The following is a 57,671-nucleotide window of genomic DNA, read 5'->3' on the forward strand; positions in this document are numbered from 1 at the left end:
CGGGTCGGTCCTCCCACCCTCGCCCACCGCCCGCGCGCGGGCACGCCACCGCCGCCCGGCGTGTCCCGCCGGGCGGTGGTGCGCGGACCGTGGAACTACTCCGGCAGCGACTCGGCGCGGGCCGCCGCCCCGCGGGCACGGGCGCCGGCCCTGGTCCGGCCGGCGGTGACCAGGCGGTTGGGGAAGCGGTGCAGGTACTCCGCCTCCAGCTGGCCGGTCCGCAGGGTGTGGCGCTTGAGCGCCTCCTCGGAGCCGTACAGGAAGGTCTCGTGCCTGGTCCGGTGCAGCTGTTCCAGCTCGTGCACCAGGGTGTCGTTGTCCAGGGCGTGCGGGGAGATGCCCTCGGGCCTGGCGTGCGGGGCGTCGGGGTGCCGCATGTCCACTCCCTCCTCGGCGGGAACCGGGAACAGGAAACCCCCCGAGTACCCGGTGCCCCGCCCGCCCCTCCGGTACACCCGCCCGTGGGTCGCACCATGGACAAGAATTCGCGTACAAGGACTGTTGCACAAGAGCTCTTGTGGTTATCCTCGCCGCATGACCGAGCCGACAGAGCCCACCGAGGCCACCGAGCCCACCGCGTCTCAGCAGCCCGCCGCCGGGCCCGCCGCGGGCGGTGTCCGGCAGATCGCCGACTCCCGCGTCCTGGCCGCCCTCACCCACCCCGTGCGCCGCCGCCTGCTGGACCTGCTCACGGTGGACGGCCCCGCCACCGTCGGCCTGCTCGCCGAACGCACCGGCCAGGCCGTCGGCAGCATCAGCCACCACCTCAAGGTGCTGGTCGGCGCCGAGCTCGTCGAGGAGGCCCCGGAGCTGGCCCGCGACCGGCGCGAGCGCTGGTGGCGCCCGACCGCCGGCACCCCGCGCTGGCGGCGCGCCGACTTCGCCGCCGACCCGGCCGCCGAGGCCGTCGCCGACGCGGCCGGCTCGCTCCAGCTGGAGCGCCAGGCCGCCCTGGTGCGCGGCTGGTCCGCCGCCCGCGACGACTACCCCGAGCCCTGGCGGGAGGGCTGCGCCGTGGCCACCGAGACCTGGCTGCGGCTCACCCCGGAGGAGGCCCGCGAGCTCGCCGGCGAGCTGGTCTCGGTGCTGGCCCGGTGGGCCGCCCGGCCGGTCCCCGAGGACGGTCGGGCCCGGGAGTCCGTGTTCGCCTTCGCCCACAGCGTCCCGGCCCGGCCGTGACGGACACCGGTCCGCGGGGCGCGCCCCGGTTACCCGCCGGCCTGTTCGCCCACCGCGACTTCCGGCTGCTCTGGGCGGGCGAGACGGTCAGCCGCCTCGGCTCCGCCGTCACCGCCGTCGCCCTGCCGCTGGTCGCGGTGGTCGCGCTGGACGCCGGGCCGCTCGCCACCGGGCTGCTGAGCGCCGCCGTCTGGCTGCCCTGGCTGCTGATCGGCCTGCCGGCCGGGGTGTGGGTCGGGCGGTGGCGCCGGCGCACCGTCCTGGTCCGGGGCAACCTCGTCTCGGCGGCGCTGTACGCCTCCGTCCCGGCGGCCGGGTGGTTCGGCGTGCTGACCCTCGCCCAGTTGCTGCTGGTCGCCCTGCTCGCGGGGACCGCGGCGGTCTTCCTCGGCACCGCCCACCAGGCCTGTCTGCCGGACCTGCTGCGGCCCGAGCGGCTCACCGAGGGCAACGCCAAGCTCCAGGGCGGCGCCTCGGCCGCCCAGGTCGCCGGGCCGGGCGTGGCGGGGCTCACCGTGCAGGCCTTCGGCGCCGCCGCCGGGCTGCTGGTCGACGCGGCGAGCTTCCTGGTGGCGGCGGGCGCGCTGCTGCTGATCCGCGAGCGGCGGACGGCGGCTCCGGAGCCCGATCCGGCCCCGCTCGGCCGCCAGGTCCGCGAGGGGCTGACCTTCGTCCGCCGAGATCCGTACCTCGGCGCGCTGCTGCGCTACGGGGCCGTGGCCAACCTGGCGCTGGCCGGCTACCAGGCGGTGGCGGTGCTCTTCCTGATCGACGGGCTCGGTGTGGCCCCCCCCGGCGGTCGGCTGGCTGGGCGCGGCCGGGGCGCTCGGCGGCGTGGCCGGGGCGGCGCTCGCCCGCCCGGTCACCCGGCGCCACGGCACGGCGCGCGGCGTGCTGCTCGTCCTGCTCGCCGTCACCCCCTTCGGCCTGCTGCTGCCGTCCGCCCGGCCCGGCGCGGGGGTGCTGCTGTACGCGGCCGGGCTGGCGGTGCTGGTGGGCGGCGTGGTGCTCGCCAACGTGGTGCTCGCCGGCTTCCGGCAGCGCTACGTGCCGCCCGCGCTGCTCAGCCGGGTGGTGGCCACCTCGCTGGCCGCCGGCCAGGCCACCATCCCGCTCGGCGCGGTGACCGGCGGCGCCCTGGGACAGTGGCTCGGCCTGCGGCCGACGATGTGGATCATGGTCTCGCTGCTGGTGGCCAGTGCCGCCCTGCTCATCGCCTCGCCGCTGCGGCGGGTGCGCGACCTGCCCGATGCGTGGTCGGGGACCGCGGAATCGTAGGATGACCACTTCGTATCCATACCGCGATCCCCGGACAGGCACCGATGCCCCTCCCCAAGGCCGAACTGCACCTGCACATCGAAGGCACCCTGGAGCCCGAGCTCGCCTTCGCGCTCGCCGCCCGCAACGGCGTCACCCTGCCGTACGCGGACACCGAGGAGCTGCGGCGTGCCTACGCCTTCTCCGACCTGCAGTCCTTCCTCGACCTGTACTACGCGCTGATGGCCGTGCTGCGGACCGAGGAGGACTTCGCCGAGCTCGCCGAGGCCTACCTGGCCCGGGCGGCGGAGCAGGGCGTGCGGCACGCCGAGATCTTCTTCGACCCGCAGGCGCACACCGCGCGCGGGGTGCCGCTGGCCGTCGTGGTGGACGGCCTCGGGCGGGCGCTGGACCGCAGCGAGGAGCGGCACGGGATCAGCACCCGGCTGATCATGTGCTTCCTGCGCGACGAGTCCGCCGAGTCCGCGCTGGAGACCTTCGAGGCCGCCCGCCCCTGGTTCGGCGGCCGGATCACCGGCATCGGCCTGGACTCCGCCGAGGTCGGCCACCCGCCGGCCAAGTTCCGCGAGGTCTACCGGCGCGCCGCCGAGGCCGGCCTGCACCGGGTCGCCCACGCCGGCGAGGAGGGCCCGGCCGCGTACATCACCGAGGCGCTGGACGTGCTCGGGGTGGAGCGGATCGACCACGGGCTGCGCTGCCTGGAGGACCCGGCGCTGGTCGAGCGGCTGGTCCGGGAGCGGATCCCGCTCACCCTCTGCCCGCTCTCCAACGTCCGGCTGCGCTGCGTCGACACCCTCGCCGACCACCCCCTGCCCGCCATCCTCGACGCCGGCCTGCTGGCCACCGTCAACTCCGACGACCCGGCCTACTTCGGCGGCTACGCGGGGGACAACTTCGACGCCCTCGCCGAGGCCCTCGGCCTGGACGACGAGACCCTGCGGCTGCTGGCGGCCAACTCCTTCCACGCCTCTTTCCTCGACGAGGACCGGCGCGCCGCCCTGCTCGCCGAGGTCGCCGCCTACGCGTTCGCGCCCCGGGCCGCCGTCCGGGCGTAGTGCAGCAGGACCACGCCGCTGCCGAAGGCGCGGGTGGTCAGCAGCTCCAGGTCGGCCGGGGCGGCGTCGGGCGGGAAGATGCGCCGGCCCCGGCCGAGCAGGACCGGGTGGACGTAGACGCGGTACTCGTCGATCAGGTCCAGCTCGCGGAAGGAGGCGGCCAGCTCGCCGCCGCTCAGCGAGAGGTCGCCGGCCGCGGACGCCTTGAGCGCCGCGACGGCGGCCGGGGTGACCTCGGGCAGCACGGTGGTGTTCCACTCGGCGTGCCGCAGGGTGCGGGAGAAGACCGTCTTCGGCATCTCCCGCCAGATCCGGGCGAACTCGATCATCGGGGCGGTGGCGGCCGGATCGTGTTCGGCGGTCGGCCAGTAGTCGGCCATCAGCTCGTGGGTGACCCGGCCGGACACGAAACCGCCCAGCCGGGCCAGCTCCTCGTTGAAGTGGCTGTGCAGTTCGTCGTCGACGCGGGACCAGGAGATGTCACGCCCCGGCCCCTCGAAGCAGCCGTCGAGCGAGACGGACACGAACAGGACGATCCTCGGCATCACGGCCTCGCAGGGGTTCGCGGGAGCCGCCCGCCCCCGGGCCGGTCCGGCTCCGGGGGCGAGCGGGGGGCTCAGATCAGCGTGGACCAGTAGTACCAGAACCGCTTGAGGATCAGCAGCACGATCACCGCGTACCAGAGCGCCGGAACCACCCAGTGGTAGCGCGCCGCCTCCCGCACCACCGGCCGCAGGCCGCGCGGCACCGGGATGACGCCCGAGCGCAGGTTGTGCAGCGTGGTGTACCAGAACAGCGGGATCATCGCCGCCCACACCACCATGCAGTACGGGCAGAGCGCCCCGATCCGGTACAGCGCCTGGTACATCAGCCAGGTCACGAAGCCGATCCCGAACACCGTCCCGGCCTGCAGGCCCAGCCAGAACCAGCGCCGGTAGGCGGCGCCCGCCAGCAGCCCGGCGCCGACCGTGATCACCACCGCGAACCCGGCGAGGCCGATCAGCGAGTTGGGGAAGCCGAAGGCCTCGGCCTGGTCGCTGCGCATGACCGAGCCGCAGCTGATGATCGGATTGATATTGCAGTTCGGGACGTAGGACGGGTCCTTCAGCAGCCGGATCTTGTCCAGCGTGAGGACCGCCGAGGCGAACAGCCCCAGCGCGCCGCCGATCACCAGCAGCAGGGCGAACGGGCGGCTCGCGCCGTAGGTGCGGCGCTCGGCGGCGGCGGTCATCCGGTCACCTGCGCGACCATCGCGGTGAACTTCTCCGGCGGCACGGGGGCGCCGCCCGCGAAGACGTCGAGCTTCTGGCCGTTCAGCCGGACCGTCGGGGTGCCGGTGACGCCGCTCCTGTCGAAGGCCTTGTTCACCTGGTTGGCCCAGGGCAGGTAGGTGCCCTCCTGGACCGCCTTGACGAAGCCGTCGGTCTTCAGGCCCGGCACCTGGCCGGCCAGGTCGAGCAGGTGGTTGACGTCACCGAAGGCGTCGTCGCGCTCGTCCGGCTGGTGGGCGTAGAGCACGTCGTGGAACTGCTTGAACTTGTCCACGCCCTCGTTCAGCGCCGCGCCGGCGGCGGCCAGCGCGGTGCGCGAGCCCTTCCCGCCCAGGCCCTGGTCGAGGAAGGTCGCCAGGTGGTACTCGATCTTGTACGTGCCGGCGTCGGCGAGCTGCTGCATGGTCGACCCGGTGGTGGTCTCCAACTGCTCGCAGTACGGGCAGCGGAAGTCCTCGTAGACCTCCAGGGTGTGCGGGGCGTCGGCCTTGCCGTAGGTGATCACGGTGCCGTCCGCGCCGCCCGCGTTGGCCGGCACGACCAGCGGGCCGGAGGCGCCGGCGTCACCGGAGCCGGAGGAGCCGCCGACGGCGAAGGCCACGCCCGCGACGAGCGCGAGCACGGCGGCGGAGGCGGCGCCGACCACGGTCCGGCGGCGGATCCGGGCGGCCCGGTCGGCGCGCTCGCGCTCCGCGCGCATCCGCTCGGTGGCGGCCCGGCGCTCGGCCTTGCGGTCGGCGGCGGTCTTCGGGGTCTTCTTGGGGGAGGTGCTCATGGAGAAGTCGTCCTGGTGCTCGTGGAACGGCGTGCGGGCGCGGTGGCGGCACGGCCGGCCGAGGACCGGTGGACCCGCGGGTGCGCGGGGTCGCGGGTCGGTTCAGCGGGCCGGCGCGAACACCGGCGGCCCGCGCCGGACGGCGGGGCGCAGCACCACGGACTCGGCGGGCACCCGGACGCGGCTGGCGCGCGGGAACGGCACCCGGACCACCGGGCGGGCCGGCAGCGGGGCGGTGAGCAGCAGCACCAGCCGGCGGCCGGCCGCGGCGGCGAAGCGCTGGGCGAAGTCGCCGAGGATCCGCACCGAACGGGCCAGGCCGCACAGCGCGGCGTCGGCGCTGCGCAGCCAGGCGGCGGCGGCCAGGGCCAGCGCGCCGTGCAGGAGCAGCAGCACCACCAGCCCGGCCGGCCGGGAGAGGCCGTGGCCGAGCAGCAGCCCGCCGAGCGAGCCGCCGCCGCAGAGCAGCGGTTCGAGGCCGCGCGCGGTGCCGGGCGGCAGGGAGGGGCAGGTCGACTGGGCGAGGTCGAACAGGGCGCTCAGGCCCAGTTCCAGCGGAAGGAACACCGCCGCGACGGCCCGGAAGCCGCGCTCGCGGCCGGCCAGGGCGAAGGCCACCGCGAAGACGGCGGCGCCGGCCACGGCCAGCGTGCCGAGCGGCAGCGGACGGCCGGTGACGAGCACCTGGCCGAGGCCCGCGAGCAGCACGAGCAGCGCGGCGAAGATCGCCGCGCGCAGCGTCCTGGGGAGCGGGGCCGTGCTCATGGGTCCCGAGTGTGCCACAGGTGGCAGGCCGCGCGACGCGGCCCGCGGACTGCTGTGAAGATCCTCACCACCGCCTCTGAGCTGCGCTTACAGCCCGTTTACGTCCACGACCCCGGGGGCCCGGACGACCGGCGCCGGCGGCTCGGCCGCCGCCGTCACCCGGGCCTCGACCAGTTCCCGGAAGTGCTCAAGGTCGCTCCGCACGGCGCGTTCGACGGCCCCGGCGAGCGCGAAGCCGCGCGGCCCGCCGAACACCTCGTGCACCGCCCGCGGGTCGTACTCGACCCGGATCTGCACCCGGGTGTGCGCGCGGTCGAGCGGGCGCAGCGCGAAGGCGCCGTGCAGCGGCGGGCCGTCCAGGGTGCGCCAGGTCATCACCCGGCCGCGCCCCCGGTCGGTGATCTCGGTCTCGACGTCCCACTCGGTGCCGGCGATCTCCACTTCGAGGTGGGCGAGGTTGCGGCCGTGCGGCTGGGCGCTGCGCACGCCGTCGACGAAGCGCGGGTACTCGTGGACCCGGTGCAGCTGTTCCCAGGCGGCGAGCACCGGGGCCTCGACGTCGATCTGTTCCTCGAGCGTGCTCATGACGGAGCCGGACCTCCTCGGCTGGCGCGCGGGCCACCCCTCCAGCCTGCGCCGGGGCGCGCCGGACGGCAAAGGCGGCGAACGGGGGGACGGCGCGGGCGGGGGCGGGCGGGGAGCGGGTGGCTGGGCGAGACTGGGCGCATGCCGGAGCTGCCCGAGGTCGAGGCCCTGACCGCCTACCTGTCGGAACGGCTGACCGGGCGGGTGATCGCCGAGGTCCAGCCGGTGGCGATCAGCGCCCTCAAGACCTACGACCCGCCGGTGACCGCGCTGGCCGGTCTGACCGTCGGCCCGGTGGTGCGGCGCGGCAAGTTCCTCGACATCGAGGCCGGTGGCCTGCACCTGGTGGTCCACCTGGCCCGGGCGGGGTGGCTGCGCTGGAAGGAGGACCTGCCCGCGCTGCCGCCGCGGCCGAGCGCGCGCAACCCGCTGGCGCTGCGGGTGCGGCTGGCGGGCCCGGGGGCGGACGGCTTCGACCTCACCGAGGCGGGCACCAGGAAGGGGCTCGCGGTGTACGTGGTGCGGGAGGCGGCGGAGGTCCCGGGGGTGGCCCGGCTCGGCCCGGACCCGCTGGATCCCGGCTTCGACCTGGAGCGCTTCCGGGCCCTGCTGAGCGGCGAGCGGCGCCGGATCAAGGGCGTGCTGCGGGACCAGAGCGTGCTCGCGGGTGTCGGCAACGCCTACTCGGACGAAGTGCTGCACGCGGCGCGGATGTCCCCGTACAAGCTGGCGGCCGACCTGTCGCCGGAGGAGACGGAACGGCTGTTCGAGGCGCTCGGCACGACGCTGCGCGAGGCGGTGGAGCGCTCGCGCGGGCTGGCCGCGGGGGAGCTGAAGGCGGAGAAGAAGCTGGGCCTGCGGGTGCACGGGCGGACCGGGCAGCCGTGTCCGGTCTGCGGGGACACCGTGCGGGAGGTGTCCTTCGCGGACTCCTCGCTGCAGTACTGCCCGACCTGCCAGACCGGGGGCAGGCCGCTCGCGGACCGGCGGATGTCCCGGTTGCTGAAGTGAGACCGGTCCACCCGGAGTGCCCGGCCCGCGGGCCGGCCCCGCCCGGTGGTGGCAGTGGGCGGGGCCGGTGGCGGCCCGGGGACGGCCGGCAGTGGCTCAGATCTTTCGGGCGACGCCGCCCCAGTAGTACGCGGCGTACGGGTCCTCGGGCCGCTCGCCCTCCGGGTGCCAGGCCATCACCGGGGCGACGCCGGGCTCGACCAGCTCCCAGCCGTCGAAGAACCGGGTGACGTCCTCCTTGCTGCGCGGCACCAGGGTCATCCCGGCGGCGCGGGCGGAGGCGGTCACCTGGGCGACGGCGGCCTCGTTGAAGTCCTGGGTCGGGTGGGTGAGCGCCAGGTAGCTGCCGGCGGGGAGCGCGTCGCGCAGCGCGGCGACCTTGCCCCACGGGTCGTCCTCGTCGGCGATCAGCATCAGCACGGCGATCATCAGCAGGCCGACCGGCTGGGAGAGGTCCAGCGTCGAGTTGAGGGCCGGGTCGGCCAGCAGCTCGGCGGGCTTGCCCAGGTCGGCGTGGATGTAGGTGGTGCGGCTGGCCGGGGTGGAGACCATCAGCGCGCGGGCGTGGGCCAGCACGATCGGGTCGTTGTCGACGTAGACGACCCGGGTGCCCTCGCTCGCCGCCGAGGCGATCTCGTGGGTGTTCGGCGAGGTGGGGATGCCGGTGCCGAGGTCGAGGAACTGGCGGATGCCGTAGCGCTCGGCGAGGTGGCGCACGGCGCGGCCCTGGAAGGCGCGGTTCTCCTTGGCCTGCGCCTTCATGGTGGGCACGGCCTTCTCGATGGCCTGGCCCATCGCGCGGTCGGGCGGGAAATTGGTCTTGCCGCCCAGCCAGTAGTCGTACACCCGGGCGGAGTGCGGGGTGCTGGTGTCCACCCCGTACTTCTCCCACTGGCTCAGTTCGGCGTCGTCGCTGTCGGAGCGGTCGGCGAAATCCTGACTTCTCGTCATGGCCACGTCCTCTGAAGACAGATCATCACACTGGGAGAGGTCAGAGTAGCGGTACCGACGGGAGTCCGGTCAGGGGGTGGGCGAACCGGCCGTGACATGCGCCGTTGGGGTGGTGATCGAGCCCGTCGGAGTTGCCGCTGGGAGGCCGGACGGTGAACGGGGGAGAGATGCAGAATGCTGTCTGATCGTCAGATTACTTCGCGAAGGTTGCTGCTGGTCGCGGCGGGGATGTCGCTGCTCGGGCTGGCCGGCTGCGGCCGGGCCTCGGAGATGCTGGAGACCGCCGGGCTGGGCGGGTACCCGGGGTCGGAGGCGGCGCCGGGCTCTCCGGCCGACAGCCCGAGCCCGTCCGCCGTTCCGGCCGTCGTTCCGTCCGAGACCCCGACCGCGCCGCCGGCCCCCTCCGCCGCTCCGGCGTCCACCGCCGCCGCGAGCCCCGCCGCCGCGACCGCCTCGGCGGCGCCCGCCCCCTCGGCCCCCGCCCCGGCCGCGCCGACGCCCGCGCGGGCGCTGTCGGCCGCCGAGGCCAAGCCGGTGTACGAGCTGGACGCCGCGCGGCAGGTGGTCGCGCTGACCATCGACGACGGCCCCGACCCCCGGCACACCCCGACCGTGCTGACGCTGCTGGAGCGGTACGGCATCCGGGCCACCTTCTTCCTGATCGGCGAGAACGCCGTCGAGCACCCCGACCTGGTCCGCGAGATCGCCGCCCGCGGCCACCACATCGCCAACCACACCTGGACCCACCCCGACCTGCGGAGTCTGTCCGAGGGCAAGGTCCGCGACGAGCTGGAACGCACCTCCGACCTGCTGCACCGGGCCACCGGCAAGGTGCCGACCTGGTTCCGGGCGCCCGGCGGCGACTGGTCCTCGACCGCCCTGCGGGTGAGCGCGGAACTGGGCATGCGGCCGATGGCCTGGTCGGTCGACCCCCGGGACTGGGCCCGCCCCGGGACGGGCGTGATCACCGACCGGATCCTCAAGGACGTCCGCCCCGGGGCGATCGTGCTCAACCACGACGGCGGCGGGGACCGCTCGCAGACGGTGGCGGCGCTGAAGACCTACCTGCCGGTGCTGATCGACTCCGGCTACCGCTTCACCGCCCCGCCCGGCTGAGCCGGTCGGCGCAGCGGGGCCGAGGGCGTGCGAGCAGCGGAGGACAAGCAAACGGGTGAATGCAGAAGTCGCGGGAAACGCGCTTAAACCCCCCGAAAGGATGGATTAGCAGAATCGTTTCCCTGCTTTTTGGGCCTCTAGGGTGATCTCGCACCAATTCCCCAGGTACCTCCGCGTACCGCCTGAAAGGGCCACCCGCCATGCGTCTGCGCAACGCCGTGCTCGCCGTCACCAGTGCGATCGCGCTCGTCCTCGCCGTCCCGGTCTCCGCCAACGCCGCCGACGGCGAATTCCGCTACAAGTACGGCGCGGACTTCGCGGGCGCGCTGGTCGACCCGCGGAGCGGAACCTGCATCGACCTGCCGGAGGCCGGCGAGGACGAGCCGGCGTACGCGCCGTCGAACCAGACCCGCTCGACCGCCACCGCCTTCCTCGACTCCGGCTGCGCGGGCGACACGTACTTCGTGCTGCGGCCGGGCGGGCGGGCCGGCGACCGGCTGCTGGTCCGCTCGGTGGTCTTCTCCTGAGCCGCTCCCGAACGCGTCAAGCGGGTCCGCGAGTTCGGACGAAGCACGGGACATCGCGGTGATTGGTTGAGACCATTCCGGTGAACCGGCCGTGAACAGCGGCCGGCGGAGCGCCTGACGACACCGGGAGCAGCCGTGCCGATCCGAACAGCCGGGCTCCCCGCCCGGGCCCGCAGAACACTCGTCCTCGCCGTCGTCCTGCTGCTCGCCGCGGTCGGCTTCGGGGTGCGGCAGGTGGCCGGCGGCGAGGACACCGGCCCGGAGCGGGCGCCCGCCGTACCCGCCGGCCCGCGCACCGCGGACCGGATCGTCCCGGTGCCGCTCTCGGTCGCCGCCGGCTCCGGCCCCGGCTACCGGCTCACCGAGCGCACCGCCGTCCGGACCGTCCCCGGGACCGAGGCCGTCGAACGGCAGGCCGGGGAGGTGCGGCGGATCGCCGGGCAGCTCGCCGAGGCGCTGCGCCGTCCGACCGGACTGCCGCTCCCGCTGGCCGACGACGCCGGTGCGGCGGGCGGCGAGGGGATCAGCCTGCTGCTCGATCCCGGGCTCCCCGAGGCGACCGGCACCGAGGGGTACCGGCTGACCGCCGACGCCACCGGGGTGCGGATCACCGCCCGGACCCCGGAGGGCCTCTACCGCGGCACCCAGACCCTCCGCCAGCTGCTGCCGCCGCAGATCGAGAGCCCGCGCCCGGTCGCCGGCGGCCCGGAGTGGACGGTCGCGCCGGTCACCGTCGAGGACCGTCCGCGCTACGGCTACCGGGGCGCGATGCTCGACGTCGCCCGCCACTTCTTCACCCCCGCCGAGGTCAAGGGGTTCATCGACCGCCTCGGCCTGTACAAGGTCAACCACCTGCACCTGCACCTGAGCGACGACCAGGGCTGGCGGATCGCCGTCCCGTCGCGGCCCGCGCTGACCGGGGTCGGCGCGGTCAGCGAGGTCGGCGGCACCCCCGGCGGGTTCTACACCGCGGCCGACTACCAGGAGATCGTCCGCTACGCCCAGGAGCGGTACCTGACCGTCGTCCCCGAGATCGACCTGCCCGGCCACAGCAACGCGATCCTCGCCTCCTACCCGGAGCTGGACTGCACGAGGAGCGCCCGCCCCTGGCCGTACACCGGGATCGAGGTCGGCTTCTCCACGCTCTGCCCCACCGGTGACGCCGTCTTCGCCTTCACCCAGGAGGTGATCACCGAGCTGGCCCGGCTGACCCCCGGGCCGTACCTGCACATCGGCGGCGACGAGGTGAAGAAGATCCCCCCGGCCGAGTACGCCGACTTCGTGCGGCGGGTGGACGCCCAGGTGCTCGCCGCCGGGAAGACCGCGGTCGGGTGGAACCAGACCGCGGCGGGCGGGGTCGGGCTGCTCCAGTTCTGGGACGGCCGGGGCGGGCGCGACGCCGAGCTGAAGGAGGCCGCCGAGCGCGGCGCCAAGGTGATCATGTCGCCGTCCGGCCGCACGTACCTCGACATGAAGTACGAGTCCGGCTACCCGCTCGGGCTGGTCTGGGCCGGCACCATCGACGTCCGGACCGCCTACTCCTGGGACCCGGACACCCTGCTGCCGCTGCCCGCCGGCTCCGTGCTCGGCGTCGAGGCGCCGCTGTGGACCGAGACCCTGGACACCCCGGAACAGCTGGACCTGATGCTGCTGCCCCGGCTGCCCGCGCTCGCCGAACTGGGCTGGTCGTCGAAGGAGAGCCACTCCTGGGAGCGGTTCAAGAGCCGCCTCGCCGAGGAGGGCGCGCGCTGGGAGGCGGCCGGTTACCGCTACGAGAAGCGGTCCGAGGTGCCCTGGCCCGCCCCGTGAACCTCGGGGTGGGGGATCGTCCGGCGGCGGCGTAGCGTGACGAGGGGAGGGTTCGCGCAGGTCCCGAGACGGCGCAGGAGGAACGATGTCCGAACGGGAACCGGACCCGGCGAAGCAGGAGGAGTTCGCGGGTCGTGTGGTGCAGGTGCTCAACGACGCCTGCCTGGGATTCATGGCCTCCGTCGGCCACCGGACCGGCCTCTTCGACACCATGGCCGGCCTCGCTCCATCGACCAGCGAGGAGGTCGCCCGCGCCGCCGGACTGGACGAGCGCTACGTCCGCGAGTGGCTCGGCGCCATGGTGGTCGGCGGGTTCGTCGAGTACGAGCCCGGGCAGCGCACCTACCGGCTGCCGCCCGAGCACGCGGCGTCACTGACCCGGGCCGCCGGGCCCGACAACCTGGCCGGGATGATGCAGTACCTGGCCCTGATGGGCGAGGTCGAGGAGCGGATCGTCGAGGTGTTCCGCAAGGGCGGCGGGGTGCCGTACTCCGCCTACCCGCGGTTCCAGGCGCTGCAGGGCGAGGAGACCGCCGCCGTGTACGACCGGGTGCTGGTGGACGTCGTCGTGCCGCTGGTGCCGGGGCTCACCGAGCGGCTGCGCGCGGGCATCGACGCCGTCGACCTCGGCACCGGCCAGGGCCACGCCGTCAACGTGCTGGCCAAGGCCTTCCCGGCCAGCCGGTTCACCGGCGTGGACATCTCCGAGCAGGGCATCGGAGCGGCCAAGGCGGAGGCCGCCGCGCACGGCCTGGACAACGCGCGCTTCGACCTCGCCGACTCGGCCGATCTGACCGGCTCCTACGACCTGGTCACCGCCTTCGACGTGATCCACGACCTGGCCCGGCCGGGCCGCACGCTGCAGGCCGTCGCGGCCGTGCTGCGGCCCGACGGCGTCTTCCTGATGGGCGACATCGCGGCCAGCAGCCTGCTGGAGGAGAACATCGGCCACCCGCTCGCCCCGGCGCTGTACACCTTCTCGACCTTCTACTGCATGACGGTCTCGCTGGGCGAGGGCGGCGCCGGGCTCGGCACCGTCTGGGGCGAGCAGACCGCCCGCCGGATGCTGGCCGAGGCGGGCTTCGGCTCGGTGCGGGTCGAGCGGATCGAGGGCGATCCGCTCAACCAGTACTACGTGGCCCGGCTGCCGGTGGCGGCGTAGCGCACAGGGCGTCCTCCCGGGGCGGGCGGCTCCCCCGGCCCGGGTGGCCGGGGGCGGGGGCGCGGACGTAGGTTCGAAGGGTCCCCGTGTGAAGGGAGGGCGGCGATGTCCGGCAACGGCTACGCACACCCCGAGGCGCTGGTCGGCACGGAGTGGCTGGCCCAGCACCTGGACGACGGCACGCTCCGGGTCGTCGAGGTGGACGAGGACACCGGAGCCTACGCCCGCGGTCACCTGCCCGGCGCGGTCGGCTGGGACTGGACCACCGACCTGCACAGCAGGGTCGGCCGCGACTACGCCGACCGGGCGGGCGTCGAGCACCTGCTGCGCGCCGCCGGGGTCGAGGACGACACCACCGTGGTGCTGTACGGCGGCAACGACAACTGGTTCGCCGCCTACGCCTTCTGGCTGCTGAGGCTGCGCGGCTTCGGCCCGGTGCGGCTGCTGGACGGCGGGCGCAAGAAGTGGGAGCTGGAGGGGCGCGAGCTGACCGAGGAGGTCATGGACTACCAGCACAGCCCCTACCGGCTGACCGGGCCCGAGCACCCCGAGGTGCGGGCGCTGCGGGACGAGGTGCTGGCCAGGGCGGAGGTGTTCGCCAAGCCGGGGTCGGACGCGGTGCTGGTGGACGTCCGCTCGCCGGCCGAGTACCGGGGCGAGGCGCTGGCCCCGCCGCACCTGCCCCAGGAGCAGGCGCAGGTGCCCGGCCACATTCCCGGTGCGGTCAACATCCCCTGGTCGCGGGCGGCCAACGAGGACGGCACCTTCCGTTCGGCGCGGGAGCTGCGGGAGCTGTACGGCGGGCAGGGCGTCGAGCCGGAGCGCGAGGTGATCGCCTACTGCCGGATCGGGGAGCGCTCGGCGCACACCTGGTTCGCGCTGACCGAGCTGCTCGGGTACCCGCACGTCAAGAACTACGACGGCTCCTGGACCGAGTACGGCTCGCTGGTGCGGGCGCCGGTGGCCCTGGGGGCCTAGCCCATACGGTGTATGACGGCAGGTCGGAAGTTCATGACGTGCCGTCACCGGTCGGCGGCAGCGCGATGTCAACCCTGTATCTTCTTATGAACATCTCATAGTTCAGGCGTAGGGCAGGAACTGTTGGGACAAGGATCGATCCGACCCGTTGTCCCAGCAATCCTGTGGAGGACCTCCGTGCGCAAGAGGCTGATCGTCTCTGCCGCTGCCGGCGCGCTCGCCCTGCTCCTGTCCGTCCCCGCCTCCGCCGCCCAGGCCGGCCCCGGCGCCGCGGGCATCGGAGACCCCTACTACCCATACGCCGGCAACGGCGGCTACGACGTCTCGCACTACGACATCCGGCTGAAGTACCAGCCCGCCACCGATGAGCTGGAGGGCACCACCACCATCCTGGCCACCGCCACCCAGGACCTCACCCGCTTCAACCTGGACTTCGTGCTCCAGGTCAAGGAGATCCTGGTCAACGGGCGCGCCGCCACCTTCACCACCTCCGGCGAGCAGGAGCTGGTGGTCACCCCGGCCCGGACCATCGCCAAGGGCAGCCCGGTCACCGTCGTCGTCCGCTACGCCGACAAGCCCGGCGAGGTCGAGCGCGGCGGCTACTCCGCCTGGATCCGCACCGACGACGGCGGCGTGGCCGCCAACGAGCCCGAGGGTGCCGCCTGGTGGTACCCGAGCAACGACCACCCCACCGACAAGGCCACCTTCGACGTCTCGGTGCTGGTGCCCAACGGCACCGAGGTGATCAGCAACGGCACCCGGACCACCAGCCAGCGGCCCGGCTGGACCCGCTACAACTACCGGCAGAGCAAGCCGCAGGCCACCTACCTGGCCACGCTGGCGATCGGCAAGTTCGACGTCCGCCAGGACACCACCCCCGGCGGGCTGCCCGTCATCACCGCCTACAGCCCGAACCTCGGCGTCAACGCCGGCGCCGCGCGGGCCAGCGTCGAGCGCACCGGCGAGCTGACCGACTGGCTGAGCACCGTCTTCGGCGCCTACCCCTTCGACTCGGTCGGCGGCTACGTGCCCAATGTGCCCACCGGGTACGCGCTGGAGACCCAGGGCCAGATCTTCTACAGCCCCGCCCAGTTCGCCCGCGGCGCCAACACCTCCGTCGTGGTGCACGAGCTGGCCCACCAGTGGTACGGCGACAGCGTCTCCGTGCAGCGCTGGAGCGACATCTGGCTCAACGAGGGCTTCGCCCGCTACGCGCAGTGGCTCTGGTCCGAGCACGAGGACGAGGGCACCGCCCAGGAACTGGCCGACTTCTTCTACGACTACTACCCGGCCGACGACCCGTTCTGGTCGGTCAGGCCGGGCGACCCGGGCGCGGACCACCTGTTCGCCGGCGCCGTCTACGACCGGGGCGCGATCACCCTCCAGGCGCTGCGCAACACCGTCGGCGACGACACCTTCTACCGGATCCTCAAGGGCTGGGCGACCGAGCACAAGTTCGGCAACGCCACCGTCCAGCAGTTCCAGGCGTACGCCGAGCGGGTCTCCGGCCGGCCGCTGGGCACGCTCTTCAACACCTGGCTGTTCACCGTGGGCAAGCCGCCGGCGGGGACGGACGGCATCGGGACCCCGATCGCGGCGGCGGCGAGCCTGGCGCCGGGCACGGCGGCGCCGGACGCCACGGCGGGCAAGCGGCCGGAGCCGAAGTCCTGGAAGAAGATCCAGGAGACCAACACGGTGCACGAGCACCAGCACTGACGGTCGATCAGTACCGAAGCGCCGGGGCCCGGCCGTCCGTACGTGAGCGGACGGACGGGCCCCGGTGCCGTCAGCGGGGCCGCGGGGCGCGGTCCTCGGTGAGCACCAACTCCTCGATCCCGTAGAGGAATTCCTCCATCGCGGGCCGGGGGAGCACCGCCGGGTCGGCGGTCATGGCCAGCTGCAGGGCGGCGGGAGTGCGCAGGGCGTCCAGGGCGTAGGTCAGCCCGGGGCGCGGGTCGAACTCGACGGGCCAGGCGAGCGTGGTGCGCCCGTCCCCGCTCCCGCCCGCCGCTGCGCCCGGTGAGGCCGAGGCCTGGGCGGCCAGGTCGCCGGGGAGCAGCTCGCGGGTGTCGTTGAAGACGCAGGAGCGGTCGGCGAGCGGCACCTGCTCGGCGGTCAGCCGCTCGACCTCCGCGTCCAGCAGCCGCCGGTTGTAGTAGGCGTGCCGGTAGGCGGCGATCGACGCGGCGTGGGTGCGCCGCACCGCCTCGCCGAACTCGCCGTCGGCGTCGGTGAGGTGGAGCAGGGCGTCGCCGGCCACCACGCTGACGGCGTCGGTCAGGCCGGACAGGAAGCGGTTGTTGACCACCACCTGGAGCACCGCGTCCGAGCGGCCGGCCAGCCGGGCCGTCATGGCCGCCGCCGCCGCGAGCAGGACGGCCGAGGAGCCGGCCCGGTGGGCGGCGGCGACCCGGTCGACGGCGGGCAGCAGCGCGGGCGAGCTGAGCACGGCGTTCGGGAACCGCTCGGCGGAGCCGGCCCCGCCGCCGACCGGCGGGAAGAGCCGGGACGGGGCGGCGCGCAGCTTGCGCAGGGTGTGCGCACGGGCGTTGGCATCGCGCTTGAGGCCGCGCTCCGAGGTCTGGAACGCGGCCTCCTCCAGCGGCTGTCGGGGCGAGCGGGCGGCCCGGATGGCGTCCGGGCCGGTGCCCAGGGAGAGTTCGCTGAGATCGCGGACCAGCAGGCCCATGCCGGTGCCGTCCACCGCGGTGTGGGACAGCACCAGCGAGACGAACCGCACCAGGCCGTCGGCGACCACCAGGCCGGCCCGGATCGGCCACTCGGTGCCGCAGTCGAACGGCCGGCCGGCCAGCTCCTCGTGCAACGCGGCGCCGGCGGAGGCGAGTTCCTCGCCGCCGGCGTCCGCCGCGCAGTCCCGGACCCGCACCGTCAGCCGGCCGGCCGGGTCGACCTGCTGGCGCAGGCCGGTGCCGTCCGGCTCGGGCAGCAGCCGGGTGTGCAGGGAGTCGTGCAGGTGGAGCAGGTGCCCCAGGGCGTCCAGGACGGCCGGCAGTGGCAGGCCCGGGTCGAGCGGGGCGGCGGTGGTGATGTTGAAGCGGGGCCGATCGGCGGGGGCGGAGCGGTTGACGACGTCCCAGATGGCCCGCTGACCCCAGGTGGCGGGTCCGCTGCCGGAGCGGCCGTCGGTGAAGGGTATCTCCAGTTGTCGACTCGTAGTCACCGTGGTGGTTCTCCGATGCGCTGGTTCGGATGCGGCGGATGGTGCTGTCGGGTGCGGTGGGAGCCGTGGTGGAGAGTCTGCTGCACCGCCCGGACGCCCGTCGAGCCCCCGGCACGGTCGCCGCCGTCCGCCCCGCTACGCGGCGCCCGGCGGGTGGAGCGTGCCGGTCCGGACGACCCGGGCGTACCAGTGGGCGCTGGCCTTCGGGGTGCGGGCCAGGGTGCGGTAGTCGACGTGGACCAGGCCGAAGCGCTTGGTGTAGCCGTACGCCCACTCGAAGTTGTCCAGCAGGGACCAGAGGAAGTAGCCGCGCACGTCGGCGCCGTCGGCGACGGCCCGGTGCAGCGCCGCGAGGTGGGCGTGCACGAAGGCGGCGCGCTCGGGGTCGTCGACGGCGCCGTCCGGGCCGGGCTCGTCGGGGTAGGCCGCGCCGTTCTCGGTGACCATCAGCGGCAGCTCCGGGTGGCGGCGGGCCAGTCCGGTGAGCAGCTCGTACAGGCCGGACGGGTCGACGGCCCAGCCCATCGCGGTGCGCTCGCCCGGGGCCCGGTGGAAGCCGACCCGGTCGGCGCCCGGCCAGGGGGAGGCGCTGCCCGCGCCGTGGCCGTCCTCGCGGGCGGGGGCGGCGCCCTCCGGGGTGGCCGAGACCACGCTGGGCGTGTAGTAGTTGACGCCGAGCCAGTCCAGGCGCTGGTGGACCGCGGCCGGGTCCCCGGGGCGGACGAAGGACCAGTCGGTGAGGTGCGCGGTGTCGGCCAGCAGGTCCTCGGGGTAGCCGCCGTCCAGCATCGGGCCGAGGAACACCCGGTTGCCGACCGCGTCGATCCGGCGCACGGCGTCCCGGTCGGCGGCGGACGGGGTCAGCGGGCGCAGCGCGTGCAGGTTGAGCGACACCGACACCTGGGCGCCGGCGGGCAGCACGGAGCGCAGCGCCGAGACGGCCAGGCCGTGGCCGAGGTTGAGGTGGTGGGCGGCGCGCAGGGCGTCCACCGGATCGGTGCGGCCGGGGGCGTGCACGCCCGAGCCGTAGCCGAGGAAGGCGCTGCACCAGGGCTCGTTGAGGGTGGTCCACTGGGTGACCCGGTCGCCGAGCGCCTCGCCCGCCAGGGCCGCGTAGGCGGCGAAGCGCTCGGCGGTGCGGCGGGCGGGCCAGCCGCCGTCCTCCTCCAGCTCCTGCGGGAGGTCCCAGTGGTAGAGCGTGGCGACGGGGGTGATCCCGGCGTCGAGCAGGTCGTCGGCCAGACGGCGGTAGAAGTCCAGGCCGCGCGGGGAGGCGGGGCCCCGGCCGGTGGGCTGGACGCGCGGCCAGGCGAGCGAGAACCGGTAGGCGGTGAGGCCGAGTCCGGCCATCAGCCGGACGTCCTCGCGGAAGCGGTGGTAGTGGTCGGCGGCCACGTCGCCGGTCTCGCCGAGGTGGACCTTGCCGGGCGCGCGGCAGAAGGCGTCCCAGATCGACGGGGTGCGGCCGTCCTCGGCCACCGCGCCCTCGATCTGGTAGGCGGAGGTGGCGGCGCCCCAGAGGAAGCCGGCCGGGAAGCGGAGCGCCGCGGTGGCGGTGCTGGCGGGTCGGGTCACGGTGCTGCTCCAAACGGGTGGAAGGGGAGGGCGTGGTCAGTTCTTGACCGCGCCGGCGGTGATGCCGCCCACGATGTGTCTTCCCAGCACGGCGAAGACCAGGAGCAGCGGGAGGGTCGAGATCAGCGCGCCGGTGAGCACGATCGCCTGGTCGACGCTGTGGTTGCCGGCGCCGAGCCCGGCGAGGGCCACCTGGAGGGTCGGGTTGCCGTCCGGGGTGAGGGCGATGAAGGGCCAGAAGAAGTCGTTCCAGGCCTGCACGAAGACCAGCATGCCGAGCACGGCCATCGCCGGGCGGGCCACCGGGAACACCACGTGCCAGACCACCCGCAGGCTGTGCGCGCCGTCCATCCGGGCGGCCTCGACCAGTTCGGCGGGCAGTGCCTCGACCAGGTACTGGCGCATGAAGAACACGCCGAACGCGGCGACCAGCGAGGGCAGGACCACCGACTGCAGCTGGTCGACCCAGCCGAGGTCGGTGACCAGCCGGTAGAGCGGGATGACGCTGAGCTGCGGCGGGATCGCCATGGTGGCGACCACCAGGGAGAGCAGGGCGCCCCGGCCGCGGAACGGCAGCCTGGCGAAGGCGAAGCCGGCCAGGGTGGAGAACAGCACGGTGGACAGTGCCACCAGGCCGGCCACCACCGTCGTGTTGACCAGCGCCCGGCCCAGGTCGACCTGGTTCCAGGCGAAGGCGAGGTTGTCGAACAGCCGGCGCCCGGGCAGCAGCGGGACCGGAGCGGTGACGACGCGCTCGCCGGAGTGGGAGGCGGCGACCACGTTCCAGTAGAGCGGGAAGAGCGAGACCAGGGCGGCCAGGCCGAGCAGCAGCCGGGTCAGCGGGCCGGCCCGGTGCTGGTGGCCGGCGCGTTGCCGCCACCGGGGGCGGCGGGCGGCGGGCGTGGGGGCGGGGGCGGTGGTCACGGTCGGTCCCTCCTGCGGCGGACGCGGGCGACGAGGACCCGGAGGGCCCCGAGCAGCAGCAGGACCAGCAGCATCACCCAGGCGATCGCGGACGCCTGCCCGAGCGCGCCGGTCACCCAGCCCTTCTCGTACATCAGCAGGCTGAGCGTCTGGAACTGGTTGCCGCTGCCGCCGCTGATCCCGAGGCTTCCGCCGAACAGCATGGGCTCGCCGAACAACTGGGTGGCGCCGATAGTGGACACCACGATGGTGAACAGGATGGTCGGGCGGATCGAGGGGATGGTCACGCTGAGGAACTGCCGCAGCCGGGAGGCGCCGTCGAGCGCCGCCGCCTCGTAGAGGTCCTGCGGCACGGCCTGCATCGCGGCGAGGTAGATCAGCGCGTTGTAGCCCGTCCAGCGCCAGGTGACGATCGCCGAGATCGCGATCTGCGCGGGCCACTTGGAGGACTCCCAGTCGACCGGGGCGAATCCCGCCCGGCCGAGGACGGTGTTGATCAGCCCGTAGTCGCTGTTGAACAGCTGGGCGAAGACCAGCGTGGCGGCGGCGACCGAGGTCGCGTACGGGGCGAGCACCGCGACCCGAAGGAAGCCCCGGCCGCGCATCCGGTAGTTGAGCAGGTGGGCCAGGCCCAGTGCGAGCAGCAGCTGCGGCACGGTGGACAGCACGCCCAGGGTGAAGGTGTTGGCCAGGGCGTTCCAGAAGTAGTGGCTGTCCCACAGGCCGGTGTAGTTCCGCAGGCCGCGCCACTCGGCCGGGCCGCCGAGCTCCACCCGGTGCAGCGAGAGCCAGCCGGTGTGGATCAGCGGGTAGAGGCCGAAGGCGGCGAAGCAGAGGAAGAACGGCGCGACGAAGGCGTACGGCGCGGCACGTCGGTCCCAGCGGTGCAGCCGGCCGCGCCAGCCGTGCCCGGGCGGGCGGCCCTTGGCGGTGTCCGGGCCCGGGACGGGCGGGGGCGGGACGGGCGGCGGGGTACCGTCGGCCGCCACCGCGGCGGGGGCGGGCATGGGCTCCTCCTTCCGGGAGGGGATGGCGGCGGCCGCTACTTCTGGATCTTGTCGTCGACCAGCTTGCCGACGTTGGTCCAGGCCTGCGCGGGGTCGGTGCCGCGCTGCTCGATGTCGAGGATGCCGTTGTCGGTGAGGAAGGTCTTCACCTGGCCGTCCCAGCGGCTGATCGGGACGGCCTTGATGCCGGCGGCGGTCTCGGAGTAGATCCGGCCCACGGGGGTGTCGCCGAAGAAGGGCAGCCGGGCGTTCTGCACGGCGGGGGAGGAGAGCGTCTCCCGGGTGGAGGGGATGTTGCCGTTGACGGCGAAGACCTTGGCGTGCTGGGCCGGTGCGGTCAGCCAGGCCGCCAGCTCGGCGGCCTCCTCGACGTGCGGGCCGGACCTGGGGACGGCGAGGAAGGAGCCGCCCCAGTTCCCCGGGACCGGGGCCGGGGCGATGTCCCACCGGCCCCGGTTCCCGGCGCCGGCCTGGTCCTTGATGATGCCGGTCATCCAGCTGGGGCAGGCCACGGTGGCGAAGCGGTTGTTCTTGAAGCCGGCGTTCCAGGTGCCCTTCTCGTCGAACTGCCGCAGCTTCGCGGTGAGTCCGCCGGTGGCGGCGGCGGTGGCGATCTCCCAGGCCTTCTTCACCCCGGGGCTGTTGCGGTAGTCCAACTCGCCCTTGGAGTCGGCGTACTGGACCGGCTCGCCGGAGAGCACGGCGTTGAACAGCCCACTGGCCGAGTCGTGGAAGGCGGTGCCCTCCGGGGCCTTGGCCCGGTACGCGCGGGCGGTGTCGAGGAACGCGTCCCAGCTGCCCGCCCAGAGCGCGCCGACCTGGGCGCGGTCGGTCGGCAGCCCGGCCTCGGCGAAGAGGTCCTTGTTGTAGCAGACGGCGATCGGGCCGACGTCGGTGCCCAGGCCGATCACCTTGCCGTCCGCGGTGGTGGCCTGCTTGACCTTCCAGTCGAGGAAGGCGCCGAGGTCCGCGCCGCCGGTCGTGCCGAGGTCGGCCCACTTCCCGGCCAGGGCGGGGGCGGTGGCCTCGGCGATGTAGCCGACCTCCACGGCCTGGATGTCGGCGAGGCCGCTGTCGCGGGACAGCCGCAGCTTGAGGGTGTCCCAGTACTTCTGGCCGTCGGCCACGTTGGACTCGACGATCTTGATGTTCGGGTGGAGTCTCTCGTACTCGGCGTAGAGCCCGGCCCCGGTCTCGTTGTCGTAGCCGAAGGAGCCGAAGGTGCCGATCCGCAGGGTGATCCGGCCGCCGTCGCCGGCGGCGTCGGCGCTCTTGCCGCCGCTGCCGCAGCCGGTGACGGCCACCAGGGCGGCGGTGGCGGCCAGGGCCGCGAGGGCGGTGCGGCGGGGGTGGGCGGTGGTGGTGTGCATGGCGGTCTCCTCGTCCGGGAGTGCTGCTGCCGGGGGTGGGGTGGGTGGGAGCCGATCGTGGGGGTGCTCGCGGGAGTTGCTCGTGGCGGTTGCTCGTGGGGGTTGTCCTCGGGAACGTCCGTGGGAGCGCTCCCACGCCACAGCCGGAAGGTTCCTGTGTGAGCCGACCCGGTGTCAAGAGATGAACCCGAATTACCTTCCGGCGGGCGGCTGTTTGCCGGGTGGCGTCACTTCCTGAAGGCGGGCCGTGGCGGCTCGGCGCGGCCGTGATCTACCATGCGGGCCCGGGCCCTGTGGACCGGAGGGCGGCGACGGGGCGACGGCGGAGGGGCGCGGACGGTGAGCGGACGGCAGACGGGTCGGCCGACCCTGGAGGAGGTCGCGGCCCGGGCCGGGGTCGGCCGCGGCACGGTGTCCCGGGTGATCAACGGCTCGCCGCGGGTCAGCGAGCAGGCCAGGGAGGCGGTCGGCCGGGCCGTCGCGGAACTCGGGTACGTGCCCAACCGTGCGGCCCGGGCGCTGGCCGGCAGCCGTACCGACGCGGTCGCCCTGGTCGTGCCCGAGACCGAGGCCCGGCTGTTCGCGGAGCCCTACTTCCTCGACATCATCCGTGGCGTGAGCGCCGAACTCGCCGCCGCGGACAAGCAGTTGCTGCTCACCCTGATCCGCACCGAGCAGGAGCGCCAGCGCTTCGAGCAGTACCTGGCCGCCCAGCGGGTGGACGGCGTGCTGATGGTCTCCGTCCACCGCGACGATCCGCTCCCGGACCTGGCGCGCGAGCTGGGCCTGCCGACCGTGCTGAACGGCCGCCGCTCGCCGGACGAACCGGCGTCGTACGTCGACTCGGACAACGTGGGTGCGGGGCGGTCGGCGGTCGAGCACCTCGCCGGGCGCGGCCGGCGGCGCATCGCGACCATCACCGGGCCACCGGACATGGAGGCCGCGCGCGGCCGGTTGGCGGGCTACCGCGAGGGACTGGCGGCGGCCGGGCTGCCGGTGGACGAACTGCTGGTCGCCACCGGCGACTTCACCGAGGAGGGCGGGCGCCGGGCGATGACCGCCCTGCTGGAGCGCCGGCCGGACCTCGACGCGGTCTTCGCGGCCTCCGACGTGACGGCGGTCGGCGCGCGCGCCGCGCTGCGCGCCCACGGCCTGGCCGTGCCGGGCGACGTCGCCCTGGTGGGCGTCGACGACTCGCCGATGGCGCGTCACCTGGACCCGCCGCTGACCAGCGTCCGGCAGCCGATCGAGGAGATGGGGCGGGCGATGGCCGCGGCCCTGCTGCGGCAGATCGCCGGCGAGGAGGCGGAGCCCTCCCGGCTGGTGCTGCCGACGGAGCTGGTGGTGCGCGAGTCCTCGTGACGGCCGGGCCCCACCCGGCGGGCCGGGCGGGGCCTTGAGGCGGGGCCGGGGGCTACTGCGCGGGGTGGGCGCGTCGGCCGACGGGCGGAGGGGACGTCAATGGGGCGGGGGAGTCCGAATCCGATCGAGTGGTTGATCGTTCCCGTCCGGGTGATGCCGGTTCCGTCACGTCCTGGTGATGCCAAGAGTGGTGCGTCATGACCACTCCAGACACGGGCGTTCCCGCCCCGCGATCCCTGACCACCACGACCCCCGCGGGCGGGGCGTCGACCGCACGGCCCTCCCGGCGTTCGGTCGTCACGGTGACCGGCGCCTCGGTGCTCGCCGCCGGGCTCACCGCCGCCTCCGCGGCACCCGCGACCGCGCTCGCCCCCGCCGTCACCCCGGCGGTCACTCCGGCCGACGTACCGCCGGGCACCGATGAGCAGGCGATCACCACGGTGGCCCGCGCCATCGCCGTCTACGACGAGCACGACCGGCCGCTCGTCCCGGGCTATCTGAAGATCGTCCGGGACGGCCTGCCGCCCGCGCGGGCGCGGGCCACCAAGCGGGTCCTGGTCGTCGGCGCCGGCCCGGCCGGACTGCTCGCCGCCGACCTGCTCAACCGGGCGGGCCATGACGTCGTCGTCATCGAGGCCAACGGCAACCGGGCCGGCGGCCGGGTCAAGACCTTCCGCAAGGGCGGCCACGAGAACGGCCCGCAGCCGTTCGCCGACCCCGGCCAGTACGCCGAGGGCGGCGCGATGCGGCTGCCCGAGAGCCACCCGCTGGTGATGGCGCTGCTCGACAAGTACGACCTGCCGCGCCAGGAGTTCCTGCTGGTGGACGTGGAGGTGGAGAACCCGTCGAAGCGGGCCAACCGCACCTGGATCCACGTCAACGGCCTGCACGTGCGCCGCGCCGACTACGAGGCGGACCCCACCGAGGTCAACGGGAGCTTCGGCGTCACCGGCCCCGACGGCGCCAGGACCGCCGCGGCCATCTACGGGGAGGCGCTGGAACCCGCGCTCGCCCTCGTCCGGGGCAAGGAGGGCGCGGCCCTCGTCGAGGGCTGGGCCACCGTCCTGCGGCGCTACGGCCACTGGTCGATGTACCGGTACCTCACCGAGCAGGCCGGGCTGGACACCAGGACCATCGACCTCATCGGCACCATCCAGAACGTGACCTCGCGGCTGCACCTCTCCTTCGTGCACAGCTTCCTGTCGGCGGCGCTGATCGACCCGAAGACGAAGTTCTGGGAGATCAAGGGCGGCACGGCCCGGCTCGTCGACGCCCTCTACGCGGCGGTGAAGGGCAAGGTGCGGTTCGACCGGCGGGCGGTGCGCATCGACCGCGTCGGCGGCAAGGTCCGGGTGCACACCGTCTCCGAGGACTGCCAGAGCGGGCAGGGCGGGGTCACCGAGGTGTTCGAGGGCGACGAGGCGGTCATCACCGTCCCGTTCGCCGGGCTGCGGCACGTGGCCTTCGAGCCGCCGCTCGGCTACGGCAAGCGGCGCGCGATCACCGAGCTGCACTACGACGCCGCGACCAAGGTGCTGCTGGAGTTCTCCCGCCGCTGGTGGGAGTTCACCGAGGCGGAGTGGAAGGCCGAGCTGGACGGCATCGAGGCGGGCCTCTACGAGCGGTACCGGGCCGGCCGGGTCGAGGACGGCCGCTACCTCGGCGCGCACGCCTCGGTGCGGCAGCTCGGGGTGAGCGTCCCGGAGGAGCTGAGGACGTGCTTCGCGTCCTTCCGCCCGGTCGGCGACGAGCCGGAGGCCGCCCACGTGCGCGGTGGCGGCTCGGTCAGCGACAACGCCAACCGCTTCGTCTACTTCGAGCACGCCCACCCGCTGGAGGGCAGTGACGGCGGCGTGGTGCTCGCCTCGTACAGCTGGGCCGACGACGCGCTGAAGTGGGACTCGTACGCCGACGAGGAGCGCTACCTGCGGGCGCTCGCGGGGGTGCAGGCGATCTTCGGGCGGCGCTGCGAGGTCTTCTTCACCACCAAGTCCAAGACCCAGTCGTGGATGCGCGACCACTACGCCTACGGCGAGGCCTCGGTGCTGCTGCCCGGCCAGCACACGGAGCTGTTCCCGGACATCCCGGGCTCCGAGGGGCCGCTGCACTTCGCGGGGGACCACACCTCGACCAAGCCCGCCTGGGTCGAGGGCGCGCTGGAGTCGGCCGTCCGGACGGCGCTGCTGGTCCACCGGGGCTGACCGGGGGCCGGGGGCGGGTGGGGCGATCCCCGGGGCGGGCGGGGATCGCTCCGGCCGGCCGGCTGCCGGTTGCCCGGCCGTTCGGCCGCCCGGCCGTCCCGGTCAGCGGCGGGTGGCGGTGACGAGGTGGTAGTCGAGCAGGCCGTCGCGCCAGGTGGTGAGGAAGTTGCGGGTCCAGTGGCCGGGCGGGACGGTGCCCTCCAGGTAGCGGTCCAGCCCCGGCCACACGTCCGCCCCGATGGGCTCGGTGCCGACGTCGGTGAACCCGGCGGCCGCGAGGTCCTCGGTGAACCCGGCGAGCGGGTGGGCGACGTCCAGGCCGTTCGCGAAGCTGCCGAGCAGGATCTTCAGCCGCTCGGCGACGTCCGGCCCCTCGGCGCTGAAGAAGGTGGTGACCACCAGCCGCCCGCCCGGCCGCAGCACCCGGGCCGACTCGCGGGCGAACCCGGTCAGCTCGCGGAAGTGCTGCGCCGCCTCGACCGAGTAGAGGCCGTCCAGCGAGGCGTCCGCGAACGGCAGGTCGTCCGCCGATCCCAGCGAGTAGCCCAACCGGTCCGGAAAGGTCGCCAGGGCCTTGGCGTTGACGGCGCGGGCGCGCTCGATCTGGTCCGGGTGGATGTCGACGCCCGTCACCGCCGCGAAGCGGAACTCGCAGAGCGCGAGCGCCGCGCCCAGGCCGCGCCCGCAGCCGACCTCGGCCAGCCGCAGCGACTCCCGGGGCCCCGGGAAGGAGCGCAGCACCCGGCGGTAGAGGTCCTCCTGACTGCGGACCCGGTCCTCGGGCGTCGGCGCGGTGGTACGGATGCCGCTCCAGTCACCGAAGTTGATGAATCCGCCGCCGAAGCTGGCGGCCCGTGACAAGTCGTCCTCGCCGTAGGTCTGGCGTACCGGTCCTGGGATGCGGTCCTGGCTCATGGCTCGCTCGGGCTCCTCGTGTGTAGTGGCGGCGGCCGATGGGTGGCATCGACGGGCGGGAGGGCCGGTACTCCGGGCCCCGCGCAGGCGCGTGCCGCAGTACGTACCCAAACATGCCAGGAACGGAACTACCCGAAGGAAGGGGTTTGGCGCCACAACCTGCGGGCCGATCGGGTGGTGTGTCATACGGGGTGATGATCGTGGCACACGGCCGTGGCACCGGCTCCGGTGCCCGGGTGCGGGCCCTGAAAATGATCGGCGCGCGGCCGGGGGCGGCTGGAAGACTGGGCGCCGCAATCCGTTCGGACGCACGGGAGACGAGGGACGTCATGGGCATGGACACGGGGGACGGGCGGGTCGCCCCGCCGCTGACCGGCGGCGAGCGGGAGACGCTGCGGGCGTTCCTGGACTTCCACCGCGGGACGCTGGCGATGAAGTGCGCCGGGCTGACGGACGAGCAGTTGCGGCTGCGGTCGAGCCCGCCGTCGGCCCTGACCCTGCTCGGCCTGGTGCGGCACATGGCGGAGGTCGAACGGACCTGGTTCCGGCGGGTGATCGACGGCCAGGACATCCCGCTGCTCTGGTCCCCGGAGGGCGACTACCAGGCCGCCTACGACCCCACCGGCTCGGACCGCGCCGAGGCGTTCGCGGCCTGGGAGGCGGAGGTGGAGCACGCCCGGCGGATCGAGCGGGAGGCGCCGTCGCTGGACGTCACCGGCTACCAGCCGCGCTGGCGGGCGGAGGTCTCGCTGCGGCTGGTGATGCTGCACCTGATCCACGAGTACGCCCGCCACAACGGCCACGCCGACCTCCTGCGCGAGGCGATCGACGGCGAGGTCGGCGCCTAGCCCTCCGGCTCGGGGGCCTGGAAGCCGGGTGGTGCGACGAGGCGCTGCCACTCGTCGTCGGGCCGGCCGGGGACGGTGCGGCCGGTGGCGGTCCAGAGCTCGGCGAGCCGGGCGAAGATCGGCGCCTCGTGCGGAATCGTTTCGTCGTTGGCGCGGGGTGAGGGCAACTGGTGATGGCTCATACCCAGCACAACGAGCACACCCGCCGCCCGCAACCCGCCCCGGCGGGTCGGAAGACCCGGGCGTACTGATGAGGGTGGGCCGGCCGGGCCGGTCGCTGTCGGTGGGCGCTGCGATGATCGTCCGCATGATCGTCGAGAACGCCGCGAACGCCGAGCGCCCTGCCGCGGGCTGGACCGCCGACCTGGCCACCACCGTCGAGCTGGTCCGCACCCTGCACGACCTCGACGGCTGCTGGACGCGGGCCGACGTCGAGCGGCTGGTCGAGGCCAGGCCCGACTGGAAGATCCGCCGGATCTTCCCGGACCTCCTGGTCGTGGGCCTGCAGGCCCACCTCCGCTGGCCGCTCGGCGCCGAGCTGTACCTGGGGGCCACCGCGCCGAAGAGCGACCGCTACCACCGGGCCCGGGTGCGGCTGCTGGACTTCCGGCTGCCGACGCCCGAGGAGGAACGGCGCACCGCGCTGCGCACGCTCTCCGAGGCGCTGCGCGCGATCGGCGCGCCCACCGCCGTGCCGACCGCCGCCGACGGGTTCGGGCTGCGCTGGCAGCCCGCCGGGCGCACCATGCTGCTCCAGGCCAACGACCGCGGCGCCTGGGTCGCCCTCCAGCCGCGGGTGACCGAGGTCGAGCACGTCAGCCCCGAACTTCCCGCCGTCGTCGCCGCGTTCGTCCCGGCGCTGCACGACGCCCCCGGCGGGCACTGCCCGGTCGAGGCGGTGGAGCGGATCGCCGCCGAGCACCCGCGGTGGCGGGTCGACTTCGGCCAGGGCTACGCCGACATCCGCACCGCCGACCCGGCGTTCGTGCCGTCGTTCGCCAGCCGCACCTCCTTCGCGCGCCCCGGCCCGGAGGGCACCTACGACGTCCTGGACCTGCACCGCTTCGACGACCTTCCGCTGACGCTGGAGCACCGGCGGGAGGTGTTCGGCGAGATCTACCGGGCGGTCCGCGCCGTCCTCGGCGAGCCGACCCTGTTCGGCGGCGGACCGGACGGCCCGGACGTGCGCTGGCGCGAGGCCGGCGAGGAGGGCCGGCTGCTGCGGCTGCTCTGCGAGGGGCGGCGGATCCGGCTGGAGACGGAAGCGGCCGCGCCGTTCGAGGAGGACGAGCGGCTCGCCTTCGCGTACGGCGGCCCGTACGGCGGATCGGACGGCCCCAGCGACTTCCCGCTGCTGCGCTACAGCTGGCAGCTCCACCTCGCCTACGAGGCGCCGGGCGGCACCGCGGACGTCCTGCCGGGCGGCCGACTCGCGCTGTCGCTGCCGCACCTGCGGGAGGGCCTGGAGTGCCTGCTGGCCGCCTGGATCGAGCAGCTGCCGGTCCAGCGGCCCGGCGAGAAGGCCACCTTCTCGATAGCCGCGCCGCAGATCAGCGGCGGGCTCTCGTTCGCGTACAGCACCGACAAGGGCGTGCTGCTGCGGGTCGGCCCGCGCCCCGGCGAGCCGGCCGAGGTCACGGCCGCGATGACGGCGGACGGCTGGCAGCCCTCCGGGAAGCGCTTCAAGGCCGAGTTCAGGACACCGAGGCGGGCCACCGCCGCCGAGGTCGCCACCCTGATCACCACCGAGCTGGCGGCGCGCGGGATCAGCGGGGACTCCGGCTACGGCCTGGGCCCCGGCCGGATCACCGCCCGCCGCCCGTCCCTCGGCCAGTCCCACCAGCTCGCCGGCCACGGCTTCTTCCGTGCCACCGGCCTGGGACTGGAGACCTCCTGACGGCGGGAGCCCACCGCCCGGCGGCGGCTCTCCCGACGACGGCGTCCGCGACGTCCGCTGCCGGCAGGAAGGGCGGGTGGCGGTTGTCGCGGGTCTCGTGGTCGCTTTCGAGACGGGTGAAGTCCTCGCAGATGTGGCCCTGATGGGTGGTCTCGAAGCCGGACGCTCCAGTTGCCGCGGGACGGACGGGAGTTCGTCCAGCGGAGACCGCACCGTTGTGAGGCTGTGGTGGAGGAATTCCGTGGTCACGGCAGCGGGTATCGAGGCCCTCCCTCTCGGCCGTGCGGCCGAGCGTTCCGCGTCGACCGAGTGACCGACGTGGTCCGACGGTGCGTCATGGCGCCGCAGAGGTAGCGCAGTTCGGGACAACGGGCGCTCACCAGGAGAGGTGTGGACCAATCCACACATTCCCTATGCTCTCACCCTGATCGACTGATCGGAACGCGGTGGGGAGCGGCAGTGCGCATCAATCTGCTCGGACGGTTCGAGCTCCAGGACGACCACGGCAGGGTGCTGCCGCTACCCGGGCCGAAGCGGCGCGCGCTGCTCGCCGCCCTCGCCCTGGAACTCGGCCGCACCGTTCCGGCCGAGCGGCTCGGCACGCTGCTCTGGGGCGGCGCCCCGCCGGCCACCGCCCGCTCCGCCCTCCAGAGCCACGTCACCGCCGTGCGCCGGCTGCTCGCGGCCGCGGCCGACGGTACGGCCCCGCCCGGAGGCATAGCCGAGGACCCGGACGGGCTCCACCTGGTCACCCGGGACGACGGCTACGCACTGCTCGGCCACCCGGACGCCGTCGACGCGCACCGCTTCGAGCGGCTGTGCGCCGCCGCCGGAGCGAACGCCGCCGACCCCGGCGGCCTGCTGCGCACCGCACTCGCCCTCTGGCGCGGGCCCGCCCTCGACGGGTGCGGCTCCGCTCGGCTGGCCGCCGAGGCCGGGCCCCGGCTGACCGCCGCCCGGTGGTGGGCCGTCGAACGGTTCGCGGCCGAGGCGCTCCTCGGCCGCGACGGCGTCGACGAGCGGATAGCGCAGGCGGTGGCCGAGTTGACGGCGCTGCTGGCCGCCGAGCCGCGGCGCGGGAGGGCCGCCGCGCTGCTCGCCCGGTGCCTCGAACGGCCCGCGCCGCCGGCGGACCCGGGCGCCGCGCCGGAGGCGGGCCGAGTGCCGGGCGGACCGGGCGTGTTCGTCGGGCGCGCCGGTGAACTCGCCCGCCTCGACGCGGCCGCCGCCACCGCCGACGGCCGCCCCCTGCTGCTCACCGGGCCGGCCGGGGTCGGCAAGACCCGCCTCGCCCGCGCCTGGGCCGAGCACCGCGCCGGCCGCTTCCCCGACGGCCGCCACACCCTCGACCTCCACGGCGAGGACGGGGCCACCGCGCTCACCCCCGCCGCCGCCCTCGCCCGACTGCTGCGCGAGCTCGGCGCGGGCGGGGACGACCTCCCCGCCGACACCGCCGGACGCGCCGCGCTGCTGCGCACGCTGACCGCCGGCCGCCGGCTGCTGCTCCTGCTCGACGACGCCCGGTCCGCCGAGCAGGTCGAACCGCTGCTGCCCGGCCACCGCGAGGTGCTGGTCCTGGTCACCGGCCGCTCGCGGCTCACCGCCGACCTGGTCGCCCGGCAGGGCGCCGTCCCGCTGCCGCTCGGCGCCCCGGCCCCGGCCGAAGCGGTCGGCCTGCTCGCCGCCGCGGCCGGCGCCGGGCGGGTCGCGCGGGAGCCGGAGGCGGCCGCGCCGCTGGCCGCGCTCTGCGACCAACTGCCCTTCGCGGTGGGGCTGGTGGGTGCCCGGCTGGCGGCCGGGGGCGGGAGCGCCGCCGGGCTGGTGGAGGAGCTGAGGGAGGAGCGGCGGGCCGGGGCCGAGGGGGTGACGGCCGCCCTCGCGGTCGCGTGGCGCGGCCTGTCGCCGGAGGCCGGGAGGGCCTTGGCGCTGACCGGTCTGCTCCCGGGTACGGGCATCGACGCGCGGGACCTCGCCGCGCTCGGCGCACTGCCTCCGCCGCGGGCGCGCGAGCTGCTCGCGGCCCTTGCCGCCGCCCGGCTCGTCGAGGAGACCGGGCCCGGACGGTTCGACCGGCCGGGGGCGGTGCGCCGGTACGCGGTCGAACGCGCCGCCTGGCTGCCGGCCGAGGAGCGGGCGGCCGCGTTGCGCCGGCTGCTCGACCAGTGGGCGGACACCGCGGAGGCCGCGGCGGAGGCGGTCGGCGAGGCCGTCGGCCAGGCCGACGGCGGCGGGTCGTGCGCCCCGGCGGACCAGGACGGCCCCGTGGCGTGGTTCCCCCGGGTGCGGCGCGTGCTGACGGCCGTGGCCCGCGCCGGCGCCGCGCACGGCCTCGACCCCGAGGTCTGGCGGCTCGCCCACGGCTGCGGGCCGCTGCACTACCACGACGGCGCCCACCCGGAGGCGTGGGAGGAACTCGCGCGGGAAGGCCTGGCCGCGGCCGAACGCCTCGGGGACCGCACCGCCCGCCTCCTGCTGCGGACCGACCTGGGCCTGGCGCTGGTCTGCCGGAAACGTTTCACCGAGGCCGCCGGGGTCGCCGAACAGGCCGTCGCCGAGGCCGGGGGAGCCGAGGACGCGGCCGAGGACAGCGCCGAGGACAGCGCCGTCCGTGACCGGTGCCTCACCGCGCTCGCCGGCACCCTCGCCGCGTCCGGCCGCGGCTACCAGGCCATCGCCGTGCTGGAACGCGTCGTCGCCTCCTGCGAGGCCCGGGGCGACGGCGCGTCGACCGCCCGCGCCCTGGACCACCTCGCCCACTGCCTGCACCGGGTGGGGGAGGCGGAGCGCGGCCTCGCCCACACCGACCGCGCGCTCGATCTCGTCCGCGACCGCCCCGACGACCCGCTCCAGCGCACCCTCCGCTTCAGCCGGGCCGAGGCCCTGCGCCTGCTCGGCCGGGTGGAGGAGGCGCTCGCCGCGGCGGACGAGGCACTCGCCCTCGCCGAGAAGCAGGACGACACCCGCCTCGCCCTGCTCGCCCTGGATTTCAACGGCGCCCTCCTCGCCGGCCTCGGCCGCCCCGCCGAGGCCGCCGACCACTGGCGCCGCGCGCTCGCCCTGCACACCGCCGAAGGCCGCCCGAACGCGGCACTGGCGCGCCGCCTGGCCGCCCTGGAGCCCGGGGCCTGACACCGCGACCGGTGGGCCCGTCGGCGGGGAACCCGGGGAGGTCCGGCGGAACGCCTCCTGGTTCCATGGTCGGACGGACCGGCGAGTGGTGGGAGGCGGGAAGTGGTTCCCGAGTGGTTCTGGGACGTCCTGGAAGCGACCAGGCCGCGGCTGTCCGCCCTGGAGGCGTGGCTGGGGTCGCAGCCGCGGGAGGTCCTTGAGGAGTTCGCGCTCGCCCAGCTGGAGGCGGCCGAGGCGCTGGCGGACTTCGCGGAGGGGGTGATCGTCGACGGGGACGGCTGGTCCGAGGACAGCACCGAGGATCTCTGCCTGTGGGTGGTCGGGCAGGGCCGCGCTTTCTGGCAGCGGGTGGTGACGGGGGAACTGGGGCTGGACGAGGCCGCGCGGGCGTATCTCGGCCGGACGCCGCCGCTTCCCGAGGGAACGGTCGCGTGGGACGGGGTGGTCGCCGACCCGGAGCACCGGGGCTACCAGTCGTCCGCGGTCATCGTGCACGGCGTCTACCGGACGCGGTTCGGCGAGGACCTGGCGGAACGGCTCCTGGACGCCTGAGGACGCCTGAGGACGTCCGAGGATGCCTGGGACGCCCGTGGACGCCGCGTCGGGCCGGTCGCGGTCCGGGTGCCGGCCCCGTGGACGGCACCCGGACCGCTCCGTCGGGGTGTCAGCGGCGGCGCGGGACGGGGGCGGTGAGGACGGCGAGGGCGAGGACGAGGACGGCGAGGCCGCACCAGGAGGCGGCGGGGAGGCGCTCGCCGAGGGCGGCGACGCCCAGGACGGCGGCGACCGCCGGTTCGGCCAGCGTCAGCGCGGTCGCCGTCTGGGCGGAGGTGTGGCGCAGGCCGCGGCCGAAGAGCCGGTAGGCCAGGAAGGTGGTGACCACGCCCAGGTGCAGCACCACGAGCGCGCCGCGCGGCGTGACCGCCCAGCCGGCGTCACCGATCAGCAGGACGGGCAGGACCAGCACGGCGGCCGCGCCGAACATCGCCCCCATCACCCCGGCGGAGGGGTGGCCGTGGCCGATGAGCCGGCCGCCGACGAGGGAGTAGGCCGCGTAGGAGAGCCCGGCGAGGGCCGCCAGCAGGACGCCGGGGAGGTCCACCGTGGTCGCCCCGCCGCCGAGTCGCGGGCCGAGGACCAGCAGGGTGCAGCCGAGCACGGCGGTCGACGTCGCCCGGGCCCAGCGGGCGGTGGGCCGGGGGCCGCCGGTGAGCCAGGCCAGCAGGCCGGTGATGACCGGCGCGCTGCCCAGGGCGATCACGGTGGCCACCGCCACCCCGGTGCGGGCCACGGCGGGGTAGAAGGTGAGCGGGTACCCGGCGACGGCGAGCGCGCCCAGGAGCAGCAGCCGCCGTTCGCGGGGCGTGCACGTCCGGGGCAGGGAGCGGGCGGAGCGGTCGGAGAGCAGGAGCAGCAGCCCGCCGAGGGCCAGCCCGGCGCAGCCGATGGCGGCGGCCGGGGCCGAGGCGGGGGCGAGCGAGCCGGCCGTGCCGGTGGTGCCCCAGAGCACGGCGGCCGCGAGGACGGGCAGCGGACCGGCGAGGGCGGCGGGAACGGGCGCGGGGACGGACGCGGCCCTGGAGGCGGACGCGGGCGTGGTGATGCGGTTCGGCACAGTCGTGGACTTCCGTTGTCGAATTCCGGGATTCCGGCAGGCGGACTGGATTCGGAACGGGCGCACGACACGGCGCCCCGGCGCCCTTGCGGGCCGGCCGGAGGCGCGGGATCAGGCTTGCCGGTGTGTGCGCCCGGTCAGGCGGACAGCGGTGGCAGCACGACGTGCCAGTATGAGGTCATGCGGCGATGCTACCGCCCCGGTCGCCGCGGCCCGCCCCCCCGGGAGTGAACGGCGGTGAACGGTGGTGAACACGGAGCGGGGCGGCAGCCGTACTCGTCACCGTGACGGTGATGACCACGGGACGTGGGGCTGGCAAGCTGGCCGCCATGGCGGAAGCGGTGGGCGAGGCAGGGATCCGGGAGCTGGTCGCGGGATGGCTCGCGGCCGAGCGGCCCGGCGAGGAAGGGCGGTCCGGCGACGACGGGTGGTCCGGCGACGACCGGGCCGGCGGCGGGTGGGCGGTGCCCCCGGCCGACGGGGCGGTGGTGGTCGCGGCCGCCCGGCGGCTGGCCGTGGAGGGGCTGGGGCGGCGCGGGCCGCGGACGGCGGTCCCGGACGGGCTGCGGATGATCGCCGAGGCGCTGGTGGTGGACGAGCACCCCTCGGCGGCGCGCTGGACGCCCCTGGAACGCGCGCAGGCGGTGGAGTGGGTGGCGCTGCTGCTGCACCGCTTCGGGGAGGACGGCGTGGCGCTGCTGACGGAGGAACTCGTGGGGGAGCCCGGGGTGGGGGACCCGGTGCCCGAGGAGTCCTCAGCCGGCTAAGGTCGCCAGCCGTTCGTCCAGCGTGCGCACCACCTCGGTGTCGCCGAGCCGGCCGTACAGGCCGCGCGCCGAGCGCAGCGTCCCGACGGCCTCCGCGGGCCGGCCGACCGCCAGCAGGTAGTCGGCGAAGTGCCGTTCGGCCACCGCGAGCAGGTGGACGGTGCCGGCGAGCCGGCAGCGCTCCAGGGTCTCCCGCCAGGCCTGCTCCGCCTCGGCGGAGCGCCCGAGCAGTTGCAGGGCGTGCGCCTCGTTGATCATCGAGGAGAGGTGGAAGACGGCCAGCGGGTGCTCGGCGAGCAGCGCGCGGGCCTCCCGGGCGCGCCGCAGCGCCTGCGCAGGCTCGCCGGCGAGGCCGTACAGGCCGGCGGTGTTGCTGAGCGCGTAGGGGGCGTGCTCGGCATGGCCGTGCGCCTCGGCGAGGGCGATCGCCTGCTCGCCCAGCCGGACCGCCTCGGCCGGCCGGCCGGCGGCCCCCGTGGTCACGGCCAGCACGGTGAGCGCCTGCACCCGGACGGTGTCGCCGGTCCCGGCGGTGCGGTCGACCGCGCGGCGGGCCAGCCGGTGCGCCTCCGCCGTCCGGCCCCGGCCGCTCAGGGCGCGGGCCGTCACGGCCTCCATCGAGGCGACGGCCGCCGGGTCGCCGGTGCGGCCGGCGGCGTCGAGGCCGGTCCGCAGGCAGGCCAGCCGGTCCGCGTGGCGGCCGACGCCGTAATAGAGGCCGTCGGCGCGGTAGGCGAGGCGCCAGGCGCGGTCGGCGTCGCCGTCCCCGGCGGTGGCGGCGACCACGCCCCGGACGGCGGGTTCCTCGGCCTGGAACCAGTCCAGGGTCGAGCGGACGGTGGCGAAGGGCGGGCGCTCGCCGCGGCCGGTGCGACTCGTACGGGTGGCGCCGCTGCCGGGGGCGGGTTGCAGCAGCGCGGCGCCGTGGGCCACCGCCGCGAGGTAGTGGTCGGACAGCGCCGCGGACGCCGCGGTCCGCTCCGCCGCGGGCCGCGCGTCCAGGAGTTCGGCGCCGTACAGCCGGATCAGGTCGCAGCGCCGGTAGCGGCCGGGCGCGGTCTCGGTGAGCAGGTGGTGCGCGGCGAGCGCGTCGAGCGCGTGGCCCGCCTCGGCGGGGTTGGCGCCGAGCAGCGCGGCGGCCGCCGCGACGTCGGTCTCCGTGCCCGGGTGGACGGCGAGCAGGGCCAGTAGGTGTGCCGCGGTGTCCGGAAGGTGCCGGAGCGTCAGGTCCAGGGCGGCCCGCAGGCTGCTGGTGCCCCGGGTGTCCAGGGCGTGCAGCCTGGTCCGCTCGTCGGCGAGTTCGGGCACCAGGTCGGCTATTGCCCAGGCCGGACGGGTCGCCAGCCGGGCGGCGGCGATCCGCAGGGTGAGCGGCAGCCGGCCGCAGAGTTCCGCCAGCCGGTCGGTGGCCTCCGGCTCGGCGGCCACCCGGGGGCGGCCGAGGAGGTGCTCCAGCAGGCGGCGGGCGTCTTCGGCGGGCAGCGGGCCGAGCCGCAGCGGGGCGGCGCCCTCGGTGACGACCAGGTCCTCCAGGCTGCTGCGGCTGGTGATCACGGTCGCGCCGTGCGGACCGGAGGGCAGCAGCTCGGCGAGGCTCCGGGCGTCGCGGACGTTGTCCAGGACCACCAGCAGGCGGCGGTCACGGGTGAGCGACCGGTAGAGCGCGGCCCGGGCCGCCCGCTCGTCGGGCAGTTCGGTCTCCGGGACGCCGAGGGCGAGCAGGAAGCGGCCGAGCACGGCGGCCGGTTCGACGGGCCGGCCGGGGCCGAAGCCGTTGAGGTCGGCGAAGAGCCGCCCGTCCGGGAAGGCGGCGGCCGCTTCGTGGGCCCACCGCACGGCGGTGGCGGTCTTGCCGGTGCCGACCGGGCCGACCAGCAGGCCGATCCCCCCGCCGGGGCGTGACCCCAGCAACTGCTCGCCCAGCCAGTGGAGTTCCGTGTCCCGGCCGACGAACCCGGTGGCCGGGCGGGGGAGCTGGTCGGGAGCGGGACGGGGAGCGGGGGCGCGAGTGGGAACGGGGGCGGCAGCCGGCGTGGGAGTCGGGGTGGGAGCCGGGGCGGGCGCGGGCGGCCGGTTCGCGGCCCGCACGGGCGCGGATCCGGCGGCCGGGGCGGCCAAGCCCCGGACGGTGGACGGACGCGGGGTGGGCTTGCAGCTCAGCGCGGGCATCGGCGCGGGCATCGGCGACGGTGCCCGCGACGGTATCGGTACCGGCGCAGGACGGGCGGCGCCCGGCACGGCGGCCCCGGTGGCCCCTCCCGGGCGGGGGAGGCCGATGACGCGGACGGGGGCCGCGGGCGCCGCGGTGGCCGGCCGCCGCGCCGCCGGCTGCTCGGCGAGCAGGCCGGACACCGCCGACCGCAGCGCGACGCCCGGGCCGACCCCGAGGTCGGCGGCGAGCCGGCGGCGGGTCCGGTGGTAGGCGTTCAGCGCGTCCCACGGGCGTCCGGCCTGGTTCAGACAGAGCACCAGCAGGGCGGCGAGCGGTTCGTTCCAGGGATCGCCCTCCAGCGCGCGGTCGAGCTCGGACACCGCGTCCGTGCCCCGCCCGAGCCGCAGCAGCCGGTCGGCCCAGGCCTCCAGCGCCAGCGCCCGGTCCTTGCGCAGCCGGTCCGCCAGCGCGTCCCTCAGGTCGGTCTCCGGCAGGTCGGCCAGGGCGGTGGGACCGTGCCACAGGTCGAGCGCCCGGCGCAGCATTCCGGCCGCCGCCTCGTCGCCGCCCGGGGCGTCCGCCGCGGCGGCCCGGGCGACCAGCTGCTCGAAGAGCAGCGAGTCCACCGCGTGCTCCGGACCGTCCAGCCGGTAGCCCGGCGGACGGGTGGTCAGGACGAGCTCCGAGCCCGCGATCAGCTTGCGCAGTGCGGCGATGTGGCCCTGCAGCGCGGCCCGGGCCCGGGCCGGGGGCGTCTCCCCCCAGAGCAGTTCGAAGAACCGCCCGACCGGGACGGTGCGGCCGAGTTCGAGCGCCAGCAGGGCGAGCGTGGCGCGCCGCTTGGCGGCGGCGGGCTCGACGGACCGGCCGTCGGCGGTCCGCAGTTCCACCGGGCCCAGCAGCCGAACGAACACGGATCCTCCCTGGTGAGAGCGGGTGGACGAGGGTCTCCGTCCCTGTGCGGGGCGCAGTCTAGCCACGGCCGGGGTGCGTTTCGTGACGTTCGGTGCGCGGTTGGGGAAATGGCGTGGTTCGGACCGTTCGGGGGGTTGACGGGAGCCGGTTCGCCGGGCTCGCGGCGACGGTCGGCCGGCGCTCCCCCGATGGTCATGGACGCGGCAGGAGGGCGGTCGGGTTGCGACGGCGGCCGCAGTGGTGCTGGCGGGGCGGTGTCTTCCGGGTGCAAACCAGGCCCGGTTTCCGGGCGGTGCCGGGCAGCGGTGCGGGACCGGAGCGGACCGTGCGGCAGGTGGGGCGCACGGGCCGGCTGACGACCGGGGGACGGTACCGGCTGGGACCAAGGTCCTGGCGCGGGCCGCTCCTCCGGTGCACCGTGCGTGCGCGGCGGTTCGGGAGGTGTGCGCGATGGGGAGGCCGGGCCTGCCCGAAGGGGAAAGCGGCGCGGGCCGCGCCGGCCCGTCGAACAGGACCCCGGTGCCGTCCGGGAACGGCCGTCACGGGTGTTCAACGGACGGGCGGCGGCGACGGGTTCACGGGCCGGCGACCGCGGGGCGGGAAGCCGGGGCGGACCGGCGGCGGGTGAACCCGGGGCTCCGGACGCGCCGTCGACCAGGGTGGCGGGGCTGTGGCGGTTCCGCGGGCTCCGACCGCCGGAAAGGGCGATCATGCTGCGAATGAACGGGCCGCTGCGGATCACGGTCCTCGACAAGGACGCCTACTACGAGCAGCGCGTGGTGGTGCGCGCACCGTACGGCACGTTCGTCCTGGAGGGGCGGATCGGGGCCTCGCTGGACGTGCGGGCGGACGAGTGGGAGATGGAACTGCAGCACTGCGTGCCCGGCGTCGGATGGCGCCCCAACGTCCGGGTGCTGCCCTACCCGTGGCAGACCTCGCGGAGCGGGGTGCGCAGCCGGATCGTGCGCAGCAAGGACTGCGACTGGCCGAACGGCGACCCCACCGAGCGCAACCTCATCCTGCGGCTGTCCGGGACGGTCGCCGAGCGTCCGGGCGAGGCGGCGTCCCCCACCGAGGGGCTCGGCCCGGCCACCCGCGGCGGGATACGGACCAGCGGCGGCGAGGCCCCCGCCGTGCTCCGGGGGACCGTGGGCGGCCAGGAGGCCGCAGCCGTCCCGGCGGTGCCCGCCGTGCCGGTGACCGGCGTGCCCGTCGCCGGAACGGCCGTTCCGGGTGTCCCCGGGTACGCCGGGACGCCCGCCCGGGCCGGGGCCCCCGCGTACGGCGTACCCGCGTACGGCGCGGGCGCGGCTCCCGGCATGGCGGTGCCGGTGGGCCCGGTCCAGGTGCCGGCGGCCCGGACCGGGCACTACGTGGCAGCCGTCCCGACGGAGGCGGCCCGGGTGACGCCGGCGCAGCCACTGACCGCCCCCGCCGTGACCGCCGCCCCGGTCACCCCACCCGCTCCGGCGGTCCCGCCCCTGACGGCCGGATCCGAGGGCTGGGCGAGGGGCTGGTAGACCGGCCCACGGGAGCGTGCGGCTGGGGCGTCCGGCTGCTTCCCCGGGCCGTCGAGGTCGAGGCCGGGAGTCGGTGGCCCGCCCGTCGCTCAGTCCGTTTCGGCGGTCCCGTCGGGGGTGGCGGGGGCCGAGGGTTCGGGTGGGGCCGGCCCGGCCGCGGCCCTGGGCACGGGTGTGTGGTGCTCGGGGCCGGGACCCGGCTGGGATGCGGGGGGCGTGGCGGTCGGGCGTCTGGCTGGTTCCCGGGGCCGTCGAGTTTGTTGCCGGGGGAGTCGGCGGCCGTTGGCAGCCCTCGCGGTGACCCCCGGCCCGCCCGGTTGCTCCGTCCGCTTCGGTGCTCCCGCCTGTGGCGGCTCGATCGTGGCCCTGGGTGCCGGTGCGCGGTGCCCGGGGCCGTGTCGTGTCCCGGGCCGCCCACGGGATGGTGGCGGTGAGGGTGTGGCTGGGGCGTCCGGTTGGTTCCCGGGGCTGTCGAGGTCGGCGCTGGGGGTGAGGTGGGAGCTGGGCGTCGGCGGCCCTCGCCGTGGCCGCGTGCCCGCCCGGTCGGTCTGTCCGTTTCGGCCGTCCCGCCGGTGGTGGCGGGATCCGAGGGTTGGGGCGCGGGGGCGTGGTGGTCAGGCGTCCGGCTGGGTCCCGGGGCTGTCGAGATCGACGCCGGGGGTGAGGTGGAAGCGGGCGGGGGAGTCGGCGCGGGGGCGTTCGGCCGGGGGCATGGCGGCGCGCCGTTCGAGCCAGGAGCGGAGGCGGGAGAGGGCGTTGCGGTTGCGCTCGGAGGGGTCGCCGCCCGACTCGCGCAGCAGGACGCAGGCCGGCCGGTCGCCGTCGGCGGTCACCAGGCCGACGACGGTGAACGCCGTTCCCGGCGGGAAGACCGCCTGGGCCGGGCCGTCGCCGCCGGAGTCGAAGACCGAGGTGCGCCGGCCGGTGGCCGACCAGACGAGGAACTCCACGGAGGATCCCGGGAGTTCGGCTCCGGGTGCGGTGAGTCCGGAGAGCGGTGCGGGCTCGCGGAACTGCCGGCCGGTCGGGTAGTGGGCGAGGACGGACTCCGGGTCCGGCCCGGCGGCGGTGCCGAGCAGGACGGCGCCGTGGTGGCTCGGCAGCCGGCGCAGACCGGAGCCGAGGCACCGCAGGAACGGCAGCAGCTCCGGATCCCCCGAGCGCGCGGCGGCCACCAGGGCGGCCCGGGTCGCGGGCACGCCGGTGTCGGTGTGGTGGAGCAGGACGGCGGCCAGGTCGGGCTTGAAGTCGTCCTGGGAGGTGGACCGCAGCCCCGGGAGCCGGGTGGCGAGCTGGTCCAGCCGGCCGGTGCAGCGGTGGTAGTGGTCACCGAGCAGCGTGCGGACGGCGTCGCGCTCGGCGGCGCTGCTGGTGGTGACCGGGGCGGGGGAGTCGTCGAGGCCGAAGTAGCGGGCCTGCGGGCTCCGCGGGGGCGGGCCGGACGGCTCGTCACCGGCCGAGGGGGCGGAGCGGGGCTCCTCGACGGGGTCGGGGCCCGCCGGTTCCTCCGGTACGGAGGGAACAGGCGGGGCGGAGGGAACGGACGGGGCGGACGGCTCCTGCGGCAGCTCGCCGTTCTCCGGCTCGGTCGGGGCCTCGACCGGGGGAACCGGGGGGACCTCGGGGGTGCGGAACGGCGGGCGCGCGCCGCCGCCGGCCGGACCGGCCCCGGCGACGGCGGTGCCGCCCACCGCCGCGGGCGGGGCACCCGCCTCGCCGCCGACGGGCGGCACCCGGCGCGGCGGCGCGGCGGCCCCGGCGGCGCTGCCGCCGGCCGGGCCGGCGGTGGCCCGGACGGGCGTGGGCATCGAGACCGGCCGAGGCTCCGGCTCCGGCTCCGGCGCGGGAGCAGGGGCGGGAGCGGGAGCGGGGGCGGGCTCGGGCTCCGGCACCGGCTCGGCCACCGGCGGCACCTGATGGCGCGCCGGCGGTTCGGTCCGGGGCGCGACGTCGCCCTCGCCCCCGGCCTCCGGCACGGGCGGCACCCGGTGACGGGCCGGGAGTTCGGCGGCGCCCTCGGGCCGGGCGGCCGGCCCGAGCGCGGGCGGGGCCCCCGCCGCCGCGAGGGCCGGACCCGCCGCCGGACGCCGCGGGGCACCCGCGCGCTGCCCGGCGCCCGCGCGCCCGATCCCGTACGACACCGCCGCCACGGCCGGCGGCCCGTTCAGCGGCTGCTCCGCGCCGAGCCACTCCAGCTCGTGCATCCGCGCGACGAAGCGCCCGACGCGTTCGGCGGCCGGTTCGAGCAGTCCGTGCACCAGCAGGCCGAACCCTTCGGCGCCCGCCGACGGGAGCCGGTCGAGCAGGCTGCCGAGCTCCTCGAAGGCGTCGGCCGGCACCGGCCGGTCGCGCTCCCCGACGATCAGCAGCGGGCGGGCCGCCTCCGGGCGCCGGAAGCGCGGGGTGAGCACGTGCGGGGGTTCGGGGCGCAGCCAGAGCCCGGCCGGGACGGCCTCCAGCGCCCAGTACGGGAACGCCCGGAAGACGGCGGGCCCGTCGGTCCGCCAGTCGGCGCCGCCGTTGCGCCAGGCGGCGGGGGTGGTGGGGCAGCCGGGGGCGGTGGACAGGCGCAGCAGGAACGGCTCCCAGCCGGCCCGGCCGCCGCCGTCCAGGACCCGCGAGGTGGGGCCGCCGGGGCCGAGTACGGGCAGGCCGATCGCGGCCTGCACCGGCCGGGCCGTGCGGGCGGCCAGCGCGCCGGTGAGCGCGGCGAGCTGGTCGGGGGCCGCCCAGGGGGCGCTGACCAGGGGCCGGTCGGTGCCGAGCGGCAGGGAGAGCACGGCCTCGGTGAAGTCCTCGGGCAGCAGGACCGGCCGGGCCGGGGTGCCGATCAGGACCACGGCGTTGCCGGGCGGCGCGGCGGCCAGCCGCAGGTCGGGCAGCGGGGCGGTGGACGGGTCGGCCGGGTCGGTGAGCCAGAAGCCGGTGGGCAGCCGCAGCACCCGCACGGCGTCGGCCCGGCCACCGGCGGCCGGAGCGGGCGCGGCGACGGGAGCGGCGACGCGAGCAGCGGAGGACGCACCGTCCAGCCCGGCGCGCGGCGTCTCGACGGAGGCCGCGGCGCCGATCGTGTCGTTGATCCGGCGCGGCGCCTCGCCCGGTTCGCACCGCCACCAGGAGGACGCCTCGACCGCGCCCGCCGGGTCGGTGACCTTGAGGTTGCCGCCGGGCGTGATCTCCACCAGGCCGTCCGGCGCGACCACGGGCACCCCGGCCCGCTCGGCGACGACCTCGGCGGGGCGCCGCCCGTTGGGCGCGAGGGCGGCCAGCCCGGAGGCGGCGAGCACCAGGTGGGCCGCGCCCCGGGCGCGGGCGATCACCCCGAGGTCGGCCATCCGGTCGCGCAGCACCTTCGCCGAGTCGGGCGCGGCGGCGATCACCACCACGGCGTCCGGGACCGGCCGCAGGGCGCCGATCGCCGCCGACAGCTCGTCCTCGCGGGCGGTGGACGCGGCGATCACGAAGTGCGGGCCGACCGCGCGGAGCACCGACGGCCCGGGGCCGGCCGCCGCCGGCGGCCCTGGTGCGGGGGCCGGCCGGGTGGCCGGCAGCGCGGGCCGCACCGGCTCGCGGACGGGCGCGGGCAGCGCCGTGGGCGCGGGCGCGGCGGCGGTGTCCCCGGCGGGCAGGGCGCGCTGCGGCCCGCGCCGGAAGCCGAAGCGGCGGCGGGGCTCGGCCGGGGGCGCGGGCTCGTCGGAGCGCGCACCGGTGCGGGAAAGGCTCATCGTCCTGGACTACGGCCCCCGCCGCGCCCCCGGTTCACCGCTCACCCCGGCCCGTCCTGCCCCTCGGTCTCCCCGGGCTCCGCCATCAGGGCGGTCTGCAGCTGCACCGTGCGGCGGCGGCTGATGTGCAGGGCGCGGCCCGGCGGCAGCTCACGCGGTTTGGTGCTGCCGAACAGCGTGCCCTCGCTGGGCGGGCAGGACAGCAGCACCACCGGGGTGTTGACGCTCTGGAGCCGTTGCAGCACCGGGTCGGAGTAGGTGCGCCCGATGCCGTTGGCGGCGCGCGCCACGATCAGGTGCAGGCCGAGCTCGGTGCCCTGGGCGAGGTGGGTGAGCAGCGGTTCGAACGGGTGCGGCATCGCCCCCGGGACGAGGTCGAGGTCGTCGACGATCACGAACAGCTCGGGGCCCGTCCACCAGTCGCGCAGCCGCAGCCGGGCCGGACTGATGTCCTCGCCGGGTACCCGCGCCTCCATCGCCCGGGCCGCGCCGTTGACGATCTGCTTGACCACGTCGACCGAGACGGCGTAGCCGAGCCGGTACTCCTCCGGCAGGCTCTCGTAGAGGCCGCGCCGGAAGTCGATCAGCATGATGCGGGCCTGGTCCGGGGTGTACGCCGTGGTGATGGCCTTGATCATCAGCTTCAGCAGATTGGTCTTGCCGCTCTCGGAGTCGCCGACCACCAGAAGGTGCGGGGTCTCCTCGAAGTCGTGCCACAGCGGCGCGATGGCGCTGTCCTCCAGGCCGAGCGGCACCCGCAGCCGGCCCTCGGGGGCGGGCAGGCCGGCGGCGTCGAGCAGCAGCGGCAGCATCCGGACCTCGGGAGCGCGCGGGCCGGTCCAGTGCTCGTTGACCGCGTCGACCAGGTCGGCGACGCCGTCGGAGAGGTCCTCGGTGCCGCCCTCGCCGTCGATCCGGGGCAGGGCGGTGAGGAAGTGCAGCCGCTCCTCGGTGAGGCCGCGGCCGGGGAGCCGGGGAACGGTCGCGGCCGCCCGCATGTTGATCATCGAGTCGATGGAGTCGCCGAGCCGCAGCTCGAAGCGGGACCCCAGCTGGTCGCGCAGACCGCCGAGGATCTCGCCCCAGCGGTTGGCGGCCAGCACCAGGTGCACGCCGTAGTTGAGGCCCCGTCCGGCGATCAGGGTGAAGACCGGCAGGATGTCCGAGAACTCCTGGCGGACGGTGTTCCAGCCGTCGACGACCAGGAAGACGTCGCCGTGCCGCTCGTCCGCCAGCTCGGGGTCCCCGGCCGCCCGGCGGCGCCGGAAGGTGGCCATCGAGTCGATGCCCAGCCGGGCGAAGCTCTGCTCGCGCCGGCTGATCACGCCGGTGACCTCGGCGAGGGTGCGGCCGATCCGCTCCGGGTCGTGCCGGCCGGTGACGCCGCCGACGTGCGGCAGCCCGCGCAGCGAGGACAGCGTTCCACCGCCGAAGTCCAGGCAGTAGAACTGCACCTCCTGCGGCGTGTGGGTGAGCGCCAGCCCGGTCATCAGCGCGCGCAGCAGGTTGCTCTTGCCGCTCTGCGGACCGCCGGCGATGCCGACGTGGCCGCCCGCGCCCGACAGGTCGGCGACGAGGAGCTCGCGCATCTGCTGGAACGGGCGGTCCACCACGCCGATCGGTACGGCGAGGCCGCCCCGGCCGGACCAGCCCTCCGGGGTGAGGCCGTACCGGGGGTCCGGGGCGAGCGGCGGCAGCAGCTCGTCCAGCGTCGGCGGGACCTCCAGCGGCGGCAGCCAGACCCGGTGCGCCGGGGGGCCGGCGTCCAGCAGCCGCTCGGCGGCCAGCTCCAGGAGCGTGACGGTGGTCTCCTCCTCGACGGTCTCCTCCTCGACCACCACCGGGTCGGGCCGGTGCGGCGCCACGTAGGCGGTGCCGTAGGGCACCACCTGCCCGGCCGCCGCGGCCTGCCGGGCGGCGCCGCGCCGCCGCCGGTAGGGGCCGGAGACGTACGAGGCCTTGAACCGGGTGAGCGTGGCGATGTCGCTGCGCAGGATGCCGTTGCCGGGCTGGGAGGGCAGCTGGTAGGCGTCGGGCACGCCGAGCACGCCGCGGCTCTCCATGGCGGAGAAGGTGCGCAGGCCGATCCGGTACGACAGATGGGACTCCAGGGCGTGCATCCGGCCCTCGTCCAGCCGCTGCGAGGCGAGCAGCAGGTGGACGCCGAGCGAGCGGCCGAGCCGGCCGATCATGATGAAGAGCTCCATGAAGTCCCGGTGGGCCGACAGGAGTTCGCTGAACTCGTCGACCACCACGAAGAGCGTCGGCAGCGGGTCGAGCCGGGTGCCGGCCGCCCGGGCGGTCTCGTAGTCCAGCAGGGAGCTGTAGTTGCCCGCGGCCCGCAACAGCTCCTGGCGGCGGGTCATCTCGCCGTGCAGCGCGTCGCGCATCCGGTCGACCAGCGCGGCCTCGTCGGCCAGGTTGGTGATCACCGCCGAGGTGTGCGGCAGCCGGTCCAGGCCGAGGAAGGTCGCGCCGCCCTTGAAGTCCACCAGCACGAAGTTGAGGATCTCGGAGGAGTGGGTGAGCGCGAGCGCCAGCACCAGGGTGCGCAGCAGCTCGGACTTGCCGGAGCCGGTCGCGCCGATCAGCATGCCGTGCGGGCCCATGCCGCCCTGCGCCGACTCCTTGAGGTCGAGGTCGACCGGACGGCCGTCGGCGCCCAGACCGAGCGGGACGCGCAGCCGCTGGTGGCGCGGCCGGTCGGCCCAGGCGCGGCGTACGTCGTGCCGGTGCAGGTCGCCGATGCCCAGCAGGGCGGTGAGGTCGAAGTCGGTGTTGAGCGGCTCGGCGGTGTCCACCGCGTCGCCCAGCCGGTAGGGCGCCATCAGGGTCGCGTAGCGGCGGGCCGCCTCCAGCGGGAGCGTGTCCGGCCGTCCGAGCGCGGTGATCTCGTCGTTGCGGTTGCGGTCGGCGCCGACCAGGTCGAGCCGGTCGTCCGTGATCCGCAGGCGCAGCCGGTACTTGTTGTGCTTCCACTCCAGGGCGTCGCCGAGGTCCAGCAGGACGGCGTTGCGGTAGCCGGCCAGGGCGGCCCGGCCGCCGGAGGAGATCCGGACGCCGTCCAGCACGACCACCGTGAACGGCTCGTCCGGGGCGGGCTGCGACTCGGGCTCGTAGGGCGGGCGCTCCCCGAACTCCGGGCCCAGCAACTGCTCCAGTTCCACCAGGGATCCCGCCACCAGGCGCACCGGTCCGGCGCCGTCCGCCTCGGTCGGGTGCAGCGCGTGCGGCAGCCACTTGAGCCAGTCCCAGTCCGCCTGCCGGTCGGGCGCGACGGCGGCGGCGATCCGCAGCTCGTCCGGGGCGTGGAAGAAGGCCAGCTGGGCGAGCATCGCCCGGACCAGGCCGCGGGCCGGCTCCTGGTCCGGCGCCGGAACGGGTTCCTCGCCGTCGGCCTCCGCGGCGGCGCAGCGGATCAGGACCTGCGCGTAGCCCCGGACGTGGACCGCCATCGGCTGGTCGGCGATCGAACCGTAGGCGTGGATGAAGCGGCGCAGCGCGTGCGCGCAGAGCGGTTCGAGGTCCTCCACCGGCTTGGTGGCCAGCGGGGCCAGCCGGACGGCGAGGCGCTGCGGGCCGGTGGCGATCCGCACGTCGCCGAAGTCCGGGTGGGCCGAGCGCCGCTCCCACAGCCGGGAGGTGCGCACCAGCGAGGCGAGCGCGTCCGGCGCGGGGTGGCGCCAGGCCAGCGCCAGCCGCTGGCGCACGATGTTCCGGCGGACCTGACGGCGCATCTGGGACAGGTACCGCAGGTAGTCGCGGCGCTCGCCGCGCAGCTGCCGCTTGCGGTCGCCGGAGGCGCGGATCAGCTGGGTGACCAGCATGCCGACCGCGGACAGGCCCATCATGCCCATCGCCACGTACTGCAGCGGGCCGCTGCCGCCGTTCGGGTTGAGGAAGATCATCACCATCGACAGCGAGCTCAGCGCCATCGGGGCCATCATCAGCATCTGCGAGACGCCGCTCTGCGGCTCCGGCAGACCGGGCGGCTCCTGCAGCTGGATCTCGCCGTCCGGCATCTCCGGTCCGGGGCGCCGGGGCGGACGGTCGACCAGGACCACGCTCAACAGGACTCTCCTCCCGCCGCGCGCGCGGCGACTCGCTCCACTGCGGCCGGCCGCGCCGGGACACCGACCGCGCCGGGTCGGCGGATCCGGCCGGACGACGGACCGGGGCCGCACCCTGGCCAACGGCCGGTGCGCCCCGCGCGGTTCACCCCGCCCGGCGCGGGGAGGCCCGGCCCCGGCGCCGCGGTGAACCGCCGGGCCCCCGCCGCCCGTAGTCGCCGGTGGGGACCGGAAGGGCCGCCGGTGCCCAGCCGGACCGGCCCGGGGCGAGCGAGAGGGCGCGACAGGTGAGCGGTGCAGTGGCGGCGACCGGGTTGTGCAGACTGAGGTTCCGCGCACCCGATTCCGCGTTCGAACTCGCCGTGCCCGGCGACATCGTGCTCGCGGACCTGCTCCCGACGGTGCTCGGCTACGCGGGCCCCGGCGTCGAGGAGAACGGCGTCGAGCACGACGGCTGGGTGCTCCAGCGGGCCGGCGGCGAGCCGCTGGACGAGGAGCAGACCCTGGAGTCGCTGGGCGTCAAGGACGGCGAGGAACTCCACCTGCGCCCGCGCCGGGCAGCCCTGCCCGAGGTGCACTTCGACGACCTGGTGGACGGCGTGCGCAGCGGCATGGTCGCCCGCGGCGACACCTGGCGCCCCGCCGTCACCCACCACCTCGCCCTCGTGCTCACCCTGGTGGCGCTCGCGGTCGGCCTCTTCCTGCTCGCCCTGCCCGGCGAGGGGGACCTCCGCTGGGCGTGCGCCGCCGCCGCGGCCGTGCTGCTGCTCGGCGGTGCCACCGCGGCCGGCCGCGCGGTCGGCGACGCCCCGGCCGCCACCGCGCTCGGCGCGGCCGGGGTGGCCCACGCGGCCGCCGCCGCGGCGTTGCTGCCCGGCCTCGACGGGGCCACCCGGCTGCTGGCCGGCGGCTCCGCCGCGGTCGGCGCGGCAGCCGTGGCGCTGGCCGTGGCGGGCGGCGGGGCGTTCTTCCCCGGCCTGCTGGTGACCGCCGGGTTCGCGCTGTTCGCCGGGGCGCTGGCCGCCGCGGGCGTCCAGGCGGCCGGGATCGCCGCGCTGGGCGCCGCCGGCGCGGTGGTGCTGGGCGCCTTCGTCCCCGGCCTGTCGTTCAAGCTGGCCGGTCTGCGGCTGCCCGCCCTGCCGCGGAACTCCGACGAACTCCAGGAGGAGATCGAGCCGTTCCCGGCCGAGGACGTGCTCTCCCGCAGCGCGGTCGCCGACCACTACCTCGCGGCCTTCCTGACCGCCCTCGGCGGGGTCTGCGCGGTTGCGCTGGTCGCCCTCGCCTGGTCCCGGCACACCGGCTGGGGCGCCCCGGCCACGGCCGTCGACCTGTCCCTGCTGCTGCTCCTGCACGCCCGTGACATCGGCGGCATCCGGCAGCGGCTCGCCGTGCTGCTGCCGGGCGTCCTCGGCCTGACGCTGCTGGCGGTGCGGTTCGGCCTGGACGGCGGCCCGGTGGCCCGGCTGGTGCTGTTCGCGGTGCTGCTGCTCCTCGCGACCGGGCTCGCCGTCGTCGCCTGGACGATCCCGGGCCGCCGGCTGCTGCCGTACTGGGGCCGGGCCGGCGACATGGCGCACACCCTGGCCGCCATCGCCCTGCTGCCGCTCGCCCTCCAGGTGCTCGGCTTCTACCGGACCATGCGGGGGATGGGCGGCTGACCCGCCGTCCGGCCCCGGCCCGCCGCCGGACCCGCCCGGACCCGCCCGGACCGGACGGGCCGCCCCGCAGGTCCGGATCCCACGAACCGCAGGAGGACCAACCCGATGCAGTCCCGCCGTGACCAGGTGCAGGCCCACCTCTTCGTCATGGGCCGGGTCGCCGCCGGCGTGCTGCGGGCCGAGCCCGACGCCCCCGACACCCCGATCGGCCGGACCAACCGAGGTGTCGCGATCGGCATCGCGCTCGCCCTGCTCGGCGGCCTCGGCGCCGGCGTCTACGGGCTGGTCAGGCCCGGTGGCGCGGTGGGCTGGCGGAAGCCCGGCACCGTGGTCGTCGTCAAGGAGACCGGGACGCGCTACCTCTACGCCGGCGGGCTGCTCCACCCGGTGCTCAACCAGGCCAGCGCCAAGCTGCTCGCGGGCGACCAGCTGATCGTCGACGAGGTGTCCCGCAACTCGCTGGAGGGCGCCCCGCGCGGCGGCCCGGTCGGGATCGTCGGCGCCCCCGACGGGCTGCCCGCGCCCACCGCCCTGGACCGCTCCGACTGGCTGGCCTGCACCGTGCAGACCGCCGCCGCGGGCAGCAAGCCCGCGCCGCTGCTGGCGCTCGCCGTCGGCGGCGCGAGCGGCGGCGGCTCCGCCGGGGACCGGGCCGCGTTGGTCGCCGGACCGGACGGCGCCCCGCAACTGCTCTGGCACGGACGCCGCTACGCGCTGGGCGTCGCGGCGGGCGCGGTGCGCGCCCTCGGCTACCAGAACGCGGCGCCGGTACCGGTGACCGCGGCCTTCCTGGAGACCTTCGCGGTGGGCCCGGACCTGCGCGGCCCGGAACTGCCCGGCCGGGGCACCGCCGGGCCCGACCTCGCAGGCCGGCCGACCCGGGTCGGGCAGCTGTTCGCGGGCGCCGGCGAGGACCGCTACCTGCTCACCGCGCAGGGCCTCGCCCAGGTCGGACCCACCGTGCTCGCCCTCGTCCAGGGCGACCCGCGCACCCAGGTGGAGGCGTACGCCAACGGCCCGGTGACCGTCGGCGAGGTCGGCGCCGCCGACCTCGCGGCCCACTCCGCGCCCGCCGCCGCGGCGGCCGAGCTGATCCCCTCGGGACTGCCCGAACGGCCCCCCGCGCTGCTCACTCCGGCCCCCGGGCAGGCCCTCTGCGCGGGCCTGCCCGCGAGCGGCCCCGGCGCCGGGAGCGGCGAGGTGGACCTGCGGGTGCCGGACGCCGCGAAGGTGCTCGGCCTGCCCCCGGTGGCCGAGCCGGGCGTCGTGCCCAGTTGCACCCCGGCGGACCGGATCACCGTCCGGCCCGGCGGCGGGGCGCTGGTGCGCGCCCTCTCCGGCTCCGGCCAGGGCAGCACGATGTACCTGGTCACCGAGAACGGCGTGCGCTACCCGCTGGCCCCGGCCGCCGCCGAGCGGCTGGGCTACGCCGGGGCCGCCCCGGTGGCCGTCCCGAGCCGGCTGCTCGCGCTGCTGCCGGCCGGTCCGAGCCTCGATCCGGCGGCCCTGGCCGGGGGCGCCCTGGTGCAGCCGGCCGGCACCGAGGGCAAGTGCGCCCGCTGACCGCCCGGCAGTCCGGCGGCGCCGCGACGGGAGTCGGATCCGGGTGAACCGGGCCGGACTCCCTCGCCGTTCAGTCTGGCGGACCGCCGTGACGCCCCCGGCCGGTCCGGCCGCCGGGAACGGCGGGGGAGACGGGGCGCGGGAGAGAGGGAGTGCCATGGCGACGCCGACGACGAGGACGGAAGCCTCGGTCATCCGGACCGTGAAGGGCACCGTCGAGAAGCAGTTCAACACGATGAAGGCGATCGACGCCAACATCGAGAAGAGCATCCAGGAGCTGGAGCGGGACTTCCAGGCCACCTCCAGCGACATCTTCCAGCGGAAGATCGCGGACTGGCGGCTCAAGTACAAGGAGCTGGCGGCCAAGTACGACCTCTTCCACAGCCAGCTGGAGCAGGGCGAGCGCACCATCGGCAGCGGCCAGGACATGTCGAACACCATCGCCAACCGCATCGGCGGCGGCGGTGGCAGCGAGATCGAGGACGTCCTCGGCGGCAAGAAGTAACCGGCCTCCTGCGGAGCGCCCCCCCAGACACCCCCCGGTCCGGGCACAGGGCCCGGCCGACCTCCACCAGACTAGGAGTGGTTCCCCATGGTGACTGCCCAGGATTCGCTGTTCGTCAACCACGCCGGCGTGCAGGACGCGATCGACTACCTGCGCAACGAAGGCCACGCGATGGAGGCCGCGATGCTGGAGACCAAGAGCATCCTCGAACAGCACATCGGCACCGACCTCCAGGGTGCCTACGCCGAGGCCGCCAGGACCTTCGCCACCGAGCTGGGCCAGCTCGACTCGGCGATGATCCGCGACATCGACGAGGCCACCAAGGCCCTCGCCGACATGCACCACGTCCTGTGGGAGGCCGACAACCACGCCGGCCAGGGCATCGGCGCCTGACGGACGAGGAGGACCGACCGATGGCGAAGAACGAGGGCGGGTCCGGCGGCAGTCCCGTCACGGAGCTGACCGAGGGCTGGCTGCAGCAGTTCACCAACGAGGAGATCCAGGCCTACATCGACGGCATCGCGACCAACCCGTTCGTGCTGAACATGGGCTACTACGCCAACGGGACCGGCACCCTCACCAGCTCCGTGGGCACGGACGGGAAGCCGGTGACCGGGAACAGCGCGGAGCTGCGGATCGGGACGCCCGGCAACGCCGGCAAGTCCATCACCGAGGTGACGGCGAGCTTCAAGGCCTACTTCGGCGCCGTGGACGGCGGCTTCCAGAAGATCGGCACCCAGCTGAAGAACATGAAGGGCGACCTCCTGGACGCCGATCTGATCCTCCAGACCGGCAAGGAAGAGGCCCTCACGGTGGCGCAGCTGATGTTCCTCCTGGGCAATGTCGTGCCCGGGGGCGGCAGCAGCACCACCACGACCTGACCCGCGTCACCGCACGCAGGAGCGGGCCGGCCGCGGAGCGGACCGGCCCGCGCCCGATCCACCGCGCCGATGGGCCGGAAAGGGGTTCACCATGACCACGCCGCCGGATACGTTGCGTCCGGAGAAATGGGAGGACGTCGTCTCGATCTTCGCGTCCTCCACGCAGACCAGCCGTACCGACCGCTCGGCGGTGGCGGGCCCCAGCGCCCCGTGGTGCCCCGGCGACGGCCGGGGGAGCCGCGAGTTCCTCGAAGGCTCCTTCAAGACCTGGGAGAACGGCAGCCAGATCCATGACGCCTGGTGGTCGTGGGACTTCCAGGTCTACGACGGCGCGAACACGACCAGCGGCACGGTCGCCTACGGGATCAACCTGGACTACAGCAAGTTCGGTTCGGGTTCCGAGTTCGACAAGTTCATGCACGACGCGCTCGGGGTCATCGACCCGCTGACCAATCCGCCGTACTCCAACGACCGCTTCGACCCCGCGACCTTCGAACGGGCGGCCCAGGCCCACGAGAAGGCCCGGTACTTCCTCGACGGCTGGATCGGCCGGACCAAGGGCTGGATGGACAAGGTCGACGCCCCTGACGGGGACTGGCAGGGCAGCGCGGCCGGGGCCTTCCACACCGTGCTCGGCGCCTTCTACGGCGAGACCGCGAGCTTCCGCCGCCAGTTGGGGGACAACAAGGTCGAGGCGGCCCTGCTCGCGGTCCGGAAGGACCTCGAAACCGCCGTGTGGGGGCTCAAGAACGGCTGGACGGACTTCACGGACGACGCGGAGAAGCGGACGGTTCTCCGCACGGAGGGGGACTACAAGCTCTGGCACCCGGCCAGCGCGCTGGGCGCGGCCGTCACGGAGGCGTTCGCGCCCTCCACGATGGTGATCACGAACAGTGCCGACAAGGGTGTGAACTACGAGGGGCTGAACGGCGACAAGGCCCACCTCCTCAAGGAGGTCGTGTCCACCTCCGGCCTGACGTTCAAGGTCACCGGCTCCCCGTTCGGCGACCCCGACACCAAGGAGTTCTGGGAGAAGGTCCAGGCGAGGGCCAAGGAGATCTGGCTGAAGCAGGTCGCGGACACCCTGGACGTGGCCGCCGGCAAGTCCCTGCGGACCCTCGAATCCGCCTACAGCACCCTGTCCGCCCACCTGAAGAACAACAAGCCCGACGTGCAGCTGCGGATGCCGCCCCGGACGCCGCCGACCGTCGCCCCGCCCGGCGCGGGCGGAGGCTCCGGCGGGGGCACCGGGGGCAAGGACGGCCCGAACACCAAGGACATCAAGGACGAGCTCGGCGGCGGGAAGGACGGTCCTCCGAAGGTCTCGGTCGGCGGGGGTTCGGGCGGCGGCGCGGGCATCGGCGGGATCGGCGGGATCGGCGGCGGTTCGGGCGGCGGCTCGGGTTCGGGCGGCAGCGGCGGCCCGAAGCCGCCGAGCACCGTCGTCGGGGGCGGCAGCGGCGGCTCGACGCTCCCCACCGGCTCCACCGGCGGCGGTTCGGGCGGCGGTTCGGGTGGCAGCGGCGGTTCGGGGCTGCCGGGCGGGGTCGTCGTCGGCGGGTCCGGCGGCTCGACGCTCCCCACCGGTTCCATCGGCGGCGGTTCGGGAAGCGGTCCGGACCTCCTGCCGGGGATCATCGGCGGGATCGGCAGCGGAGGTGGTGGCGGCTCCGGCAACCGGAACGTCACGGTGCCGCCCGGTTCCCGGATCTCCGAGGGCCGGGTGGTCGACTCCGAGGGGCGCCCCGTGCTGGACCGGAACGGCAACCCGATGGTGGTCGGCCGCGACTACAGCATCGCCCCCGACGGCACCCTGCTGGACGGCAGCGGCAGCCCGGTCTCGCAGTCCCGCCAGCTCCTGGACGACCTGGGCCGCAACTACCTGGAGGAGGGGGACGACCTGCTGGCGCCGAACGACTTCTCCTACGGCGTCGGCGGCGGGTACGGCGGCTTCGGCCTGGGCGGCGGGGCGGGCGGCTCGTCCTCCGGCGGGCTGCTGGGCCCCGGCGGCATCTCGCCGATCACCGGCGTGGGCGCCGGGATGAGCCCCCGTTCGGTCGCCGCGGGCGGCGACCCGGCGGTCCTGAAGGCCGCGGCCGACCAGGCCAACGAACGGCTCGCGGCCGAGCGCGCGGCCCGCGCCGCCCAGGCCGAGCAGGCGGCACTGACCGGACGCCAGGTCAGCACCACCGGCGGCAGCGGCATGCCGCCCATGATGCCCCCGGGCGGCATGGGCGCGGGCGGTCAGGGCGCCAACGAGAAGGACCGCCAGCGCACCACCTGGCTGGCCGAGGACGAAGAGGTCTGGGGCACCGAGAGCGGGGCCGTCGAGGGAGTCATCGGCCGCTGACCGCCCCTGCCCCCGGGGCGCCGGCCCGCCGCGGCCGGCGCCCCGCGCGGCGTCCGTCCACCGGTACCGGCCGTCCGGCCGGTACGAGAGAACGAGGAGCACCACCATGAGCAACCCCTTCGCGGACCAGATCGCGCAGACCATGGAGGCGATGCGCGAGCAGCTCGCCAAGGCCGAGGAGACGCAGGCGGAGCTGGCGAAGCTCACCGCCTCCGTCACCTCCAAGGACCGTCTGGTGACGGTGAAGGTCGGGCCGCAGGGCCAGGTCGTCGCACTGACCTTCCACAACACCGGCTACCGCGACAAGGCCCCGGCCGAGCTGGCCGAGCAGCTCAAGGACGTGCTCAACGAGGCCCGTGCCAAGGTCGGCGAGCAGGTGGCCGCCCGGATCCGGGAGTTCGAGGGCGTGGGCGAGTCCCTGCGGCTCTCGATGACCGGCGGCACCGAGCTGGACGACCTGCTGGAGCCGCTGTGGTCGATGCGCCCCGGCCACGACGACGACAAGAAGGCGTCCCGCAAGCAGGAGGAGTTCGGTGGCTGACGACTCCAATGTGCTCGCGAAGACGGAGTACATGAAGCGGTCGTTCGCCGAGTTCGGCGAACTGAAGGACGTTCTCGCGGACATCCACGAGAACGTCAAGATCATCAACAAGCTGAACAAGTCGGTCGGCGGCAACGACGAGATCGGCAAGCAGTACCACGAGCAGGTCGACGACCCGACCCACAACCTGGAGGAGCTCCTCAAGAAGGTCACCCAGGTGGTCGGCTCGGTGGGCGAGAACGGCGAGCGCCTGTCCGACAGCTTCGACCGCGCCAACGAGGACGCCGGCGCCCGCGCCGCCGGTCTCTAGCACCCGCCGCAGCAGCACCGAAGCACCCCTGGAACAACCGGAAACGGCAGGCCATCCCCGTGCCCTACTCCTCCATCACGGTCGACAAGTCGACGGCCGACTTCTTCAGCAGGGTCACCGGCATGCCCTGGCCGGAGATCGCCGAGGGGGATCTGCGGGAGGTGCGGGACGCCTACCAGCGGATCGCGGAGGAACTGCCCGAGCTGCGGCGGCTGATCGCCGAGGTGGCGAACAAGGCGCGCCAGCAGTTCGAGGGGCAGGCGGCGCGCCAGTTCTCCGAGCAGATGCGCCAGTTCATCGGCGAGACCGGCGGCGCCGACTACATCACGGCGTCGGTCAAGACCGCCGAGGCGCTGGCCAAGTGCGCCAACGACGTGGCCACGGCCGCCGAGTACAGCAAGTGGATGTCGATCGCCCAGCTCGTCCAGTTGCTGGTCGAGATCGCGCTGGCGATCCTCTGGGCGCCGTTCACCTTCGGCGCCAGCCTCGCCGAGGTCACGCTGAAGACCATCCTGACCCGCGAGGTCCTCAAGCAGCTGATGAAGTTCCTGCTCAAGACGATCCTGCTGCACACCTTCGCGGGGATCATGAGCGGGCTCACCATGGACCTGGTCATCCAGAACATCCAGATCGGGCAGGGCAACCGCAAGGAGATCGACAAGGACGCGCTCAAGCAGGCCGTCCTGTTCGGCGTCATCGGCGGTGTGATCTCCGGCCCGCTGAACCTGATCGGCATGGGCCTCGGCAAGCTGCTGGGCCGGCTGCTGGGCCGCAACGGCGGTCGGATCGCCGCCGACAAGCTGACCGACTTCATGATCAACGGTGACCGGAAGGCGCTGAAGGAGGCGCTTGAGGCCGCCGGGAAGTCCGGGCTCAAGGGCGTCACGGCCGGTGCCGAGGGCGGCATCGGCAAGATCGGCGCGGTGGCCGGGAAGAGCGCCACCGAGGGCACCACCAACTGGCTGGACAAGTCGGCCTCCCGGGCCTTCGCACGGGACCTGGGCAAGCTGCTGGAGTCCTCCGACAACGTCCTGCGGGTCGGCTTCGAGAAGGCCGGCTCCAAGGCCGCCGACCGCTTCTCCACCCGGCTGAGCGAGATCTTCGAGAAGCACCTCGGCGGCGTGATGAAGAAGGAGGGCGGAAGCGCCGCGGCCAAGGCCCTCGGCAAGGACTTCGGCGAACTCTTCGTCACCGGCTGGGGCAAGAACACCGCCGAGCACGCGGCGCTCAAGGTCGGCCTCAAGGGCATGATGGAGGTCAGCGGCGACTTCAGCGAGCGCGGCGTCGGCGCGCTCGCCCGCAGGTTCGTCGACATCGCCGAGGACATGCCGCAGGGCAACCGGATGTTCCACATCGGCTACGCGATCGGCGAACAGCTCAAGGAGGGCGTCCAGGGCAACCTGGTCGAGGGCTTCTACAACCTGTTCTTCTCCGAGAAGCACGAGTTCACCACCACCCTGGCCACCTTCGGATCCGGCATGGCCATGGGCCTGATGGCGCGCGGCCTGCACCACGCCGCCTCCCCGGTCATGAGCCGGTACATGGACTGGGTCCGCGACCTGCAGTTCTCCAACGTCAAGCCCGGCGACAGCAAGTACTTCCCGCCCTACCACCCGCTCACCGTCCTGGCGGTGCTCAGCAACCTCTCCGGCAACCCGGCGCCGCTGCTGGTGCCCCGGCTCGGCGCGCACGTCGACGCGAGCGGCACCGAGGTGGAGTCGCCGAAGACCCACCTGACGCCGGAGGAGGAGAACGCCAAGCTGTTCCGCGACGCGTTCGGCGGCGGCATGCTGGGGACGGACCGTCCCGATCCCGCGACCATGACGCCCTCGCAGCTGCGCGGCGAGATCATCGAGGCCTTCTCGCAGGCCAGGGTCGACGGGTACGGCGAGGCGTTCGCCGAAGCGCTCCGGGACATCCACCCGAGCCTGGTGTTCGGCGACGAGGACCTCGTCGCGCTCGGCCTGAAGGACGACGAGGACACCGCCACCCTCGTGCCGGGGGACGACGACAAGGTCACGGTCGTGCCGACCGGCGACGCCGTCCGCACCCAGAGCCAGGACGGCGGTTCGGGCCAGGGCAAGGACGCCCAGGGCAAGGAGCAGCCCCGCGAGCAGGGCAAGGACGGTTCCGCGAAGGAGCAGCAGAAGGCGCCGGGCAGGGCAGCGGGCGACACCAGGCCGCAGCCACCGGTGCGCACCAGCAGCGAGGGCGGCGACACCAGG

At 75.2% G+C, this 57,671-nt stretch carries 45 protein-coding genes and 1 pseudogene (1 of these 46 only partly in view); 28 read left to right on the forward strand and 18 right to left on the reverse strand.

Annotation, left to right across the window (positions count from 1 at the left end; genetic code table 11):
• Positions 1-95 precede the first annotated feature (95 nt).
• Complete coding sequence (locus ABT093_RS19360; protein WP_350565759.1) at positions 96-377, reverse strand: DUF6158 family protein; 282 nt, start codon at positions 375-377, stop codon at positions 96-98.
• Between the two features lie 157 nt (positions 378-534).
• Here ABT093_RS19360 and ABT093_RS19365 point away from each other — a divergent pair, with 157 nt between their 5' ends.
• The 4 genes and pseudogenes from ABT093_RS19365 to ABT093_RS19380 all read left to right on the forward strand — a co-directional run bounded on the left by ABT093_RS19365 (position 535) and on the right by ABT093_RS19380 (position 3,512).
• Entirely contained in the window at positions 535-1,179 is a 645-nt protein-coding gene (locus ABT093_RS19365; protein ID WP_350565761.1) for an ArsR/SmtB family transcription factor, read from the forward strand.
• Positions 1,176-1,907 (forward strand): annotated as a pseudogene (locus ABT093_RS19370) (MFS transporter); the annotation flags it as partial. The gene ABT093_RS19365 and the pseudogene ABT093_RS19370, both read left to right, overlap by 4 nt.
• A 52-nt stretch (positions 1,908-1,959) precedes the next feature.
• A complete protein-coding gene (locus tag ABT093_RS19375; RefSeq protein ID WP_350565851.1) occupies positions 1,960-2,457 on the forward strand; it encodes an MFS transporter in 498 nt (165 codons plus the stop codon).
• Between the two features lie 44 nt (positions 2,458-2,501).
• Positions 2,502-3,512 (forward strand): adenosine deaminase, encoded by a 1,011-nt coding sequence (locus ABT093_RS19380; RefSeq protein ID WP_350565763.1) that lies wholly within the window; start codon positions 2,502-2,504, stop codon positions 3,510-3,512.
• On the opposite strand, the gene ABT093_RS19385 is transcribed toward ABT093_RS19380, so the two are convergent.
• The 5 genes from ABT093_RS19385 to ABT093_RS19405 all read right to left on the reverse strand — a co-directional run bounded on the left by ABT093_RS19385 (position 3,476) and on the right by ABT093_RS19405 (position 6,908).
• Complete coding sequence (locus ABT093_RS19385; RefSeq protein ID WP_350565765.1) at positions 3,476-4,057, reverse strand: dihydrofolate reductase family protein; 582 nt, start codon at positions 4,055-4,057, stop codon at positions 3,476-3,478. The two genes, ABT093_RS19380 and ABT093_RS19385, sit on opposite strands and share 37 nt — an antisense overlap.
• 71 nt (positions 4,058-4,128) lie before the next feature.
• Positions 4,129-4,743 (reverse strand): vitamin K epoxide reductase family protein, encoded by a 615-nt coding sequence (locus ABT093_RS19390; protein WP_350565767.1) that lies wholly within the window; start codon positions 4,741-4,743, stop codon positions 4,129-4,131.
• On the reverse strand, positions 4,740-5,558 hold the full coding sequence (locus ABT093_RS19395) for a DsbA family protein (RefSeq protein WP_350565769.1): 819 nt from the start codon (positions 5,556-5,558) through the stop codon (positions 4,740-4,742). The genes ABT093_RS19390 and ABT093_RS19395 overlap by 4 nt, the downstream gene beginning before the upstream one ends.
• A 102-nt stretch (positions 5,559-5,660) precedes the next feature.
• The gene (locus ABT093_RS19400) at positions 5,661-6,323 is read right to left on the reverse strand and encodes a hypothetical protein (protein ID WP_350565771.1); all 663 of its coding nucleotides are present in this window, start codon (positions 6,321-6,323) and stop codon (positions 5,661-5,663) included.
• A gap of 87 nt (positions 6,324-6,410) precedes the next feature.
• Entirely contained in the window at positions 6,411-6,908 is a 498-nt protein-coding gene (locus ABT093_RS19405; protein ID WP_350565773.1) for an SRPBCC family protein, read from the reverse strand.
• Positions 6,909-7,049: 141 nt separating this feature from the next.
• Here ABT093_RS19405 and ABT093_RS19410 point away from each other — a divergent pair, with 141 nt between their 5' ends.
• On the forward strand, positions 7,050-7,919 hold the full coding sequence (locus ABT093_RS19410) for an Fpg/Nei family DNA glycosylase (protein ID WP_350565775.1): 870 nt from the start codon (positions 7,050-7,052) through the stop codon (positions 7,917-7,919).
• Between the two features lie 96 nt (positions 7,920-8,015).
• On the opposite strand, the gene ABT093_RS19415 is transcribed toward ABT093_RS19410, so the two are convergent.
• Positions 8,016-8,870, reverse strand: a complete 855-nt coding sequence (locus tag ABT093_RS19415; protein ID WP_350565777.1) for an SAM-dependent methyltransferase — start codon at positions 8,868-8,870, stop codon at positions 8,016-8,018.
• Positions 8,871-9,044: 174 nt separating this feature from the next.
• On the opposite strand from ABT093_RS19415, the gene ABT093_RS19420 reads away from it, so the two are divergent.
• From ABT093_RS19420 to ABT093_RS19445, 6 genes are all read left to right on the forward strand, one after another.
• Positions 9,045-9,986, forward strand: a complete 942-nt coding sequence (locus tag ABT093_RS19420) for a polysaccharide deacetylase family protein (RefSeq protein WP_350565779.1) — start codon at positions 9,045-9,047, stop codon at positions 9,984-9,986.
• Between the two features lie 200 nt (positions 9,987-10,186).
• Positions 10,187-10,513: a hypothetical protein gene (locus tag ABT093_RS19425; RefSeq protein ID WP_350565781.1), complete on the forward strand. Its 327-nt coding sequence runs from the start codon at positions 10,187-10,189 to the stop codon at positions 10,511-10,513.
• A 135-nt stretch (positions 10,514-10,648) separates the two neighbouring features.
• Positions 10,649-12,322, forward strand: coding sequence for a beta-N-acetylhexosaminidase (locus ABT093_RS19430; protein ID WP_350565783.1), 1,674 nt, complete (start codon positions 10,649-10,651; stop codon positions 12,320-12,322).
• Positions 12,323-12,407: 85 nt separating this feature from the next.
• Complete coding sequence (locus ABT093_RS19435) at positions 12,408-13,484, forward strand: class I SAM-dependent methyltransferase (protein ID WP_350565784.1); 1,077 nt, start codon at positions 12,408-12,410, stop codon at positions 13,482-13,484.
• A gap of 105 nt (positions 13,485-13,589) precedes the next feature.
• On the forward strand, positions 13,590-14,462 hold the full coding sequence (locus ABT093_RS19440; RefSeq protein WP_350565786.1) for a sulfurtransferase: 873 nt from the start codon (positions 13,590-13,592) through the stop codon (positions 14,460-14,462).
• Between the two features lie 177 nt (positions 14,463-14,639).
• Complete coding sequence (locus tag ABT093_RS19445) at positions 14,640-16,178, forward strand: M1 family metallopeptidase (protein WP_350565788.1); 1,539 nt, start codon at positions 14,640-14,642, stop codon at positions 16,176-16,178.
• 70 nt (positions 16,179-16,248) lie between these two features.
• Here ABT093_RS19445 and ABT093_RS19450 read toward each other — a convergent pair whose 3' ends face one another.
• From ABT093_RS19450 to ABT093_RS19470, 5 genes are all read right to left on the reverse strand, one after another.
• Positions 16,249-17,643, reverse strand: a complete 1,395-nt coding sequence (locus ABT093_RS19450) for a condensation domain-containing protein (RefSeq protein ID WP_350565790.1) — start codon at positions 17,641-17,643, stop codon at positions 16,249-16,251.
• A 135-nt stretch (positions 17,644-17,778) separates the two neighbouring features.
• Positions 17,779-19,218 carry a GH1 family beta-glucosidase gene (locus tag ABT093_RS19455; RefSeq protein WP_350565792.1) on the reverse strand — a complete coding sequence of 480 codons (1,440 nt, stop codon included), beginning with the start codon at positions 19,216-19,218 and terminating at the stop codon, positions 17,779-17,781.
• Positions 19,219-19,254: 36 nt separating this feature from the next.
• The gene (locus tag ABT093_RS19460) at positions 19,255-20,142 is read right to left on the reverse strand and encodes a carbohydrate ABC transporter permease (protein ID WP_350565794.1); all 888 of its coding nucleotides are present in this window, start codon (positions 20,140-20,142) and stop codon (positions 19,255-19,257) included.
• Positions 20,139-21,149 (reverse strand): carbohydrate ABC transporter permease, encoded by a 1,011-nt coding sequence (locus tag ABT093_RS19465; protein ID WP_350565796.1) that lies wholly within the window; start codon positions 21,147-21,149, stop codon positions 20,139-20,141. The genes ABT093_RS19460 and ABT093_RS19465 overlap by 4 nt, the downstream gene beginning before the upstream one ends.
• A 35-nt stretch (positions 21,150-21,184) precedes the next feature.
• Positions 21,185-22,519: an ABC transporter substrate-binding protein gene (locus tag ABT093_RS19470; protein WP_350565798.1), complete on the reverse strand. Its 1,335-nt coding sequence runs from the start codon at positions 22,517-22,519 to the stop codon at positions 21,185-21,187.
• Positions 22,520-22,858: 339 nt separating this feature from the next.
• On the opposite strand from ABT093_RS19470, the gene ABT093_RS19475 reads away from it, so the two are divergent.
• Positions 22,859-23,881: a LacI family DNA-binding transcriptional regulator gene (locus tag ABT093_RS19475; protein ID WP_350565800.1), complete on the forward strand. Its 1,023-nt coding sequence runs from the start codon at positions 22,859-22,861 to the stop codon at positions 23,879-23,881.
• 197 nt (positions 23,882-24,078) lie between these two features.
• Positions 24,079-26,082 carry an FAD-dependent oxidoreductase gene (locus ABT093_RS19480; RefSeq protein WP_350565802.1) on the forward strand — a complete coding sequence of 668 codons (2,004 nt, stop codon included), beginning with the start codon at positions 24,079-24,081 and terminating at the stop codon, positions 26,080-26,082.
• A 102-nt stretch (positions 26,083-26,184) separates the two neighbouring features.
• On the opposite strand, the gene ABT093_RS19485 is transcribed toward ABT093_RS19480, so the two are convergent.
• Positions 26,185-26,997 carry a class I SAM-dependent methyltransferase gene (locus tag ABT093_RS19485; protein WP_350565804.1) on the reverse strand — a complete coding sequence of 271 codons (813 nt, stop codon included), beginning with the start codon at positions 26,995-26,997 and terminating at the stop codon, positions 26,185-26,187.
• Between the two features lie 335 nt (positions 26,998-27,332).
• Between ABT093_RS19485 and ABT093_RS19490 the strand changes: the two genes are divergently transcribed.
• On the forward strand, positions 27,333-27,845 hold the full coding sequence (locus tag ABT093_RS19490) for a DinB family protein (protein WP_350565806.1): 513 nt from the start codon (positions 27,333-27,335) through the stop codon (positions 27,843-27,845).
• Here ABT093_RS19490 and ABT093_RS19495 read toward each other — a convergent pair.
• Entirely contained in the window at positions 27,842-28,012 is a 171-nt protein-coding gene (locus tag ABT093_RS19495; RefSeq protein WP_350565808.1) for a hypothetical protein, read from the reverse strand. The genes ABT093_RS19490 and ABT093_RS19495 overlap by 4 nt on opposite strands.
• Positions 28,013-28,152: 140 nt before the next feature.
• Here ABT093_RS19495 and ABT093_RS19500 point away from each other — a divergent pair, with 140 nt between their 5' ends.
• From ABT093_RS19500 to ABT093_RS19510, 3 genes are all read left to right on the forward strand, one after another.
• Complete coding sequence (locus ABT093_RS19500) at positions 28,153-29,742, forward strand: hypothetical protein (RefSeq protein WP_350565809.1); 1,590 nt, start codon at positions 28,153-28,155, stop codon at positions 29,740-29,742.
• 459 nt (positions 29,743-30,201) lie between these two features.
• Entirely contained in the window at positions 30,202-32,871 is a 2,670-nt protein-coding gene (locus ABT093_RS19505; protein WP_350565811.1) for an AfsR/SARP family transcriptional regulator, read from the forward strand.
• Positions 32,872-32,973: 102 nt separating this feature from the next.
• The gene (locus ABT093_RS19510) at positions 32,974-33,423 is read left to right on the forward strand and encodes a hypothetical protein (protein WP_350565812.1); all 450 of its coding nucleotides are present in this window, start codon (positions 32,974-32,976) and stop codon (positions 33,421-33,423) included.
• Positions 33,424-33,535: 112 nt separating this feature from the next.
• On the opposite strand, the gene ABT093_RS19515 is transcribed toward ABT093_RS19510, so the two are convergent.
• On the reverse strand, positions 33,536-34,486 hold the full coding sequence (locus ABT093_RS19515; RefSeq protein ID WP_350565814.1) for an EamA family transporter: 951 nt from the start codon (positions 34,484-34,486) through the stop codon (positions 33,536-33,538).
• 293 nt (positions 34,487-34,779) lie between these two features.
• On the opposite strand from ABT093_RS19515, the gene ABT093_RS19520 reads away from it, so the two are divergent.
• A complete protein-coding gene (locus ABT093_RS19520) occupies positions 34,780-35,253 on the forward strand; it encodes a hypothetical protein (protein ID WP_350565816.1) in 474 nt (157 codons plus the stop codon).
• On the opposite strand, the gene ABT093_RS19525 is transcribed toward ABT093_RS19520, so the two are convergent.
• A complete protein-coding gene (locus tag ABT093_RS19525; RefSeq protein ID WP_350565818.1) occupies positions 35,242-38,319 on the reverse strand; it encodes an AfsR/SARP family transcriptional regulator in 3,078 nt (1,025 codons plus the stop codon). The genes ABT093_RS19520 and ABT093_RS19525 overlap by 12 nt on opposite strands.
• Positions 38,320-39,030: 711 nt before the next feature.
• On the opposite strand from ABT093_RS19525, the gene ABT093_RS19530 reads away from it, so the two are divergent.
• Entirely contained in the window at positions 39,031-39,840 is an 810-nt protein-coding gene (locus ABT093_RS19530; protein WP_350565820.1) for a hypothetical protein, read from the forward strand.
• Between the two features lie 614 nt (positions 39,841-40,454).
• Here ABT093_RS19530 and ABT093_RS19535 read toward each other — a convergent pair.
• The gene (locus ABT093_RS19535) at positions 40,455-43,565 is read right to left on the reverse strand and encodes a hypothetical protein (protein ID WP_350565821.1); all 3,111 of its coding nucleotides are present in this window, start codon (positions 43,563-43,565) and stop codon (positions 40,455-40,457) included.
• A 41-nt stretch (positions 43,566-43,606) separates the two neighbouring features.
• The gene (gene eccCa, locus ABT093_RS19540; protein WP_502884263.1) at positions 43,607-47,635 is read right to left on the reverse strand and encodes a type VII secretion protein EccCa; all 4,029 of its coding nucleotides are present in this window, start codon (positions 47,633-47,635) and stop codon (positions 43,607-43,609) included.
• 299 nt (positions 47,636-47,934) lie between these two features.
• Between eccCa and eccD the strand changes: the two genes are divergently transcribed.
• The 9 genes from eccD to ABT093_RS19585 form a co-directional block, all read left to right on the forward strand.
• Positions 47,935-49,296, forward strand: coding sequence for a type VII secretion integral membrane protein EccD (eccD, locus tag ABT093_RS19545; RefSeq protein ID WP_350565848.1), 1,362 nt, complete (start codon positions 47,935-47,937; stop codon positions 49,294-49,296).
• Between the two features lie 105 nt (positions 49,297-49,401).
• The gene (eccB, locus tag ABT093_RS19550; RefSeq protein ID WP_350565823.1) at positions 49,402-50,859 is read left to right on the forward strand and encodes a type VII secretion protein EccB; all 1,458 of its coding nucleotides are present in this window, start codon (positions 49,402-49,404) and stop codon (positions 50,857-50,859) included.
• Between the two features lie 157 nt (positions 50,860-51,016).
• A complete protein-coding gene (locus ABT093_RS19555) occupies positions 51,017-51,364 on the forward strand; it encodes a hypothetical protein (protein ID WP_350565825.1) in 348 nt (115 codons plus the stop codon).
• Between the two features lie 87 nt (positions 51,365-51,451).
• A complete protein-coding gene (locus ABT093_RS19560; protein ID WP_350565827.1) occupies positions 51,452-51,757 on the forward strand; it encodes a hypothetical protein in 306 nt (101 codons plus the stop codon).
• A gap of 20 nt (positions 51,758-51,777) precedes the next feature.
• Positions 51,778-52,245: a hypothetical protein gene (locus tag ABT093_RS19565; protein ID WP_350565829.1), complete on the forward strand. Its 468-nt coding sequence runs from the start codon at positions 51,778-51,780 to the stop codon at positions 52,243-52,245.
• Between the two features lie 91 nt (positions 52,246-52,336).
• Positions 52,337-54,595: a hypothetical protein gene (locus ABT093_RS19570; RefSeq protein ID WP_350565831.1), complete on the forward strand. Its 2,259-nt coding sequence runs from the start codon at positions 52,337-52,339 to the stop codon at positions 54,593-54,595.
• Positions 54,596-54,701: 106 nt separating this feature from the next.
• Positions 54,702-55,136, forward strand: a complete 435-nt coding sequence (locus tag ABT093_RS19575) for a YbaB/EbfC family nucleoid-associated protein (protein WP_350565833.1) — start codon at positions 54,702-54,704, stop codon at positions 55,134-55,136.
• On the forward strand, positions 55,129-55,446 hold the full coding sequence (locus ABT093_RS19580) for a hypothetical protein (RefSeq protein WP_350565834.1): 318 nt from the start codon (positions 55,129-55,131) through the stop codon (positions 55,444-55,446). The genes ABT093_RS19575 and ABT093_RS19580 overlap by 8 nt, the downstream gene beginning before the upstream one ends.
• A gap of 59 nt (positions 55,447-55,505) precedes the next feature.
• Positions 55,506-57,671: part of an EndoU domain-containing protein coding region (locus tag ABT093_RS19585; RefSeq protein ID WP_350565836.1), annotated on the forward strand (this coding region is incomplete at its 3' end). 14,435 nt of the annotated region lie beyond the right edge of the window; the window shows 2,166 of its 16,601 annotated nt.

This window comes from Kitasatospora sp. NPDC002551, assembly GCF_040296005.1.
Taxonomy (GTDB): domain Bacteria; phylum Actinomycetota; class Actinomycetes; order Streptomycetales; family Streptomycetaceae; genus Kitasatospora.

What these genes read in the sequence shown, in the direction of transcription:
- ABT093_RS19395 (WP_350565769.1), bottom strand. Translation starts at nt 5,558, where the DNA reads ATGAGCACCTCCCCCAAGAAGACCCCGAAGACCGCCGCCGACCGCAAG.
- ABT093_RS19410 (WP_350565775.1), top strand. Translation starts at nt 7,050, where the DNA reads ATGCCGGAGCTGCCCGAGGTCGAGGCCCTGACCGCCTACCTGTCGGAA.
- ABT093_RS19385 (WP_350565765.1), bottom strand. Translation starts at nt 4,057, where the DNA reads ATGCCGAGGATCGTCCTGTTCGTGTCCGTCTCGCTCGACGGCTGCTTC.
- ABT093_RS19360 (WP_350565759.1), bottom strand. Translation starts at nt 377, where the DNA reads ATGCGGCACCCCGACGCCCCGCACGCCAGGCCCGAGGGCATCTCCCCG.
- ABT093_RS19530 (WP_350565820.1), top strand. Translation starts at nt 39,031, where the DNA reads ATGCTGCGAATGAACGGGCCGCTGCGGATCACGGTCCTCGACAAGGAC.
- ABT093_RS19555 (WP_350565825.1), top strand. Translation starts at nt 51,017, where the DNA reads ATGGCGACGCCGACGACGAGGACGGAAGCCTCGGTCATCCGGACCGTG.
- ABT093_RS19465 (WP_350565796.1), bottom strand. Translation starts at nt 21,149, where the DNA reads ATGCCCGCCCCCGCCGCGGTGGCGGCCGACGGTACCCCGCCGCCCGTC.
- ABT093_RS19470 (WP_350565798.1), bottom strand. Translation starts at nt 22,519, where the DNA reads ATGCACACCACCACCGCCCACCCCCGCCGCACCGCCCTCGCGGCCCTG.
- eccB (WP_350565823.1), top strand. Translation starts at nt 49,402, where the DNA reads ATGCAGTCCCGCCGTGACCAGGTGCAGGCCCACCTCTTCGTCATGGGC.
- ABT093_RS19380 (WP_350565763.1), top strand. Translation starts at nt 2,502, where the DNA reads ATGCCCCTCCCCAAGGCCGAACTGCACCTGCACATCGAAGGCACCCTG.
- ABT093_RS19490 (WP_350565806.1), top strand. Translation starts at nt 27,333, where the DNA reads ATGGACACGGGGGACGGGCGGGTCGCCCCGCCGCTGACCGGCGGCGAG.
- ABT093_RS19500 (WP_350565809.1), top strand. Translation starts at nt 28,153, where the DNA reads ATGATCGTCGAGAACGCCGCGAACGCCGAGCGCCCTGCCGCGGGCTGG.
- ABT093_RS19535 (WP_350565821.1), bottom strand. Translation starts at nt 43,565, where the DNA reads ATGAGCCTTTCCCGCACCGGTGCGCGCTCCGACGAGCCCGCGCCCCCG.
- ABT093_RS19420 (WP_350565779.1), top strand. Translation starts at nt 9,045, where the DNA reads ATGCTGTCTGATCGTCAGATTACTTCGCGAAGGTTGCTGCTGGTCGCG.
- ABT093_RS19480 (WP_350565802.1), top strand. Translation starts at nt 24,079, where the DNA reads ATGACCACTCCAGACACGGGCGTTCCCGCCCCGCGATCCCTGACCACC.
- ABT093_RS19560 (WP_350565827.1), top strand. Translation starts at nt 51,452, where the DNA reads ATGGTGACTGCCCAGGATTCGCTGTTCGTCAACCACGCCGGCGTGCAG.
- ABT093_RS19415 (WP_350565777.1), bottom strand. Translation starts at nt 8,870, where the DNA reads ATGACGAGAAGTCAGGATTTCGCCGACCGCTCCGACAGCGACGACGCC.
- ABT093_RS19365 (WP_350565761.1), top strand. Translation starts at nt 535, where the DNA reads ATGACCGAGCCGACAGAGCCCACCGAGGCCACCGAGCCCACCGCGTCT.
- ABT093_RS19570 (WP_350565831.1), top strand. Translation starts at nt 52,337, where the DNA reads ATGACCACGCCGCCGGATACGTTGCGTCCGGAGAAATGGGAGGACGTC.
- ABT093_RS19435 (WP_350565784.1), top strand. Translation starts at nt 12,408, where the DNA reads ATGTCCGAACGGGAACCGGACCCGGCGAAGCAGGAGGAGTTCGCGGGT.
- ABT093_RS19390 (WP_350565767.1), bottom strand. Translation starts at nt 4,743, where the DNA reads ATGACCGCCGCCGCCGAGCGCCGCACCTACGGCGCGAGCCGCCCGTTC.
- ABT093_RS19485 (WP_350565804.1), bottom strand. Translation starts at nt 26,997, where the DNA reads ATGAGCCAGGACCGCATCCCAGGACCGGTACGCCAGACCTACGGCGAG.
- ABT093_RS19400 (WP_350565771.1), bottom strand. Translation starts at nt 6,323, where the DNA reads ATGAGCACGGCCCCGCTCCCCAGGACGCTGCGCGCGGCGATCTTCGCC.
- ABT093_RS19520 (WP_350565816.1), top strand. Translation starts at nt 34,780, where the DNA reads ATGACCACGGGACGTGGGGCTGGCAAGCTGGCCGCCATGGCGGAAGCG.
- ABT093_RS19405 (WP_350565773.1), bottom strand. Translation starts at nt 6,908, where the DNA reads ATGAGCACGCTCGAGGAACAGATCGACGTCGAGGCCCCGGTGCTCGCC.
- ABT093_RS19565 (WP_350565829.1), top strand. Translation starts at nt 51,778, where the DNA reads ATGGCGAAGAACGAGGGCGGGTCCGGCGGCAGTCCCGTCACGGAGCTG.
- ABT093_RS19440 (WP_350565786.1), top strand. Translation starts at nt 13,590, where the DNA reads ATGTCCGGCAACGGCTACGCACACCCCGAGGCGCTGGTCGGCACGGAG.
- ABT093_RS19425 (WP_350565781.1), top strand. Translation starts at nt 10,187, where the DNA reads ATGCGTCTGCGCAACGCCGTGCTCGCCGTCACCAGTGCGATCGCGCTC.
- ABT093_RS19575 (WP_350565833.1), top strand. Translation starts at nt 54,702, where the DNA reads ATGAGCAACCCCTTCGCGGACCAGATCGCGCAGACCATGGAGGCGATG.